This window comes from Pandoraea sp. SD6-2, from assembly GCF_000389825.1.
GTDB classification, from domain to species: domain Bacteria; phylum Pseudomonadota; class Gammaproteobacteria; order Burkholderiales; family Burkholderiaceae; genus Pandoraea; species Pandoraea communis.
This window is the reverse complement of sequence record NZ_KB944423.1, coordinates 162676-215589: the sequence shown is the minus strand read 5'-3', so window position 1 is coordinate 215589 and position 52914 is coordinate 162676. Positions and strand designations below refer to the sequence as shown.

Genomic DNA, 52914 nt, shown 5'->3' with positions numbered 1-52914 from the left:
TTGGTGGGGCGTGAGTGACTCGAACACTCGACCTACGGATTAAGAGTCCGCTGCTCTACCAACTGAGCTAACGCCCCGATGCAACCGGGAATAAAAAAGGCTGCACGGCAAAGCAGCCTTTTTTCAGAATTCGTTTGGTGGGGCGTGAGTGACTCGAACACTCGACCTACGGATTAAGAGTCCGCTGCTCTACCAACTGAGCTAACGCCCCAACGAGACCGAGATAATATCGATTCTTCCGCAGGGGGTCAACCCTAAATGGTGAAAATCCGCAAAAAAGGTCTCAGGCGAGAAGCGGAACCAGCTCGAACGCCAGTACCGCGAGCACGGCGCCGACGACCACGAGCAGCGAGCGCCAGCACATTCGAATGGTGCCCTTGCAGGGCATCGCGCCCACGACGATCGCGCCGAAGACTGCGATCGCAAACATGCTGATGAGTTGGGCGTTGGAAAGGTGGGGCATGATCATGATCGATCTCTCCGCCGTTATCGCATGAGTTAAGACGCGATTCCAGTATAGAAAGCTGCCCTTTCCAAGCAAAGCGGCGCGACAACCGGGATTTCCCCAGTGGCCGCGCCGTGCGTTGTTGCTCTGCGATCTGTCCGATTCAGTCGACTCGAACGCCGCGTATGGACATCAACGTTATTCGGGTAGATCGAGAATCAGGACGATCGTCCATGCGTCTTCGCCTTCGTGATGGTACTGACGCTCCACCACGATGAACGGTTGCTTCTTGTCGCCCTGACCGAGGAACAGCACGTCGCCTTCGGCCGGCATGCATTCGATCGGCGGCAACGCCAGAGGGGTGCCTTTGGGGACGAGCTTTTCGGCCTTCTTCGCCGCGCGCTCGGTCCATTCGATATCGAATTCGATCTGACTCACCGGATGATCCTGTCTATGCAAATTGAAACGGCTGCATGGTAGCACGCAGCTTGCGCGGCACAGGAAAAAAAGCCCGCTCCCTGGGCGGGGAACGGGCGAAGGTCCCATGCGATAACGGGGTACGCATGGCGACAGGAGATGCGCCCGAGGGAAACCGTCGGTGCCCGCCCGGCCAGAGGGGAAGTGAACTGGTCCGCAGGGGTATGACGGTTTGCTGCCCGGTATGGCGTGGGCGCGCGCCTGTCGGCGGGACAATACGAGGTGACGCAACACAGGCAGGCGATGCCGTCCCGCCTGTGTGCGTCACGTCATGCTGCCGGGGTACGGCAACACGACGAGGGGCAATGTGGGCCGACGCGCCACGCAACTATCAGTGGCGAGCGCCGACCCGTGTCGGGGGAGAGAACGGTTGTGCCACCCATGCGAATTGAGTACCTTCTGGATACGCATCGCTAAGGTGAGCGTTGTGTGCAACCGTTGAAGAAAGTCTAAGCGTCTGGCTATTGCGGAAAAACGGCAATCAAGCGAATAGATACTTACGGGATTCGCAACAATGCGCTCTCCCAGAAAAAACGCCACCCGTGAGGTGGCGTTTGCGATGCTGCCGGTGGCGTCGGCGTCGGCGTCGGCGTCGGCGTCGGCGTCGGCGTCGGAGTCGGCGTCGCGTTCAGCGTGTAGCGATGGCGACTGCGGCGCCGGCCATGACCGTGCCGGTCGCGCGATTCAGGCGTCGCACGGCGTGAGCCGAACTGAGCAGCCGACGGGCGCGGGCGGCGAGCACGATGTAGCTGCCGAACACAATCGCGAGCACGGTCAGCGTGACACCCACGACTTCGATATAGCCGAGCGCCGTCACCTTCTGGAGATCAAGCAGGTTGGGCAGCAGGGCGAAGTAGAACACCACGACCTTCGGGTTGCCCATCGTGACGGACAGGCCTCCCAGAAAGAGCCGCCACGATTTCTCACGTGGTGCAGTGGCCATCGGCTCTGTGGGGGCGATGGCCGGGGCGTGCCACATCTTCCATGCGAGATAGAGGAGGTAAGCGGCGCCCGCATATTTGATCGCGAGGAAGACACCCGAGAACGTATGCGCCAGCGCGGCTACGCCGAGCACTGCCAGGGTGAGCCAGACGACGTCTCCGATCGCCACGCCTGCCGAGAACGCGATCGCGCCCTGCATGCCGCGTCCGAGGACGCGCGCGACGATCGCTGCAATGCCCGGGCCTGGTGTGCCCGCGCCAACGAACAGCGCGAGGGCGAAAGTCAGCAAATGTGTCCATTCCATCTCGGCGTCTCCTCGCGTTGATGACGATCAGCGTGATCTGAAAAGGCGGCTCATGCGCCGAGCCAGGGAAGGCCGCGGAAGCACCAGCCGCTCACATGCTTGCGATGGCCTTCGCTATCCTTATCACCTTCGAAGCCTTCGAGAATGTCGAACGACTGGGCGTAACCTGCTTCGAAGGCAACTTTGGCCGCCGCTTTAGAGCGGGCGGCGCTACGGCACAGGAACAGCAGCGGCGTGTTCTTGTCAGGCGTTTGCGAGGCGAGTTGTTCGAGGAAGTGCTCATTGGGCACCCCGCCGGGGTAACGCACCCATTCGACGTTGGCGTACTGACCGTCGGGCACTTGCGGGCGGCCGACCCAATCGAGTTCGGCGCGCGTGCGCACGTCGATCAGACGAACGTTGGCATCGGCGTTGAGCAGCGCCAACGCTTCTTCCGGGGTCACGGCGCCCGCATAAGCGAGCTGGCCGCTGGCGCGGCGTTGGGTGGCTTGATCGAGAATGGCTTTGGCGCTTGTCATATTGCTGTGATCTCGCTAGTCGATGGTTGTCCTTCATTCTAGCGTGCACTTCGCGCGAGATGCGCTTTTGGCGACATTGGAAATCGGCGCGGCGTAGGATGTTCGGCGCATACGCGTTAAACGCGCGATATTTGGCGGTGCATTAGGACGGTGCATTGCGATGCACAATTCCGGTTCGCGACATTCGTCCGATGGCACCTTAAAGGTGCATAATCGATAAATGCACCACTATGGGTCTATTTTGATGTGGCTTGCACCGAAATGGAGAATTTAAGTCCGTGAGCGGGAATTCGGGGCTGGACGCACCAGAATCGATTATTTCCTTAGAAATCAGAGGGAGAGGGTGGGGTAAGGCGAGTTGGCCAGATCTTGGCACGCTTCCTGCTTTACTCAGGCGAATCCGAACACGGAGTTCGTTAAGAGGGTGCGGCGACGCGGGCGATAAGCGCCAGCAGCGCCAGATTGAATCTTTCGGGAGATAGCATGAGCAAATCTGTGGCAGATGTGATTAACCTGGTCAAGGAAGAAGACGTCAAGTTCGTCGACTTCCGCTTTACCGATACGCGCGGCAAAGAGCAACACGTCTCGGTGCCGGTGTCGCACTTCGACGCCGACAAGTTCGAGAGCGGTCACGCTTTCGACGGTTCGTCGATCGCCGGCTGGAAGGGCATCGAAGCCTCGGACATGCTGCTGGTGCCGGACCCCAACACTGCCTATATCGACCCGTTCTATGAAGAAAGCACGCTGGTGCTGACCTGCGACGTGATCGAGCCGGCCGATGGCAAGGGTTACGACCGCGATCCGCGTTCCATCGCCAAGCGCGCTGAAGCCTACCTGAAGAGCACGGGCCTGGGCGACACGGCCTTCTTCGGTCCGGAGCCGGAATTCTTCATTTTCGACTCGGTCCAGTGGAGCACGGACATGTCGGGCACGTTCGTCCGCGTGAGTTCGGAAGAAGCCCCGTGGTCGTCGTCGAAGGACTTCGAAGGTGGCAACACGGGCCATCGTCCGGGCACGAAGGGCGGCTACTTCCCGGTCGCACCGGTCGACACGTTCCAGGACATGCGCTCGGAAATGTGTCTGTTGCTCGAACAACTGGGCGTGCCGGTTGAAGTGCACCACCACGAAGTCGCCGGTCAGGGCCAGAACGAAATCGGCACCAAGTTCTCGACGCTGGTTCAGCGCGCCGACTGGACGCAGATCCTGAAGTACGTCGTGCACAACGTGGCACACAGCTACGGCAAGACGGCCACGTTCATGCCGAAGCCGATCGTGGGCGACAACGGTTCGGGCATGCACATCCACCAGTCGGTCTGGAAGGATGGTCAGAACCTGTTTGCCGGTAACGGCTACGGCGGTCTGTCGGAATTCGCGCTGTACTACATCGGCGGCATCATCAAGCATGCTCGCGCGCTGAACGCCATTACGAACCCGTCGACGAACTCGTACAAGCGTCTCGTGCCGCACTTTGAAGCCCCGGTAAAGCTGGCCTACTCGGCGCGTAACCGTTCGGCCTCGATCCGTATTCCGTACGTTGCCAACCCGAAGGGCCGCCGCATCGAAGCGCGCTTCCCGGACCCGATGGCCAACCCGTACCTGGCCTTCTCGGCCATGCTCATGGCCGGTCTGGATGGCGTGCAGAACAAGATCCACCCGGGCGAAGCTGCAGACAAGAACCTGTACGACCTGCCGCCGGAAGAGGATGCAAAGATCCCGACCGTGTGCTCGAGCCTCGAACAGGCGCTGGAATACCTGAACGAAGACCGCGAGTTCCTGACCCGTGGTGGCGTGTTCACGGACGGCATGCTCGATTCGTACATCGCGCTCAAGACTGAAGAAGCACGTCGTGTGGCAATGACCACGCACCCGCTCGAGTTCGAACTGTATTACTCGCTGTAATCGAATCGCTGCGCAGGGAATGCGCCGGCATGACGGAACGCCAGCGGCCGACCGTCATGCTCGACAAGCAAGGGGGATGGCCGCGGCCGTCCCCCTTTTTTATCCGCAGCGCGTATTCACCTCGTAGCCATCCATGAACCTATCGCCTCGATCCTTGATGAAAAGTGTCCGTGCTGGTGCGAAAGGGCAGACGAAGCGTGCTTCGCATGCCGCTGCCGATGAAGACACCCATGCCACCGAAGTGACGGCTGACGCCACCGGGTTGTCCGGTCACATGTCGGCGCTGCACACGAGTATTGAGCCCTGGGAGGCGAAGCTCGCGGCGACCGGTATCCTGCCCGGTCTCGAAGCGTTGCCGACCGTATTGCTGGTGCTCGAGAAGCACACGATGCGCGTCGTGTTCGCCAACCCGGCCGCAGAGGCGCTGCTTGCGCTCTCGCGCCGTTCGCTGTCGCAGATGACGTGGAACGACGTTTTCGCAAACGGCGAGGTGCTGACCTCGACGATGGCCGACCTGATCGCCAACCACTTTCAGGCGACACGCCTCGATCTGGTGCTTGAACGCACCGCGCAGGAACCGTTGCATACGCACGTGATCGTGGCTGCGCCCGAGTCGGCGCCTGACTTCGTGATCGTCGAGCTGATCGAGAACGAGCAGAAGATCAAGAACGAGCGAGAAGAACGCATCATCGACCAGGCGTTGATGAACAAGCAGCTCATCCGCAATCTGGCGCACGAGATCAAGAACCCGCTGGGCGGGATTCGTGGCGCGGCGCAGTTGCTGGAGTTCGAGCTGGATCAGCGAGAGTTGCGCGAGTACACGCAGGTCATCATCAAGGAGTCCGACAGACTTCAAACGCTGGTCGACCGCCTGCTCGAGCCGCATCGTCACCCCTATATCGCCACGGACGTGAACATCCACGAAGTGTGTGAGCGTGTGCGTTCCGTGGTGCTTGCCGAGTTTCCGCAGGGCTTGTCGATCGAGCGCGACTACGACGTGAGCCTGCCGGATTTTCGCGGCGACAAGGAGCAGCTCATTCAGGCGCTGCTCAACATCGTGCGCAATGGTGCCGAAGCGTTACGCGAGCAAATCGCCCGAGGCGACGCACGTATCGAATTGCGCACGCGCGTGGCGCGAAAGATCACGATCGCCAAGCGATTGCACAAGCTGGCATTGGAATTGCATGTGATCGACAACGGGCCCGGCATTCCCGCCGACATTCGTGATCGCATCTTCTATCCGCTCGTTTCCGGGCGAGAGGGGGGAAGTGGTCTGGGACTGACGTTGGCGCAATCGTTCGTGCAGCGCCACGATGGTCTGATCGAATGCGAAAGCCGGCCCGGACGAACGGATTTCCGAATCCTGCTGCCCCTGGGCTGATATTGCCCTCACGCCGTTGGCCGTAGCACCTGCGGCCGGGCATAGACGTTATACGGTGAACAATGAAGCCGATCTGGATAGTAGACGACGATCAATCGATTCGATGGGTCCTGGAAAAGGCGCTCTCGCGCGCCAACCTGCCGGTGCGCAGTTTTACCGGCCCGCGCGAAGCCAGTGCGGCGCTCGAACACGACTCGCCACAGGTGCTGGTCTCGGACATCCGCATGGCGGGCGGCTCCGGGCTCGAACTGCTGCAAATGGCCAAGCAACGGCATCCCGGACTGCCGGTCATCATCATGACCGCGTTCTCGGATCTCGACAGTGCGGTTGCGGCCTTTCAGGGCGGCGCGTTCGAGTATCTGGCCAAGCCGTTCGACGTGGATCGGGCCGTCGAACTGATTCTGCGCGCGGTCGAAGAGAGCTTGCGCGAAGCGACGGACGACGAGCGCATCACGGAAGAGCCCGAAATCCTCGGGCAGGCCAGTGCGATGCAGGACGTGTTTCGCGCCATCGGACGTCTATCGCATTCGAGCGCGACGGTGCTCATCACAGGCGAATCCGGTTCGGGCAAGGAACTGGTCGCGCGTGCGCTGCACCGGCATTCGCCGCGCGCGTCGGGGCCGTTCATTGCCCTCAATACGGCGGCGATTCCGAAGGATTTGCTGGAATCGGAATTGTTTGGCCACGAGCGCGGGGCTTTCACCGGCGCGCAAGCCACGCGGCGCGGACGCTTCGAGCAGGCCGAAAGCGGCACGCTGTTTCTCGATGAAATCGGCGATATGCCGCTGGATTTGCAAACGCGTCTGTTGCGCGTGCTCTCGGACGGCAATTATTACCGTGTCGGCGGGCATAGCCCGATCAAGGCGAACGTTCGTGTGATCGCGGCCACGCACCAGAATCTGGAAGATCGCGTGCGTCAGGGACTCTTCCGGGAGGATCTGTATCACCGCCTGAACGTGATTCGCCTGCGTTTGCCGTCGTTGCGCGAGCGTAACGAGGATATTCCGCTGCTGATACGTCACTTCCTGCAGAAGAGCGCGCGTGACCTGGGGGTGGAGACGAAGCGCATCAGCGAAGCGGCATTGGCGCATCTGACGCGCTTCCCGTTCCCCGGCAACGTGCGTCAACTGGAAAATCTGAGCAACTGGCTGACTGTCATGGCCCCGGCGCAGACGGTCGAGATCAAGGATCTGCCACCGGAGTTTCAGACACTGACGCCGATATCGATGACCGGCGCGGGCACGTCGGCGGGGGTGCCGGCATATGCTGCCGCGTCGACCACCGCTGTGGCGGCGTCGGTACCCGCGGGTGCCGCAACCGGGTACGGTGGCGTGGGCGCCGGGCCTGCGGCCTCCGGTGTGGCTTCGAGCGTCAATGGTGTGCCTGCGGCGACCGGCGTTGGTGGCGCGTCGGCAGACGTGACGGGGGCCGAGAGCTGGGAGCCGATCTTGCGCCGTGAGGTGGCCCGTTTGCTTCGTTCGGCATCGCCCGACGTGATGGATCAACTGACGCGCCGTTTCGAGACCGCCCTGATCAACGAGGCACTCGATTTCACTCGCGGGCGCAAGGTCGAAGCGGCGAGCCGTCTCGGCATCGGCCGAAACACCATTACGCGCAAGATTCAGGAGTTGGGGCTGGAAACCTGAAGCCAATCGGGTTAGGCTCCCCGGTTCACGGATAACGACAAGGGAGTCGGACCATGGCAAGACGCATCCTGTTGACCGGTGCCACCGGGCAGGTGGGCTGGGAGCTGGCACGTAGCCTGCAAGGCTTGGGCGACGTGCACGCCCCTGGGCGCAACGAGATGGACCTGCTCGACACCGACAGCGTGGTGCGTACGTTACGTGACTTCGCGCCTGACTTGATTGTCAATCCGGCGGCCTACACGGCGGTCGACCGCGCCGAGACGGACGAGGCAGCGGCGTATCAAGTCAACGCCGTCGTGCCGGGCATCATGGCCGAAGAGGCCAAGCGTCTTGGTGCACTTGTCGTGCATTACTCCACCGACTACGTTTTTGACGGGACGTCCTCGACGCCGTATCGCGAGGACGAACCCACCAATCCGCAGAACGCCTACGGCCGCACCAAGCTTGCCGGTGAAACGGCCGTTGCGGCGAGCGGCGCGAATCATCTGGTGCTGCGCACGAGCTGGGTGTATGGGGCGCGCGGTGCGAATTTCCTGCTCACCGTCCAGCGCCTTGCCCGTGAGCGCGACGAGTTACGGATCGTGGCTGACCAACATGGTGCGCCAACGTGGTGCCGGACGATCGCCGAACTGACGTCGCAGGTTCTGGTGCAGGGATTCGGCGAGCGCGGTGTCGACGCGGATTTCTGGCGCGAGCACGGCGGTCTGTATCACTTGACGGCCGCGGGGCAGACGACCTGGCACGGATTCACCGAAGCGATTCTCGATCTGAGCGCGCCGGAAAAGCGGCCTAACGTTGTGGCGATTCCGACTTCTGCCTATCCGCTGCCGGCCAAACGTCCCGCTTACTCAATCCTCGACAACGACAAGCTCGCACGCACCTTCGGCGTTCGGGCGCCTGACTGGCGTGACGCGCTGACGCTCTGTCTCGCCTGAGACAACGGCATCCCCCGACGAGGTCGCGCACTAAATCGGAAATTCCTCAGCGCGCGACACTGAATTCCTTCGGCAACATGGTGGCTTTTTCGCGCATACGCATAAGCGTGTGCCAAGGAGCGACGCATGTTGTCGGTTCAGAACCAGATATCCGGCGGGGAACAAACCTCGGCGGCAGTCCGCGATGTCGAGGGCAGTGCCGTCAGTCGCGGCTCATTATCGTCTTCCGATATCGCAGCGCTCAGTGCGGCACCGCCCGAGGCGCTGCGCCGTGCGATTCTGCGAGCCGACGAAGATGAGCGGCGTGCGATCGCGCAGCAAGTCGCGTGGCTGGTGAACATTCTCCCGTCCTCGCCGGACGCGCTGGGACGATACGCAAGCATTGAGACGCTTGGGGCAACGGCGGATGCCTCGTCGGGGGCGTTGCCGTTTGACAAGGGCGCGCTCAAACAGGCATGGGTCACTCGCTTTTCGCACCTGCTCGATGGCGAGCGTGCCGCAGCGGTGGCGCGCGATCTGGTGAAATGGTGCGGCACGCAGCATTGTCAGACGCCAACGGCTGCGCTATGGCATTGGCTGCCGTCGGCCGACGAGGCCTCGGACGACGTGCTGGCATGTGAGCGCCTGCCCATGCGCGAATGGCCGATCTCTGTGTTGAATACTGCATTGACACTGTCGAATCTGCGCAATGCCAGACTTCCCGATCTGTGGATGCCCAATGCCGATTTGCGCGGCGTGATGGCGCCGGGCGCGCAGTTTTGCGGCGGGCATTTCAATGGTGCTTGGTGGGGCGGGGCATCGTTACCCAAGTCGGGGTTCGCCTGCTCGAAGCAGATCGGTGCGGATTTCGAAGGCGCAAATCTGCGTGGTGGGAATTTTCGGGCGGCGGATCTGAGCGATGCGAGGCTTGTGAACGCCGATCTTCGTGGCGCCGTGATCTTGCACACCGTCATGTGTGGTGCCGACATGAGTGAAGCCAAATGTGCAGGAGTGACATTCACGAAGGCGCGTCTCGACGAGGCTTCTTTCCAACAAGCCACATTGCACGGTGCCCGCTTCGTCGGTGGCAGCGCGCACGGCATGAAACTGGTTGGGGTTAAGGCAAAGCGTTCGCAATGGATGTCGATGGCGATGCGCAAAGCGCAGGCGTTGGGTGCCGATCTTCGCGGGGCCGAATTCCGCCAGTGCACGCTCACCGAATGGGACGCTCGCGGGGCGAAGCTCAACGACGCGTTCTTTGCGTCTTGCGATCTGCGTAATGCCCGGTTTTGCGGCGCGAGTCTGAAACGTCTGCGTATCGGGCCCGATTGCAATCTGGCCGGTACGCGGTGGCAGGACGCCCGAATTCGTCTCGACGTGACATGGCTGCGCAGCTTGACACCGCCGGAACTGGATAACGTCGTGCAGTCGTGGATGACACTTCCGCCCGATCAGCCGACGGCGCGCGCGAATGTCTTCATGCAACTGCTGGTCGCGTTGGGCCGCAAGCCGGGCATGCTCAACATGGGGCACGAAGCGGCGCCGCCTTTGCATCGGCTGCCGGAACATGTGCGGCGCAGCGACTGGCTCGGATGCTTGCTGGCTGCATTGGGCGAGACGGGGGGCATTGGCGAGCATGACGGACTCTCCGAACTGCGTGCTCAATGGTTGAACCAAACGCTTCAGGATTTGACCGACGTCCCCCTATGGCGTGGACGAGCGGAATGGGTCACACCGTCGCTGATGCGGGCGCTGCACGGAGGCTGTGGGCCTGCCTCACAGAAGGCGCCCTGGTCACTCGCCGGGGCAATGTGTCAGACGCTCTACTGGGCGGGTGAGGGCGCGGGTGGTGTCGGCCCGGTGGGCACTCAGGCGTTGCGTGAAGCATGGTTCGATGCGTTGCCGGCACAGGTGCCCATCGCCCTCTCTGCGGACGGGATCAATGCGTCCGACGCGAGTTTTGCCGTGTTGATTCGGGCGGACGGCAACGTCGCGGCGCGACTACCGGTGCATCTGCTGGCCAGACTTCTTGGCTCGCATAACGGTGGTGAGCCGAAGGAAAGTGACGCGCCTTTCGTTCGCGATACGCTGCCGGGTTGGCATTGGCTTGGCACGCGAGTGGTGGTGTGCGATGCCGAGTCGCCCGAGGATTATCTGCCCGGCACCATGGCACAGCTCCCGGGACTGCTGCGAGAGTTCGGATTTCTCGCCGGACTCTGGCCGGTAGAACGTCGTCTGGATGGCTTCGTCAGGCTGATCGGACGTTGGTGTGGGAAGGAAGGCGCGCACCGTGCCAATGCCGCATGTCATGGAACGTGGGACACCGCGCATACCGACGCTACTACTGCCGGTACCGACATCGGTACTCCCGATGATGCGGCACGTGCCTTGTTGAGTGCGACAGACCGGCTGAACGCACTGGTGAGTTCGGCTCGCGCGCCCGGTCATGTGCAATTGCGGCCCGCCGGACATGCCGATATCGAGGACATTTTCCGCGATGTCCCGCTCGTGATGCCTGTTGAGCAGACACCCCTGAGCCCATTGATGACGCGCCGGGTCCGGCTGATTTCCCTCGTGGCCGGACTGAGCTGGCTGGCGACCCAGCCGCAATGGCAGCGGCCTTGGTCGACAGCCAAAGACGAGTCGAGTGCGCTCCGGGGGACGACGACTTCCGCAGATGCCCCTCGCCTGTATCGCTACTACGCGCTGGCGCTGCTTAACGAAACAATGAACGGTGACCCGGCATGGCGTCATCTGCCTCAGGCGATCGCGTTGCGCATGTGCTTGTCGAGCGAAGCGGGTTCGGCGGAATCGTTAGCGGAGCGGTTGGCCGATTGGGTGACATGTCCTGAAATACGTTACCTGCCGGGGCTGGCGCAAGCATGTCGTCACACACTTCCCTGGTTCTGGGCCATTCGGCTGCCGCTTCGGGCCGGCACGATTCGTCAATCCATGATGGTGCGGCGAGGGGCCGCGGGTGCTTCATCCGTCGACCCAAGCGGAGATTGACGGGCCTTTTGCCCGATATTCCGTCGTCAGAACAGGCGTGCTTTCGTGGTAAAAATACGTACACGCAATGCGTTGCTCCTTGTCGGGAGCGGCGTTTCCAGCCGGCTGGATGCGTGGCATTTCTGTAGTTGGCGACATTTGTTGGGTGTTGGCCGCGGATGCCAGCGCGAAGAGGGCCGCCCAAGACGCGGCCCCGCGTGCCGGAATGCGGGGAAGGCCAATGCCTTGTTCCCAAACTATCAAGGGTTTCGTACCCGACAGGCACCATGCACTCGACTTGTATTGCGTCAGGCTATCCGGGGTTCGTGGCAGTCAACCGCCGCGAGCTTGATGCGCATGTTCCACTCTCGTGGCCTTTGTTCGATGCCGACGGCACGCCGTTGCTGGCGGCGGGCGAGCGTTTGCCGTCCGAGGCCGATCTCGATTGGCTCTTCACCATGTTCGCGCCGCACCGGCCGCTGCCCGACGGGGCCACCACGGGCGAGGCGGCAGGCCGCACGGAGGCGGCGAACTCAGCATCGCCGCTGGGAGCGGGGGCGTCGACGGTATATCTCCACGGTTTGCCTGTGCCATTGCCCATCGGCGCGTGGATACAGGTGCGTGTCGCGCCGGAAGCGCAGACTACGCGCGTGCGTGCACGGCTGATCGGCCGGGCGCCCAACGGCATGTTGATCATCACGCCGCCCACGGCGGGGGAGATGCGTTTGCCGGTGACCGCAGGCGATAGGCTCGCCCTCTGGACGTTCCCCGGCGACAACCTGTACGAATTCACCTGCGACGTGCATAGCGTCCATCATGGACCGTTCGACTATTTGTTGGTCTCGCGTCCGTCTCAGGTCCGTGAGACACCGGTGCGTCGCACGCCTCGTGTCGATACGCGGCTGGTCGCGCGACTGTCGCCACTGGACGAAACGACGCGGGCGTCATTTACCCGCATGCTGGCCGATCCGCAGGACACGCCCGAGTGGCTGGTGATGGTGCGAGACATCAGCGCCGATGGGGCGGGGATCCTGGCGAAGGCGCCGTTACCCGATGGTTGCCATCATGTCGCGTTGCAGTTCCGCGTGCCGATCGGTGCGGACGTCGTCCCGATTCTTGGCATGGCGGCGGTGCGCGGCGTCGAGGGGCCGCTTGTCGATGGCACCTGGGCTTACGGGCTGGAATTCATGCAAATGGACACGCGCAACAAGGCGGCGATTCGCTGCTTCGTCTATGAGTCGCGTCTGACGGACCCACGCGCCGGCCAGTAACCTGCCAAGTGACCTGTCAAGGCCTTGCCCGACGAAAAAACGGCACCTGACTCAGGTGCCGTTTTGCATTGCCGAGGGCAAACGAGCACAGGCGCGTTCGTCAGTCCTTGAACGTGGCAACGACCGGGGTGTGATCCGAAGGCTGCTCCCATGTGCGCGGAACGCGGTCGATTTCACAGGCGGTGCAACGCTCTGCCAATGCGGACGATACGAGGATGTGGTCGATGCGCAGGCCGGCATTGCGGCGGAAGGCGCCCATGCGGTAGTCCCACCAACTGAATGTCTTTTCCGGTTGATCGAACATGCGGAACGTGTCGCGCAAGCCAAGCCCTTGCAGACGCGCGAACGCCTGACGTTCTTGCGGCGACACCAGATTCTGGCCTTCCCATTTCGCGGGATCGTGCACGTCGCGGTCTTCGGGCGCGATGTTGTAATCGCCGAGAAGCGCGAGTTTCGGATGCTGCTCCATTTCATCGGAGAGCCAATGGGTGAGGGCGTCGAGCCAGTTCAGCTTGTAGGCGAACTTGTCCGAACCGACCGCCTGTCCGTTCGGGAAGTAGCCGCAGACCACCCGCACGTCTCCGATCGTTGCCGTGATGAGCCGCTGCTGCTCGTCGGCGAAGTTCGGCAAATTCTTGACGAGATCCTTGGCTTCGCCCACTTTCGTGTGGTTGACCAGCAGTGCGACGCCGTTATACGTCTTTTGCCCCGTGAAGTGCGAGGTGTAGCCGAGCGCGGCGATTTCCGTGATCGGGAAATTCTCGTCGGTGAGCTTCAGTTCCTGAAGACAGAGAACGTCGACCGGATTGCTGCGCAGCCAATCCTGTACGTGGCCGAGACGAACCTTTAGCGAGTTGACGTTCCAAGTGGCAAGTTGCATGAAAAATCGTATCTCTTGATTTGGCGAGGGTTGGGTGGGGGCTTCGTTACGCCGGTTTCTAGCGGACTATCCTTGTCTCGCCCGGTAGGCGGATCACGGCGAAACACTATGCCCGCATTGTAGGCGACTATCCTTCGGGCCGCGATTGTCCGACTCACCGCGCAATGCCTTCTGCTGCGATGTCGCAGTCATGTTGACGACAACACGAACCTGTCATTGGGGGGCGACGGTGTCTGAAGGAGTACCATCACTGCGAGCGTTGCAGCTCGAGAGACGGCTGTGCTGTTGTTTTCCGCAGGCTGTGTCCTTGACGATGCCGGAGGTGACGATGGAAAGAACGATTGCGTACCGTGGCTTTGAGATCTACGTAGCGTTGAAGCCTGCCGCGCAGGACACGTTCGACGTATGGTTTCGCGTGGATGGCCCGATCAAGCTGGCAGGCATCGTGGCCCTTGGTACGCCCATCAAGGTTCGCAACGGACCGTTTTCGCGGCGATGGGCTTATCTGGTCGCGGAAATCGCCGGCCAGGCAGCGATCGACGTCATACTCGGCGCCCCGGAGCAGGGGGACTCGTCGTGACGAGTCTCCCGCTTCATGAATTGACGGCGTGCTCTCCCATACGAAGCGAAGCTCACCGCACAGCGATAACGGGTCAATCCGGCTTTGCGGGTGTGGTGTCGCGCCGGTACATGTCGTAGTTTCTGTTCGCGTCGGCCTGACACCGACTACGCATATCGACGGGCTGTTCGTTGCAAAGACTTCTGTGCCACGCCTGTCCTGTGGCGTGCATTTGTTGCGACGAGCAGCCACCAAGCCAGCCAGACACCGCAATGAGGGCGATGGCGAACGAATGTCGCTGTGCGGAACGGCGCAGCGGATTTGTGTTGGGCATCATGTGTCGGTGTTTTCACCGTCTTCGGTGTGAACGGCGGGTTCGTAGCGAAGCAAGTCGCCGGGCTGGCACTGAAGATAGACGCAGATTCGCTCGAGCGTTTCAAAGCGAATGCCCTTGACCTTCCCCTGCTTGAGAAGGGAGAGGTTGGCTTCCGTGATCCCCACGAACTCTGCCAATTCCTTGGACTTGACGTTGCGCTCGGCGAGCATCACGCCCAGCGTGACTCGTATTGGCATGAACCTTCCCTCAGACGAACTGTCGATGCTCGTCCGCGATTTCGGTCGCGTCAACGAGAACCCAGGCGATCACGGCGACGATTCCGGAGAATAGCAATTGCAGCAGCGTGTCCGATCCCACGTTCACGGCGAGGCTCCATGTCCGTTCGGGGCTCAATGCGCTAAGAAGCACACTGAGCGCCGCACCTGCCAAAGGCTGCAGCGCGGCCGATACCGCCATGGCCACGGCAAATGTCCGAAGTGAACGCACGGCCGCGGCAGTGAGCGCCTGATCGTTCGCAAACAACCGGAAGCATTGACGGGCGGCCAGGAGGCCAAAGACCAAGGCGGCGAGCGGCACCATCGAAATCGCAAATCCCCCGACCCGTGACAGCGCGTCAAGCGTTGCGGGGGGCGCGATGCCCAGGCCTGCGTGACGAAAGACGTCTGCAGCGGATGTCGCCGTCCAATAGCGCAGCATGCCAAGTACAAGCAACACGGGAACCGTGAGGCAGGCCCACGCCATCACGTTGCTCAGGCGACGGATTCGCGCGATTCGCCGCAGATGTTCCGGCAGGCCTGCGGAAGCGCCGGGCGGTAGCGTTTTGTTCGTGACCATGGGGAGGTGCAACGCGTTGTTGAGATGAAAATTATTATTTCACGATAATTTATTTTCGTTAAGCGAAATTTTATCGGAGTAAGTCATCGACATCCTCACGCGCCTTACTACGCGCCGGAACATAGACGGATAGGGGCGTCATCGATGGCATCGCGCTATCGAGCCAGGGCCGGGGGGAATCGATAGCCAGTGCGTCAGCGGCGCGCTGGCCACCCAACTGGCCCCCATTTCGGCGAGCCATATCGAGACGCGTTGTGTCGGTGCGAGACGAACAGTTCCGCTATACCCGGCGCATCGGGGAGAAGCCCCTCGGCGGGGCGTGTTGAGGCACTCGTAAAACCTGCCGTTGGCAAGTTGGCGCAGTGTCTTCGATGCCGGGCGGCAGGTTCAGGCTCAGGCCTTGGGCGCCGGTTTGTCGTTTGCATTGCCCGAGGGCAATTGCGGCGCACTGACGAAGTCGTCGAGCGAAAGCCCCTTTTCCTTGAGCAGGGCTTCGAGCACCGGTTGCAGACGGCCAAGACTTTCCTGAACCGCTTCACGTACCGTGTCGACCACCACCTGCGTGCTACGTTCGATCTCGATGTTGATGCGCGTGCCGGCGACTTTGTCTTCGAACGTTGTCATCCGACGTGTCTCAGGAATCAGCCACACTTCGAACCAGCCTTCCTGCCGATTCACTTCCGAGACGGTCAGGCTCGCGCCATTGATCGCGATGTAGCCCTTTGCAAAGATGTACTTGCGGAACGCTTCGGGAATGGCGATGCGCAACACGCGATTGGTGTCCGACGTGCGTACGCTGAGAATTTCCGTCGAGAAGTCGATGTGACCCGAAAGCGGATGGCCGCCGATTTCGGCACCATCCTTTGCCGCGCGCTCGACATTGACCAGCGCGCCGGTGCCGAAGCTGCCGAGCGTGGTGACGTTCAGGCTTTGGAGGATGACGTCGAACGATGCGGCGGTTGGCGAGAGCAGTTGGGTGACCGTCAGGCAGACGCCATCGACCGAGACGCTGGCGCCGAGTGTCAGGTCTTCGCAGAAGCCTTCGGGAAACGCCAACTCGAGGGTGCGCATGCCGTCGCGATCTTCGATGGATGACAGCGTGGCCGTGCCTTGAACAATTCCGGTGAACATCGTGATGTCTAGAGTCGTGGGTTGCTATGCCGCCGTATTCTACTGCCTTGCGCGGGTATGCCGCTCGTCGTGCGGCGTGCTACGATGCCGCCTTTTCACCGGATCGACAGGATCGATATGGGTTTCGAGGGCTGCCTGCTGGCGGAGGACTTCTACTATTGGGCGGAGACGTCGCCCGCGCCGGACGGGCAGTTCCACGGGGTGGTGCATTTCACCGGCTGGCGCGATGTAGATGATGTCATCGAAACGCTGGACCCGCCGCTCACCCACACCACGCCTGACGGCTACCGATGGGCTGGCGATGCGCTCGAAGCCGCTCACGCGCTGGCAAAGGCGCTGGCCGCCGATGGCAGCCTCGGTATCGACCTCTGACTCTCCGGAACCCCCGAATTTGATTCAGCCTGCCTGATGCCTGGCGGGCAGCCCACAACGGACAGCATCATGACCCAGACAAAATTTGAAATTCAGAAACGCAAGGGCCTGAAGATCGACGCCGGTGTGCGTCGTGGCCCGCAAGGCGGCAAGCAGGTCGGTGCGCAAGGCAAACGCAATGCGGCCGGCAGCAAGCTGTTGGGGGCATTGCTCGGTGTCCCGTCGGACAAGACGGACGCTGCCGACACGGCCAGCACAACCCCGAGCGAGACGAAGAAGCAGGACGCCGGCCAGTCCTGAGCGGACACTGGCGCGCGGCTGACACCGCCGCGCTCAGCCCGCTGCGTCAGCCGGGCTATTGACGGGTCATCAGGGAGCCACCTCGCCCGACGGGGCGGGGCGGTCCGCAAATCAGGGCACTATCGCCAGGAATAGGAAGGTGGCGAACAGCACCAGGTGAACGGCCCCTTGCAGCACGGTTGTGCGTCCGGTGCCGAGCGTGATTACGCCGACGAGCAGCGTGACGGCGAGCAACACCATATCTTTCGGTGCCAGACCGAGTTCGATAGGCTGGTCGAGCAGCAACGAGACAGCCGCTACGGTCGGGATGGTCAGTCCGATACTCGCCAGTGCCGAGCCGAGAGCGAGATTCAGACTCGTCTGAAGTTTGTTCGCACGCGCGGCGCGCAGGGCCGCCAGGCCTTCCGGCAACAAGACCAGCGCTGCAATCACGATACCGACGACCGCCTTCGGCGCGCCGGCCACCGCCACGGCATTTTCCACGGCGGGCGAGAGCTTTTTCGCGAGGCCCACGACGGCCAGCAGCGCCACCACCAGCAGCCCCAGACTCAGAATGGCCGTGCGACGCGACGGCGGCGGCACGTGAATCTCTTCGCCCGGCGCTTTCGCGAGGAAGTAGTCGCGATGGCTCACCGTCTGCACGAACACGAACACTATGTACAGCACGAGCGAAATCATGCCTTCGAAGGCCAGTTGCGGCGCTGTGAGCCCTGGGCCCAGCACCGAACTGGTGTAGTTCGGCAGAACCAGCGTGAGCACCGACAAGGCGCACAGCACCGCGAGCGCCGCACTCGCGCCTTCGACATGAAAGCCCTGTGTGTGGTGACGCACGCCGCCGAAAAGCAGGCACAGTCCCACGATCCCCGTCGACACGATCATGATGGCTGCGAACACTGTGTCGCGCGCCAGTCCCGCTTTGTCGGGGCCACCCGAGAGCATCACCGAGACGATCAGCGCCACTTCGATGATGGTCACCGCGACCGCGAGCACGAGTGTGCCGAACGGCTCGCCGACCCTGTGGGCGACGGTTTCGGCGTGATGAACGGCAGAGAACACGGCGCCGGCCAGTGCGACGCCGCATAGCGCAAGCGATGCACCATAAGGCAGGAACCCGGCGACGCCGAGTGCAACGAGGGCCAGGATTGGCATGTACATGGTCCAATGGACCAGCTTGGCGGTCTTTGAGGAGGACATCGTCGGAGACTCCAGAATTCGGGGAACGGATGCGGCTTGAGGTACGGCTGGTCAAGCAACGGCGGGAACGTTGCCCCGGTGAGAATGTTGGGGCGGCGACTCATGGTCGCAGAAAAGTGACACACCGACAACAGAAAGGCGTGGCATCGCCAGCTCGCCGGACGGGGCACACAGGTCTGCGCGAGAGGCGCATGGACAAACGATCTTCCGGGATGACGCTTCTGACGCCGAGCCGGAGGACGTCGGGAAATTCCATAGGACGAATAAGGAATTCGGAAGACGCCGCACTCACGTTGACACACGATGGACGTCAGGCGTAATGTTTCGTTCATTGGTCTTACCACTGAATGGCGTTGTTTGCTGTTGCCGTTCGCCTTTATCGCCGACGCCATGTCCTTCGACCCCATCGTGCAGGTTTCCGTCTCTGAGCAAGTTGCGCAGCGTCTGCTCACGATGATTCGCAGCGGGCTGCTCAAGCCCGGTCAGCAGCTTCCGCCCGAGCGCGATCTCGCGAGCATGCTGGGTGTCGGTCGGCCGGCGGTACGCGAAGCGATTCGGGGGCTCGCGTTGCTTGGCTTGCTGCGTATCCGGCAAGGAGAGGGGACGTTCGTCGGATCGCTCGAGATGCGTGAATTGCTCGAGCCGCTCGAGATGGTCATCGAACTCAATGCGGGCACGCTCGAAGCGCTATTCGATGCGCGGCTGGTTATCGAGCCGGGTGTCGCGGCGCTTGCCGCCATGCATATCGGCGATACAGAGATCGCACGGCTGCACGCGCTCGTCGACGACGAACAGGCGCTCCTGGGCAATCCGGAAACGTTCTCGGCGGCGGATATGGCATTTCACGAGACGATCGTCGACGCCTGCGAGAACCCGTTCCTGCAAAGCATCTCGAACAGCCTCTATGTGCTGGGCAAGAAGAGCCGCCGCGTAACGTCGCAAGTCGAGGGGGTGCTGGCGCGCAGTCTTCAGGACCATCGCCATATTCTCGACGCCTTGGAGGCTCGCGACCCCGAGCAAGCGTCGCAAGCGATGCGGCGCCATCTTTGCCGCGTGCGCGACGCTTATGCGGCGTCGGGCAGCCTGACAAAGGCGGCAGAAGGGACTGCCGACGTCTGATCTGCCCAACGACCGTCAACGTACCCACCCCTATTCCAAACCTATTCGAACCGAATCCACAGGCCCACGAGGAGGCACCCATGACAGGCCGGCTGGCGGGTAAGACCGCCGTCATTACCGCCGCGGCACAGGGCATCGGCCGCGCAAGCGTCGAAGCCTACTTGCGCGAAGGCGCACGTGTGATTGCAACCGATCTGAACGCCGAGACGCTCGCGCAACTCGACGATCATCCCCATCTGCTGCGGCGTCCGCTCGACGTGACCGATGGTGCTGCGGTCACGGCACTTGCCCAGGAACTTGGTGCGATCGACGTGCTGTTCAACTGCGCGGGATTCGTGCATTACGGCTCGATTCTGGAATGCGACGAAGCGGCGTGGGACTTCTCGTTCGATCTGAACGTCAAGAGCATGTACCGGACGACGCGCGCCTTCCTGCCCGCCATGCTGGCCGCAAGGGGTGGGGCGATCATCAACATGTCGTCGGCGGCGTCGAGCGTGAAGGGCGTGGCCAATCGCTGCGTCTACGGCACGAGCAAGGCCGCTGTGATCGGGTTGACGAAGTCGATTGCGGCCGACTTCGTGGCGCGTGGCATTCGCTGCAATGCCATCTGTCCCGGCACGGTGGAATCGCCATCGCTGCGCCAGCGCATCGCAACGCAAGCCGATGCGGCGGGCACGAGCCTCGCGGCAGTGCGCGAGCAGTTCGTGGCGCGTCAGCCGATGGGGCGCGTCGGCTCGCCGGGAGAGATTGCGGCGCTGGCCATCTATCTGGGTTCGGACGAATCCGCCTTTACCACCGGCGCCATCCATCTGATAGACGGTGGCTGGTCCAACTGATTTCGCAAGGAGAATTGCTTTGAAACTGCTGCGTTTTGGCCCGAAGGGCCGGGAAAAGCCGGGCTTGCTCGATGCAGACGGCCAAGTGCGTGACCTCTCCAACGTGCTCGCCGACATTACGCCGGAGACGCTGAGTCCGCAGGGGCTGGCAGCGTTGCGCGCGCTCGATGTGAGGTCGTTGCCGGTGGTGGCCTCGCCGGGACGTCTGGGTGTGCCGTTCTCGGGGCTGGGCAAGTTTCTGGCCGTCGGCCTGAACTATAGCGATCACGCGGCCGAGGCGGGGCTGGCCGTGCCGACCGAGCCGGTGCTCTTCACCAAGTGGGAGAACTGTCTGAACGGACCGAACGATCCCGTGGTATTGCCCAGGAATTCCGTGAAAGGCGACTGGGAGGTCGAGCTGGGTTTCGTCATCGGCACCACGGCACGCTATGTGCCGCTTGAACGGGCGCTTGATTACGTGGCCGGTTATTGCATTGTGAACGATGTGTCCGAGCGCGAGTACCAGATCGAGCGAGGTGGCACGTGGGACAAGGGCAAGGGCTTCGATACGTTCGGACCGGTTGGCCCGTGGCTCGTGACGACCGATGAGATCCGCGATCCGCAGCAACTCGGGCTGTGGCTCGACGTGAACGGCGTGCGCCGTCAGACGGGGAACACGTCGACGATGATCTTCAGCGTGGCGTATCTCGTGCACTACCTGAGCCAGTTCACCACCCTGAAGCCGGGCGATCTGGTGACGACCGGCACGCCCCCGGGCGTGGGCCTGGGTCAGAAGCCGCCGGTGTTCCTCAAGCCGGGAGACGTGATGCGTTTAGGCGTCGATGGTCTGGGCGAGCAAACACAGGAAGTCCACGCCTACGACACGCGCTGGCTCGATTGAGTGCGTGCCAGATTTTCTTCACATCCATCCTGTACGGTGACGAGTGTCGGGCGGCGTTGGCCGCCGTCATGTCAGTCATATACATCACATTCGTCATCGACAGCATTGGGAGCGATCCATCATGCAAGACCTGAGAGGTAAATTCGTTCTGATTACCGGCGCGAGCACCGGTATCGGCGCGGCGGCGGCCAAGGCCTTCGCCGCGCAGGGCGCAAACGTGGCTGTGCACTACAACCGCTCTGCGGACAAGGCGGAAGCGGTGGCCGAGGCGGTACGGGCATACGGCGTGAAAGCGATGACGGTCGCCGCCGATGTGGCGGATACCGGCGCTATCGATGCTGCGGTGGCGCATGTGCTCGATGGTTTCGGGCGCATCGACGTGCTCATCAATAACGCTGGCAGCCTTGTCAAACGCACGCCCTTCACCGAAGTCTCCGATGCCTACTTCGAAGATGTGCTCAACGTCAACGCGCGCTCGGTCGTCGCATTCTCTCGTGCTGTCGTGCCCGCGATGCGCAAGCAGGGCGGTGGTGCGATCGTCAACGTGACGTCCATTGCCGCGCGTCACGGTGGCGGTCCGGGGGCCCTGATCTATGCGGCGGCCAAGGGGTTCGTGAGCACGCTCACGCGCGGTATGGCGAAGGAACTGATGCCGGATCGCATTCGTGTGAACGCCGTGTCGCCGGGTGTCATCATGACGCCGTTCCACGAGCAATTCAGCACCGAGGCGCAGATCGAGGCTTTCCGTCAGAGCATTCCGATGGGACGCCTCGGCGATCCGGACGAGTGCTCCGGCGCATTTCTGTATCTCGCATCGGAGACGTTGGCGAGTTATGTGACCGGGCAGATCATCGAGGTCAACGGCGGGCAGTTGATGCTCTGACGCGGTTCGACGTCAGCCGTAAGGGCGACGCGGGCGATTGCCGCCACGCGTCCGGGCCCGGCGGGTCGCTCGTCTGAGGGCGGCGGCCCGCCGGGACAAATTCCGCGTTTCCCCCGGAAAATTCTGCATCGGCATTGCCGCACGACGCAAAATTGCGTCCAGCACGGCATTGCCGATTCGCTCCGCCGGCAAATGCTGGCACACTTGCTCCATTCGTCTGAATTTGGTCTGCGGCACTTGCGCGCAGGCACAACTATTGAGGGGCAAATGGAACGCTGTCCGTGGAGCGAAGGCTTCGACCAGTATCGCCGGTATCACGACGAGGAATGGGGGGTGCCGCTGCGAGATTCGCGCGCGTTGTTCGAGTTGCTGATGCTCGAGGGGGCGCAGGCCGGATTGTCCTGGTCCACGATTCTCAAGAAGCGCGATACCTACCGCAAGGCGTTCGACGACTTCGATCCGGCGCGCATCGCGGCATATGGCCCGGAGGACGAGGCGCGATTGATGGCGGACGCCGGTATCGTGCGCAACCGTCTCAAGATCAATGGTGTCATCAAGGGTGCCCGCGCCTTTTTGGCGATGGAAGCGGCGGGTACGCGCTTCAGCGAATTCGTGTGGCAGTTCGTTGGCGGTGAGCCGTTGCAGAACCGCTGGGCGGCGCTTAGCGAGGTGCCGGCAACCACGGCCGTCTCCGACGCAATGAGCAAGGCGCTGAAGAAGGCCGGATTCACCTTTGTGGGATCGACCATCTGCTATTCGTTCATGCAGGCAGCGGGGATGGTGAACGATCATCTCGTGGCGTGTCCGCGTCACAAGGCGGTGAAGGCACATGCGTTACCGGGCGGTAAGAGCGGTGTCGCGCAGGGCCGGAAACGCCGTGCGGGGGCGTCGTCGGCTACAATCGCGCCTGACGAATCAGGATCTGCCTAATGTTCAGCTACCGCCACGCCTTTCACGCCGGCAACCATGCCGACGTGCTGAAACACTTCATCGCCGTTGAATGCATCGATTACATGCGCCAGAAAGACACGGCGTTCTGGTACATCGACACGCATGCGGGCGCAGGCGGCTACGCGCTCGACGGCAAGTGGGCCGACAAGACGGGCGAGTTCGAGACCGGCATCGGCCGCCTCTGGACGCGCGACGACCTGCCGCCGCCTCTCGCGGACTACGTCGCGCTCGTGCGCGAATTCAATCCGGACGGCAAACTGCGCTATTACCCCGGCTCGCCATACTTTGCGCTGCAATTGCTGGGCGACCGCGACCGGTTGCGTTTGTTCGAGGCGCACCCGACCGAGCAGGAGGTGTTGCGTGAGAATTTCGAAGCGCAGGGCCGGGCTGTGGCGCGTCGCACGATGATTTTTGGTGCCGACGGTTTTGCGGGCCTCAAGACGATTTTGCCGCCGGCGCCGCGCCGGGCGTTCACGTTGATCGACCCATCGTATGAAGACAAGCGCGATTACACGCGCACGACGCAGACTGTGCAGGAAGGTCTCGATCGTTTCCCGACGGGAATGTATGCCGTGTGGTATCCGCTGGTGCAGCGCCGTGAGGCGTCGCAATTGCCGGAGCGCATGAAGCGTCTCACGATCGACGGACGACCGATCAAGAATTGGGTGCATGCCGCGCTGACCGTTTGCAGTCCGGTGCCGGGTGGCATGGGGTTGCACGGCAGCGGCATGTTCATCGTGAACCCGCCGTACATGTTGCAGGACACCCTCAAGGCGACCCTGCCGTATCTGGTCAAGACGCTTGGTCAGGATAAGGGGGCCCAATTCCTGCTCGAAGGTCGGCAGAACTGAGGCGTTGCATCGAGCGCGCTCGGTGCGCGGCGCTCATTTGCCTGAAGCCGGTGCTTCGTACGGCAGCGACAGAAGCTCTTCCGGCGACAAATAGCGCCATTCGCCCAGCGCGAGATTGCCCATCGGCAGGCCGCCGATGGCGATTCTGACCAGCCCCTCCACCCGATTGCCTGCCGCTGCGACCATCCGTTTGACCTGGTGGTATTTGCCTTGCGTGATCGTCAGGGCGATCTCGTGCGACGAGGGACTCATGACGTCGGTCGCGGCGAGCCTTTCGGTTTCGTCGCGCAGCAAAACGCCCTCGCGCAACGCCTGCAACATCTCCTCGGTGACCGGATGCTTGGTGGTCGCCACGTAGCGTTTGGGTACGTGGCGGCGCGGCGACATCATGGCATGCAGGAACGGCCCGTCGTCGGAGAGCAATAGCATGCCGGTCGTATCCTGATCGAGCCGGCCGGCCGGCTGCACACCACGCACCGCCAGCGGCAGGGGCAGCAGCGAATGCACGCCTTCGTGATGCGTCGGACTGGTGGAGCACTCAAAGCCCTCGGGCTTATTGAGCAGCACGTAGACGTGTTCGCGGTATTCCCACGGTTCGCCGTCAAGCGTGAACTGCAGGCCCAGCGGGTCTACCGTTTCGCGCGGATTGTCGTGCACCACGCCGTCGATGGCGAAAGCACCGGTTTGGATGAGCTTGCGGCACATTTTGCGACTGCCGAAGCCCTGCGATTGCAGTAGGCGATCTAACTCGATGATGCGTTCTCCGTCAGGCCATGTGAATTCAGGCCGCTATTGTAGCGGCCTGGACTCATGTGCCATAGCCTCGACGCCTGACGCTCATGCGCATGGGCGTGTTTGTCGCTTACTCGTCCTGCGTGGCGCCGCTGAAACGGCGGTAGATGAAGCGCGCGGCCCAGTCGAGCAGGAAACCAAGGACGCCGATCACGAGAATGACGGCCGTCAGTTCCGAGTACGCAAGGCGATCGCGCGTGTCGAGGATCAGGTAGCCCAGTCCTGCGTTGACCCCCAGCATTTCTGCCGGTACCAGCACGATCCAGAGAATGCCGATCGCCAGCCGCACGCCGGTGAGCACGTGGGCGGCGATGCCGGGAACGTAGACATGCCAGAGCATTTCCCACCGTGTTGCGGCAAGGCTCTCGCCCAGTTGCACCCAACGGCGATCGATATGGGTCACCCCCGCGGCCGTGCTCATGACCAGTGGCCACAGCGCCGCGAACGCGAGCAGGAAGTACACCGCCGGGTCGCCGACGCCTAGCGACATGACGGCAATCGGCATCCATGACAGTGGCGAGACCATCCGCAGGAACTGCAGCGAAGGCGTGAGCGCTTTATCCAGCCAGCGAATGCGTCCGATCAGAAAGCCCAGCGGAACGCCAAGGACGACGGCCCATGCCAGCCCGACGCCGATACGTCGAAGGCTGGACAACATATGCAGACCCAATTGTTCGTCGCGGATCAGGTCGGGCAGGGCGCTCAGGGCTGCCGCGGGCGAGAACTGTGCGGCGAGCGAGCCGGGCGTGGTGAAGGCCGCGATCCCGAGCCACCAGATCACAACGATGCCGGCCAGTCCCGCCAGGCCGAGCCATGTTTGCCGACCGAAACGTCCGATCGATTCACTCGTCGGCAAGTCGCGGGTTGCTGAGTTCGCCGTGTTCGCGTTCTCGGCGGCACGAGCGGACGCGAGATCAGACAACGATCACCTCCTGACGCGTGAAACCATCCGGCAGACCGAACGCCTTCATGCCGCCCACCGCCGCGATGCTCTTCTTGACGAACCGGTCGTCGACGAGATCGCGCGCAACAAATGCCGGATCGAGCTTCGCGAGGAATTGCGCATTGCCTTCGACCTGCGTCTTCTGCATATGACGCACGAGTGCTTCGGTATAGCTCGGATACGGGTACGGCTGGAAGTCGATACGCTTCTCGTGCCAATCGGCGTGAACGATCGCCTTGTCGGCGATGTAGCGGCCCTGCTCCGACGCGGCCGGCGCCAGCACGCGCTGCAAGACCTGGAACGGATGCGGGGTATAGCGATTTTCGCCTTCCTTCGATAGCAAACGCGCCGCGTCTTCCGGATGCGCCCGCGTCCATGCCTGCGCCTTGACGATGGCATCGACGACCTTCTGTGACCATTCCGGGCGCGACGTCAGATCGCGCTCGTGCATCGTCACCACGCAGCACGCATGGTTCTTCCACACATCGCCGGTAAAGCGAAGCACCTTGCCGACCTTCAGGTTTTCGGCTGCCGCGTTGAACGGTTCGGCCACGATGTAGCCGGCGATCTGCTTGGCGGCGAGTGCCGGCGGCATGTCCGACGGCGCCATGACGATCAGGTTGACCTCGTTGGCCGCAGGCGCACCAGACTTCTTGAGGACGGGCGTGAGGCCGTTGGCGGCGAGCAAGCCTTGCAGCACGACATTGTGAATGGAATACCAGAACGGCACGGCCACTGTCTTGCCGCCAAGGTCGCTGAACTTGTTAATGTCGTTCGTCACGGTGATCGCGCTGCCGTTGACGTGATTCCATGCCACCACCTTGGCTTGGGCCTGACTGCCGTACCGGGCCCACACCGTCATCGGGGAGAGCAGGTGAACGACGTTGACCTGTCCCGAGAGGAAGGCTTCGATCAACTGGGCCCAACTGCGCAGCAGTGTTGGCTTTTCCGCCTTGATGCCAGCCTGCTCGAAATAGCCGTTGTTGTGAGCGACCAGTAGTGGCGTGGCGTCGGTAATCGGCAGATAGCCGATGCGCAACGGCGCGTCCGGTTCGGCGGCGGCGCGTGCGGCGGCTGAAGCCAGCAGCGGTGCGGCACCGGCCACGGTCATCATCGAAGCGAGTTTGAGCCATTCACGGCGGGAAATTTGGCACATGGTCTGGGAATCCCCGTAGGTAGGACGGTGTGGTCTATTGTGTTTTATGCGTCGTCGCATCGCGGGACATCGCATGTTGCAACGCTTGCAGTATTTCGATGCGCAATGTGCCCAACGCTTGCACTTGCGCTTCACGCGGCGATGGCAGGTCCACTCGCCATTGCGCCAGCGTGCGGCCCTGATTGCCGAGCAGCACGATGCGATCGGAGACGAGCAACGCTTCGTCGATATCGTGTGTCACGAGGACGGTAGCGGCGCCAGTGTCCCGAACGACGGTGACAAGCAGGCGCTGCATGTCGGCGCGTGTCACTTCGTCGAGCGCGCCGAACGGCTCATCGAGCAGCAGCGCGCGAGGTTGACGTGCGAGACAACGGGCAAGTGCGACGCGCTGCGCCATGCCGCCGGAGAGCTGGCGGGGATGCAGTTGATGGGCATGTGAAAGTCCCACTTCGGCCAGCGCAGCATCGATTCGCGCACGTCGCGTTTCGCGCGAGAGTACCGGCTGTCGCGCGAAGGTCAGCCCGAAGGCAACGTTGCGTTCAACGGACAGCCAGGGCAGCAGGCATGGGTCTTGAAACGCCAGCGCAATGTCTGGCCGAGGGCCGGACAGCGGCGAGCCATCCACCTCGACCGTACCGTCACTCGGGGGGAGAAGGCCTGCGGCAATGCGCAGCAGTGTCGATTTGCCGGAGCCGCTGGGCCCGAGGACGGAAACGAGTTCGCCGGGGGCGACAGACAGGTCGACGCCTCGCAGGATTGCCCGGTTGCCGTATGACAGACCGATGCTGCGCAGCGTCAGAAAGGACGGCGCGCGCGAGTCATCCTCGCGCGCGGTGGCGATGAACGTGTCGGTATGCGCGCGTTGCGTCGCCGTAGGTTGGGTCATGAAGCCGTTCCGGTCTTGAGTTGTTGCGCGCGTTGTGCCGCGAGCTGGTTCTTCAGTTGCACGAGGCTCGGTGTGACGATGGGAACAAAGGCGGCCTCGCGCTGACGTCGTGCCACGCCCGACAAGCCGCGCAGATACCCGTGTCCGCCTCCCGTTTGGACTTCCAGCGTAGCAGCGCCATGGACGACGTCCGCGAGGGCAATGCGCAGTTCGAACAGACGCGCGGGTGTTTCGACGAACTCGCCTTGTGCGACCCCCGCCTTCAGGCGAGCCTTGAGTGTATCAAGTTGCTCTGACAGCGCGGTGACCTCATCGGCTACGGCGGCACGGGCGCTCGGCCCAGCGTCGTTGGTGCCCGCGAGACTTCGCCGTGCGAGGCCCAGCGACATGCCACATTGCAGCCCGAGGAATGCCGGGCGCACACGCACGAGCCACGCCGGCGCGTTGTCGGTGATGCGTTCGTCGTCGGTGAGCAGTGTGTCTGTCATTCGCAACGCCGCCGTATTGGTGCCGCGCAAGCCGATCAAATCCAGATCGTCGCTGCGTGTGACACCCGGCGCATCGTGCGCGATGGCGAAGATCGATGGCGGGCCACCTGCTTCGTGATCCGCTGCCGCTGCGGCGACGAACCCCTGCTTGCGCAGGTTGGTGATCCACGGCAGCGCGCCGGTCACGTGCCACGCCGTTTTGCCGATCGCGCCATGCTCGCCCGGCGCTTGCGTCGCGCGGATCTGCAGTGGTTCGATGGCGGAAAGGAATTTCATGGCGTTCGATAATCCCGTCGCGCCTGCGAGTTCGCCTGAAAGCAGGGCAGGCAGGAGACGCTCGCGCAGCCCCTGATTCGGGCTTTGCAACAGATATTCGATGAACGTGCGTTGTCCCCACAGGACGAAGGCTGCCGCAAAGGAGTGTTGCGCAACATCGGCGACACTGTCGATCGCGTCGCCAATCGTGCCGCCAGCCCCACCCAGCTCGGCCGGCACGCCAATGCGCAGCAGGCCGGCCGTGGCCAGTTGCGGTAAGACGTCGCCGCAGAGCGTGGCATCCGTGTCGAGCGTTTCGGCGTGGGTGTCGAGCCAGGCCGCGAGCGCGGGGGCGCTTGCGGCAAGTCCGCGCAGGCTGGCGTGTGTGCTCATGCGGCTTGTTCCTTGGGCTCCCAGCGGTATGCCGCCAGTTGCGGATTCAATTCGTTTTGCGAAAGATTGTTCGCGAAGTTGCATAGTGTAGCCAATGACACGCCGAGCACTACCTCGAGCGCTGCGGCGTCGTCGAAGCCGGCCGACTTGAAATCGGCGAATTCCGCGTCCGACACGGCGCCACGCGTCGCAATCACGGCGCGCGTGAATACGGCCACGGCGTCGAGCTTGGCGTCAGACAGTCTGTTTTGGTCGCGAATGTCATTGACGAGGGCCTCGGGCAATTGCGCCTTCTTCAGCGCAACGGCAGTGTGGCCTGCGACGCAGAAGCCGCAGCCATGAATGCCGGCTGCCGTGATCTGCACGACTTCACGCTCGGCGAGCGTCAGGCTGGCGCGGCCGTTGATTGCACCCACGCTCAGGTACGTTTCGAGCGCCGTCGGGGCGTTGGCGAGCGACGCCACCAGATTCGGCAGGAATCCGTTTGCCGCTAGCGATTTTTCCAGAAACGGACGGCTCGCCTCCGGGGCGGTCTCAAGGGTATGCAATGGCAGTCGGCTCATATCGGGCTCCTTACAGTCGAGCCTACATTGTGCGCAGGCGCGGCCGAATGCTCAATGCGCGCGTGTCTGGAAATTCTGCGGATTTGTCTCGGCGTGCCTCGGAGATGTCTCAATGCACGCCGTGCCGCTGCCGCAAGCGTGCGGCATGGCATCGGCAGACGAGGCCGGCTCGCGGGTCAGTGCAGCGCGTGGGGAGCGGCAGGCATGAGGGCCGAGTGTGTCGGGGCGGCGTCTGGCGCGGCACTGCGGGTGGCCTGACGTCGCCATGCGCCCGGCTGGATTCCCGTTACCCGTTTGAAGGCCTGTGCGAAGGCCGATTCCGATTGGTAGCCGACGTGTTCCGCAGCTTCGGGCAACGAGACGCCCTCGCGAAGCAATGCTGCTGCGGTCTTCATTCGAACCAGCGTGACGAATTGTGCCGGCGGTTGGCCGCCAATCTCGGCGAACTGCTTGCAAAAGCGCGCCCGCGACATGTGGACGAACTCGGCCATCGCATCCGTCGTCCACCGCTCGCCCGGCGACTCGATGATCGCCGCAGCCAAGCGCCCGAAGGCGTCGCGTCGCATCAAACGCCACATGCCCGGAGCAACGTCTTCGGCATGCACGGCTTCACGTAATGCGTAGTAAAAGAGGAGGTCGGTCAGGCGCGCCAGCAGCGGTGATGGCGTCTCGCCGGGGCGGCGCGCCTCCGCCTGAATCAGCGAGAAGATCTGCGTCATCCCCTCGATACGCCCGTTAGCGCGACGCGCCACGATCGGGTTCGGCAACATGCCCAGTACCAACGCGTCGAGGTCGGTACGGAATTCGAAAAAGCCGCAGGCCAGAGAGACGGACGACGGGGCGGTTGCGTGAGGGCGTGGTTGTGTTGGCAGCGGTGTCATCTCGCCGGCGCGTGCCGACAGGTCCGCAGGAGGTGCCGCATCCGGCGACAGGCAGTGCGGCACGTCGGATAGCAGGAAGACAGCGTCGCCCGCGCCGAGCAGGATCGTACGTGCCATCTGCCCACCCTCGGCACCTATGTGCAAATAGCATCCGCCTTCCAATAGCACATGGAAACTCGCCCGTTGATGACCCGCCGTCGACGCCTGATAAACGCCGCAATACTCGCCCACGTGAAAGAGCGTGCTCTTCAACTCAAGCCCAGCCAACAACCAATCGGCAACCCGATCCGGATGTCCTGAGTTCTCTTCGGAAAAGCCCTGTTGGCTCTCTCGCCGCTTTCTCGCGTCCTGCGTCTCGTCCCGCATCGCTACCCACCCGTATATGCCAATCCCTCAGCAAAACGACCATCCTCCCCATGCACATAACGTTGGGCAACTATTTTTTCGTTGGATGCTTATTACGAGGGTGGGGTGGTGACGGGGGATGGAAACCGAACCTTCGATAAGGCCCGGATCGGTGGTGGTGCCAGCCCCCATACGGCGCCTGCGGCACCGAGAGGACTCGGTCACGTTCCGCGACCCCGGCATCGCTTGCAAGCGATGCCTTTCGAGTCCCCACGCAATGTGCGCAGGCACATTGCTTTCTGGGCAGATATGAAAAAAGCCGACGATCTTTCGATCGTCGGCTTTTTTGGAATTTTTTGGTGCCCAGAAGAGGACTCGAACCTCCACGGTGTTACCCGCTAGTACCTGAAACTAGTGCGTCTACCAATTCCGCCATCTGGGCCCCGTCAGCTTGCTAACTGCTTGCTCGCTGCGAAGAAACAAGATTATGCCGAGAGGGAAGTGGGCTGTCAACAGGTTTGCGCCGGAATTTCAAAAATCTTTCTTGCGCCCGCACAACCCCCACAGCCCCTCAACTCGCTACGCCGCTCGCCCCATATGCTCCAACCGAATCATATCGATCAAGTGACGCAATCCCGGTAACGTCTGACGCCGGCTCGGGTAATACATCGACAACGGCGGCCCATCCACCGCCCAATCCATCAGTACCGCCTCCAACGTGCCATCGGACAATTCCGCCGACACGTTGCGCTCCAACACATAGCCCAACCCCAAGCCACCCACCGCCGCAGCGATCACGCCATCGCTCTCGTTAATGCTCAGCGCACCCGGCACATCCAATTCCAACGCCGTTGACCCATTGCCCAATTCCCATTTGTACAACGTGTTGTCGCCTAATCGCATCCGGATGCAATTGTGCGACATCAAATCCTGTGGCACTTTCGGTCGTCCATGCCGCGCAAAGTAGGCCGGCGCCCCCACCACGATCCACTTCAGCGCGGGCGTCAACGGCGTCGCAATCATGTCGCCCGGCACCGTGTCGCCATAACGCATCCCCGCGTCAAAACCCTCCGCCACAATATCCAGCATCCGGTCATCCACCGTGACATCGAGTTCAATGTCCGGATACGACGCCACGAATCGGGGGAGGATCGGGTCGAGCAGCAAGCGCGCCGCATCGCGCGGTACGTTCAGGCGCAATCGTCCGGCAGGTGATGCGCGATAACGATCCAGCGCGCCAATCGCCGATGCAATCTGCTCAAGGCCCTGTTCCAATTCCTTCGCCAAAGCCGCGCCCGCCGCCGTCGGCGACACTGACCGGCTCGTGCGATTCAGCAATTTCACGCCCAGGCGCGCTTCCAGATTGCGCATCGCGTGACTCAGGGCCGAGGTCGTCACGCCCAACTCGGTGGCGGCCTCCCGGAAGCTCTGCCGGCGGCAGATCGTGACAAAAACATTCAAATCGGCAAGCTCGCCGCGAGTGAAGGCAGGCATGAAATTCCCAACAAGTATCAAGCAACAAAATCCAGAAACACCCGACAAGCCCAACGTATTAAGCATACGTTGAGCATTATTCATTTTTTTGTGAGGTAAATTTTACCGACTTCCTTTTGATTCTGTAGCGACGCCACGGGCGGCGTGACGGAAACGCTACACATTCTCAGTATCGGTAAACCGGTGAGCCGTATCGTGCTTGGTACCTGGGCCATTGGCCGGCCGATGCGGGAGGGCTCGGACGATGCCGAATAGATTGCCACGATTCATCGCGCCATCGATCGCAGCATCAACCTGATTGATACCGCGCTTGTGTATTGGGCGGGGCGCTCGGAAGAGGGGGGGGCGCTGGAAGGGCTGCGCGAGACTGGTCGGATCCGTGAAATCGGCGTGAACAACTTTTGCAACATCCTATGGGTGACTGATTGGGGCGATTCCGTGGGAACCGCCCCATCTTTTTGTCGTTCAATGGACGGCCAATCAGGCGTCCACGAAAATCACCTGTCCAGTAATGAAGCTGTCGACCGATCGCTCGAATGCCTTGCCAACCAACGCACCCGGCACCGGCTGATAGCCCGGCATCATCTCGCCATACATTCCCCACGCTTCCTCGATCACCGTCGGATTGACCGCGTTGATCCGAATACCGCGCGGCAATTCAAATGCAACGCATTTCACGAACGTGTCGATCGCACCGCTGGTGGTGGCATCGGCAATGGCCAGCGGCATGGGTTTGATGTTGAGAATGCCGGAGATCAGCGTGAAAGAACCGCCGCTCTCGATGTAATCGAGACCCACTTTCACCACGTTCATCTGACCAACCAGCTTGCTCTGGATCGTGGCTTGCCACTGATCGTCGGTCATGGATTCGAACGGGGCGTATTCGCAATGGCCCGCAGCGCTGATGACGGCGTCGAATTTGCCCGCGGCTTTGTACAGTGCCGCGATCGATGCCTTATCGGTGATGTCGACTTGATAGTCGCATCCGTTGCCGGAACGGCTGGCTGTGATCACTTTGTGCTTGCCAAGGCCCTTTATGGCTGCTTTGCCAATGTTGCCGCTGGCGCCGATGACGATGATGGTTTTCATTGCGCTTACCTCTGTTCATGAATAAGAGAGGCCATCTTAGAAATCAGGCGGTGCGGTGTAAATCATCTGCCGGTTGTATGCGTTACAAGGATTTGTTGTGGATAAAATCGATTTAAAACACATGCGCATCTTTCTGCAATTGGTGCGCGAGAAAAGTGCATCGAGGGTGGCGCACGATGCCGGGATTTCGCAACAAGCCGTCAGCGGGTATTTGAGGCGGCTTCGCGATGCCTTTCCTCGCGAGATCTTTCTGCGGCATAGCAGTGGGCTCGAGCCGACGGAGTTTGCACTCGGTATCGCGCGGAAGTTCGAGCAGATCGTGGCGGATGTGGATGATGTTTTTCAGGCGGAGGTGTTTGATCCACGTTCTCTGAATCGCTGGGTTACCGTTATCGCCAATGAATATGCTCAACTGTCGATTGTCCCGAAGCTTCTCGCGAAAATTCGGCAACTCGCGCCGGATTTGAAAGTGCGGATTGTGGATTTTGACCGGCGCTCGCACGCGAAAAGACTTGCCGACGGCGATGTTGAGTTGGCGATCGGATTTTCAACGTTTGTCGACGATTCGCTCCCGCGCATCTCGCTGATCGATGAGCACTATTGCTGCGTCGCAGGCGAGAGGTCCGAGATTGCACGGGCAGTTCGGAGTCCGGTGGATTTGGCAGGGTTCGCTTATGTCGATTTCGCAGATAGTGCCAGCTATTCGGGGAACGCTGTCGAGAGGTTTCTGGCCGCGAATGATGTGCCCCTGCGTACGCCCGTCGCCACGCTCGCCTGCTACACGTCGCTGCGGCCATTCCTCGAACACAACGATGTCGTCGCCTTCGTTCCCTCCGCCGTCGCCTCCGCCTGTCAATTCAAACGCATTGAATTCGAGGTGAAACCCGACTCCTTTTCCGTCGTCGTCGCATGGCACCGGCGTACGTCAGGAAGCGCGCTAGGGCAGTGGCTTCGGGATCTGGTCAGGGAATGTGTGGGGGGCGCCTCTTCAACACCGAACCTTCGATAAGGCCCGGATCGGTGGTGGTGCCAGCCCCCGTACGGCGCCTGCGGCACCGAGAGGACTCGGTCACGTTCCGCGACCCCGGCATCGCTTGCAAGCGATGCCTTTCGAGTCCCCACGCAATGTGCGCAGGCACATTGCTTTCTGGGCAGATATGAAAAAAGCCGACGATCTTTCGATCGTCGGCTTTTTTGAAATTTTTTGGTGCCCAGAAGAGGACTCGAACCTCCACGGTGTTACCCGCTAGTACCTGAAACTAGTGCGTCTACCAATTCCGCCATCTGGGCCCCGTCAGCTCGCTTACTACCCGCTCGCTGCGAAGAAATGAGATTATGCGTACAGTGTGCGGCGGTGTCAACACTTCTGGCGGGAAAATTTTCATTTCCCTCGTGCGCTCTCAGCCTCACGCTCAAATTCCGCACAGGTAGAAGTTTTCGCGAGGTTTGCCGTATGATTGTCTCTGACCGTGCGACGCCGCTATCCGCGCTACGCACAACCACCACGGACCGTCGGGCGCATGGTGCGCCACTCGGCCGGACTCAACCGGCACAGTAACGCTACCGACCTTTGAGCAAATATCCCTATCCGATCCCGAGCCGCGAAGAAATCCTCGGTGTCCTGCGCACCGCCGACTCCGCGCTGTCTGCCAACGATATCGCCGAAGCCCTGGCCATCAAAAAGCAGGAACGCGAGGGCTTCTTCAAGCGCCTCGCCGCGATGGAACGCGATGACCAGATTCGCCTCGATCGCCGCGGCTATTATCAACTGACTCACCCTTCGAACTTCATCGCCGGTCGTGTCATCGGCCACCGCGACGGCTATGGCTTTGCCGTGCGCGACGATGACGGCGATGACCTCTTCCTCCCCAACGAGGAGATGAAGAAGGTCATGCATAACGATCGCGTCCTCCTGCGCATCGCCGGCTACGATCGCCGCGGCCGCCCGGAAGGTCACATCGTCGAAGTGGTCAGCCGTGCCAACACCCACGTCATCGGCCGCCTCCTTAACGAGAACGGCGTGATGGTTGTCGCCCCCGAAGACAAACGCATCGGCCACGACATCCTCATCCCGCCCCGCGCCCAAGGCAAAGCCAAGGTCGGGCAGGTCGTCTCCGTCGAACTCACCGATTACCCCAGCCGCTACAGCCAGCCCATCGGCCGTGTCTCGGAAGTTCTCGGCGATATCGACGACCCCGGCATGGAAATCGAGATCGCCGTACGTAAATACGGCGTTCCCCACCAGTTTTCTGCCGAAGCACTCGCGGCCGCCGGCGCTCTGCCCGACGACGTTCGCGCCCCCGATTTGCGCCACCGCATCGATCTGCGCGATGTCCCCCTCGTCACCATCGACGGCGAGGACGCCCGCGACTTCGACGATGCCGTCTACTGCGAACCCGCCAAAATCGGCCGCGCTAACGGCTTCCGTCTGATCGTTGCGATTGCCGACGTCTCGCACTACGTCACCCCCGGTGGCCCGCTCGACGCCGACGCCCTCACACGGAGCACCTCGGTCTACTTCCCGCGACGCGTCATCCCGATGCTCCCGGAAAAGCTCTCGAACGGCCTGTGCTCGCTCAACCCCGAAGTGGATCGCTGTGTCCTCGTGTGCGACGCCCTCGTCGCCCTTAACGGGGAAGTGAAGGCGTATCAGTTCTATCAGGCCGTCATTCACTCGGCCGCGCGCCTGACCTACACGGAAGTCGCTGCCGTTCTCGGCAACACCAAGGGTGCCGAGGCCCAACGCCGAGCCGCACTGCTGCCGCACCTGCAAAACCTGTACGACCTGTACAAGGTGCTGGCCAAAGCCCGCAAGTCGCGCGGCGCTATCGAGTTCGACTCGACCGAGACCTACATCGTCTGTAACGCGCAAGGCAAGATCGAACAGATCCTGCCCCGCACACGCAACGACGCCCACCGTCTCATCGAGGAGTGCATGCTCACGGCCAACGTGTGCGCTGCCGATTTCCTCAAGCGTCACAAACAGGCGGGTCTGTACCGTATTCACGCGGGCCCCTCCGGCGAGCGGCTTCAAGTGCTGCGCACGTTCCTCAAAACCCTCGGGCTCTCGCTCGGCGGCGGCGACGAGCCCGCGACGTCCGATTATGCGGAACTGATGACGCAGATCGAATCCCGTCCCGATGCGCCCATGCTTCAGACCATGCTTCTGCGCTCGATGCAGCAGGCGGTCTACAGCCCGGACAACATTGGTCACTTCGGTCTCGCCTATCCGGCCTACACGCACTTCACCAGCCCGATTCGCCGCTACCCGGACCTGCTCACGCACCGCGCCATCAAGGCAATCCTGGTGGGTAAGAAGTACGAGCCGGAGATCCCTGGCGGTGTCGAGCTGACGACCGGTCTGTCACCGCACGCGCGCAAGTTGCAGAAGGACGACGACGCGGCCAAGGCCAAGAAGCCCGCCAGCGCGAAGAAGCGCGACGCGATCTGGGACGAACTCGGCCTGCATTGCTCTGCGAACGAGCGCCGTGCCGACGAAGCCTCGCGCGATGTCGAAGCCTGGCTCAAGTGCTACTTCATGCGTGACAAGCTGGGTGAAGAGTACGGTGGCACGGTCAGCGCCGTGACGTCGTTCGGCATCTTCGTGCAACTCGACGATCTGTTTATCGAAGGCCTCGTGCACGTCACGGAACTGGGCAGCGATTACTTCCAGTTCGACGAAGTCCGGCACGAACTGCGCGGCGAGCGGACCGGTATCCGCTACCGCCTCACCGACCGCGTTCGCGTGCAAGTGAGCCGCGTGGATCTGGACGCGCGCAAGATCGACTTCCGCCTAGTGCGCGAGCCGAACGCCCGCACGCTCGCCAAGACGTCAGGCCGTGTCGAACGCGGTGGCGCCCCGGTGCCGGCACCCGCCGCCGGTACGCCCGGCTTGGCCGGTTCGGCGAGTGCCGGCCCGACCATCCGGCAGTTGCCCAAGGGCGGTGCGCTGCTCAACGGCGTACAACTGGCGCCGCCGGCAGGCAAGCGTCCGGCGAAGCCGAAATCGGCGAAAGTGAAAGACGCGCGTGCCGAGCGCGGCGCAGCGCCGCCGATCAAACGCGCGGGGGGCGGCAACGCGCCCGCGAAGCGTCCGGGAGGTCCGGCGAAGAAGCAGCGTCGTTGATTCGCGCCTCGCGTTGCGGTCGATGCCGCGGGTATCGATGCGCGGCGTGTTGCGCGGTTTGCAGTAAGATGGGCGCCTTGTGCCGGTAGCAAACGGCATCTGATGCCCGCGATGGATTGCGGCGGCGGTGGCCCATGCGGGCTCCGCCGCCGTCGTGCTTTGTGCGGCGGCAGTTGCGAACGGCCGCGCGGGCACACGCTATTTTGAGGATGTGAAATGAGTCAATTGAAACTGCTGTTCGGTTTTCACGCCGTGACTGCGCGTCTGCGTCACGATGCGAGCAGCGTCGAAGAAATCTACTATGACCCGAGCCGCCGCGATCGCCGCATGACGGACTTCCTGAAGCATGTGGAGTCGGTCAAGGGCGCACCGGGTGTGAAGATCAAGGTCATTCAGGCCGACGGCAAACGTCTCGACGGCATGGCCGGATCGTCGCGCCACCAGGGCGTCGTCGCGCGAGCTCAGGAAGTGTCGCTGGCGCTCAATCTCGACGAACTGCTCGATGGCATTTCCGGGCCGCCGCTGCTACTGGTACTCGATGGCGTGACCGATCCGCACAACCTTGGCGCGTGCCTGCGCGTTGCGGACGGGGCAGGGGCACATGCGGTGATCGCACCGAAGGACCGTGCCGTCGGCCTGAACGCGACGGCGGCCAAGGTCGCCAGCGGCGCGGCCGAGACGGTGCCGTACATCATGGTGACCAATCTCTCGCGCACGCTGCGCGAATTGCAGGAGCGTGGCATCTGGGTCGTCGGCACCTCCGACGACGCGCCCGCCGACATCTACGGCACCAAGCTCACTGGGCCGATGGCGATTGTCATGGGCGCCGAAGGCGAGGGCATGCGCCGGCTGGTGCGCGAGACTTGCGACGAGTTGATGAGCATTCCAATGGCCGGCGGCTGCGAAAGCCTGAACGTCTCGGTAGCGAGTGCCGTATGCCTATATGAAGCGGTGCGCCAGCGAGCAGTGGCAGCGGCGGGCGCGAAGTAGGCGAAGCGATGCCCGGCGTGCGATCGCCGGGCAGGTTCCTGCGTCCGCTTACCGTGCAGCTTCGATCAGACCTTCGAGTTTGACGGCATCGGCGGCAAATGCGCGGATACCTTCTGCGAGCTTTTCGGTGGCCATCGCGTCGTCGTTGAGCGCGAAGCGGAACGACGGTTCGTCCGTTCTCACGCGATCGATGTTTGCGGCACGGGCGTCTTTGGCATCGAGTTGGCGGCGCACCTCGCCTTCCGTTGTGCGGAGTTGTTCTAGCAGCGCAGGGCTGATCGTCAGCAGGTCGCAGCCTGCGAGTGCCAGAATCTGCCCGGTCGAGCGGAAGCTCGCACCCATGACTTCCGTGTCGTAGCCAAAGTGCTTGTAGTAGCGGTAGATGGCGGCAACCGAGCGCACACCGGGGTCGTTTTCCCCCGCATTGTCCGCTTCCATCCAGTTCGCGCCTGCCGACTTCTTGTACCAGTCGTAGATTCGGCCGACGAACGGCGAAATCAGTCGTGCGCCTGCTTCGGCACAGGCGGCCGCTTGCACCAGCGAGAAGAGCAACGTCATGTTGCAGCGAATCTTGTCGCGCTCGAGGATCTCGGCGGCGCGAATGCCTTCCCACGTTGACGCAATCTTGATGAGCACGCGATCGCGCTCGATGCCTTGTGCTTCGTACATCGCGATGAGCTTGCGTGCGCGGGCGACCGTGCCTGCGGTATCGAACGACAGGCGTGCGTCGACTTCAGTCGATACGCGACCGGGCACGATGTCGAGAATCTCGCGTCCGAAAGCAATCAGCAGACGGTCGATGATCTCGTCGGTGGATTCGGTGCGGTGTTCGCTCACGACGCGCGTGAGAATCGGACGGTAAGCATCCTTCTGGACGGCGCCGAGAATCAGAGAGGGATTGGTGGTGGCGTCCTGGGGCTTATAGGCGTCCATCGCCTGAAAGTCGCCGGTGTCGGCCACGACGATGGTATGGCGTTTGAGCTGATCGAGCTGATTCATGAGAGCGCCCCTGCGAGAAATGCACTGCGTGACATGAAGTCCGGGATACGTCCGGGCGACGAAAAAAGGCGCGGCACGCCCGACTCCGGTAAACTTCCGACTTTACCAAACTTTGCCGGAAATCCCCATGACCCAAGACGAACTCAAGCGCCTGGTCGGCCAGGCGGCTGCCGACTATGTGAACAAGCACGTGCCCGAGGGCAGTGTGATTGGCGTGGGCACAGGGTCCACGGCCAACTGCTTTATCGACGCGCTCGCGGCTCACAAAAACCGTTATCGCGGCGCTGTTTCCAGCTCCGAAGCCAGTACTGAGCGTTTGCGCAAGTATGGCATTGAAGTGTTCGACCTCAATCAGATCGAAAGCCTGCCCGTCTACGTCGACGGTGCCGACGAGATCAATACGCTCGGTCACATGATCAAGGGCGGCGGCGGAGCGCTCACGCGCGAGAAGATCGTCGCATCGGTGGCCAAAGAATTCGTCTGCATCGTCGATGCATCGAAAGAAGTGGCCGTGCTCGGCGTTTTCCCGCTGCCGGTCGAAGTGATTCCGATGGCGCAGGCCAGCGTTGCTCGCGCACTGACTGCGCTTGGCGGCGAGCCGCAGGCGCGTGTGCGTGCCGACGGCAGCCCGTATATGACCGATAACGGCTGTGCGATTCTCGACGTCCATGGCTTGCAGATTCTGGACCCGGTGGCGTTCGAGGCGCAGGTCAACCAGATTCCGGGCGTAGTGACGGTGGGTCTTTTCGCGCAACGTGGCGCGGATATCACGTTGATGGGTACGCCGGAAGGGGTGCGTACCATCGATTACAAAAACTGATTCCGGGAGGGCAGGATGGCTGGATCGCGTCGTCTTCCCGAAACCTGGTTCCGTCGGGGCCTGTGGTTGATCGCCGTGTTGTTTGCGGCGTTCCTGATTGGTCTTGGCGGGCTCGTTGTCGACAAGCTGCCGGGGGTCGCGCCTGCGCCGACACTCGACTCGTTCGTTGATCGTGCGCAGGCTGAGCGCGCTGACGCTGCGATCAAGCAGGCGCAGACGCAACGCGAAGACGTGGAGAGTGGGCTCGAGACGGCGCGGTTGCAGCTCAAGGCGCGAAGCACGGCGTATCGCAATGCTCGTGAGTCGTTCAACGATTGGGTGGCTACGCGTACGGCGACGGCGCAGGCCAGTCAGGATGCGGAGCTTGTTTCGCGCACGCGTGCGCTCGACGTGCTGAAAGCGGCTGAACGCGATGCTCAGACGCAGGTTGACGCGTTAGAGGCGAAACAGCTTGAAGCGCAGCGGGCGGTTCAAACGGCGCGTGTGGCGCGAGAGGCGCTGAACGTGGCGGCGGGTGAACAGTTGGTGGTGGTTCAGCGTTCGCAGGAATTGAAGGTCTTCGGCATTCGATTGGCGTTAACGATGCCGTTGTTGGCGGTGGCGGGATGGCTTTTCGTGCGGCAGCGTAGGAGTACGTGGTGGCCGTTCGTGTGGGGCTTCGTCTTCTTTGCGTTGTTTGCGTTCTTTGTGGAGTTGGTGCCGTATCTGCCGGACTACGGTGGCTATGTACGTTATCTGGTCGGCATTGTCTTGACGGTGTTGATAGGGCGTTACGCGATCGTATCGTTGCAGAGATATCTGGCGAGGCAGAAGGCGGAAGAGCAGTTGCCGGACGAAGAGCGGCGCAAGACGTTGTCATATGATTTGGCGCAGGCGCGTTTGGCGAAGTCGGTGTGTCCGGGGTGTGAGCGTCCGGTGAAATTGGACGATGCTGAGCGTGACTTCTGCGTGCATTGCGGCATTTGCTTATTTGATCATTGCGGCACATGTACGACGCGAAAAAATGCGTTTGCGCATTTCTGCCACCACTGCGGTGCGCGATCGACGGGAACGAGTGTGGAGGGTAGCCAAATAAAGGCGACCTGAGAGACCTGAAGAAAGAGAAAAGGAAAGAAAAAAGGGCACACGAAGCGATTCGTGCGCCCTTTTTTGCTGCCTGGTGGGACGGGGTCGTAAGTGGAGACGGATCGGGGCCCCTTTCTGCAGCGAGTTGGGTTTATGTCTGAGAGGCGGAAAGGGGCGCCGATCCGTCTGGAGGGCGGCGTTAAGAAGGGGAGGCCGATTACTGGGAGCGATTACTCGGAGGGTGGCGGCACATACCCTTGAGCGACGTCGGCACCGTCACCGAAGAAATACTTTTCCGTTTGCTTGACGAGATACTGACGGGCGCGCGGATCGGCCATATTGAGGCGATTCTCGTTGATCAGCATGGTTTGTTGCTTGAGCCATCCGGCCCAGGCTTCTTTCGAGACGCTTTCCCAGAGGCGTTTGCCGAGTTCGCCGGGCATGGGGGGGAAATCGAGACCTTCGGCTTCTTTACCGAGCTTGATGCATTGAACCATGCGGGCCATGGGGGAACTCCTTCGTAATCTTGGTGTGGCGTGACAGGGAGGCCGTGCGCTGGCGGTCGTCTACCGGAGGGTTTGACGGGGGCGCGCATCTGGGTGATGCGCCGCGGCCGATGAACGAATATGGGGGCAGGGGGGGCGAGACTCAAGGGAAGAAAACCTTGGAAGAATCGCGCAACCTGCCGGCCTGTGGTTACAGTTTCTTGATGAGCACGAGTGAGCGGCGTTGCCAGTTGTACAGGCGGCGGCGGTCGGCGGGTAGATCGTCGACACCGGCCTTGACGAAGCCGCGCTTGAGGAACCAGTGTTCGGTGCGGGTGGTGAGCACGAACAGGCGTTCCAGGCCACGGGCGCGGGCGCGTTGCTCGATGTGTTTGAGCAGGCGTTCGCCGTCCCCCGAGCCTTGGGCTTCCGGGTCGACTGTCAGGCAGGCCATCTCGCCGATGCGTTCGGTTGGATAGGGGTAGAGTGCGGCGCAGCCGAAGAGGCGTCCATCGTGCTCGATGACCGAGAAGTGATCGATGTCGCGTTCCAGTTGGTGGCGTCCGCGTCGTACCAGTGTGCCGTCCGACTCGAGTGGTTCGATGAGTTGCAGGATACCGCCGACGTCGTCGATGGTGGCTTCGCGCAGGCTTTCCAGGTTCTCGTACGAGATCATGGTGCCCACGCCATCGTGCGAGAAGAGTTCGAGCAGCATGCTGCCGTCGAGGGCGAAGGGCACGATGTGCGCGCGGCCGACGCCTGCGCGGCAGGCGCGCGTGGCGTATTTCAGGTAGAAGGCCGAGTCGCGGTCGAGCGTGCCTTGCGACTGAAGGCGCTGGGCGTCTTCTAGCGTCAGTTCGTGTTGCAGCTCGTTGTATTCGTTCTGAACGCCGGGCGTCTCGGTGATGAAAATCAGCTTGTCGGCGCGCAGAGCGATGGCGGCCGACGACGCGACGTCTTCCATCGTCAGGTTGAACGATTGGCCAGTGGGCGAGAAGCCGAGTGGCGAGAGCAGTACGATCTTGCCGTTCGTGAGCGACAGGCGGATCGATTCGGCGTCCACCTTACGTACGACGCCCGTGTGCTGGAAGTCTACGCCGTCGACAATGCCGACCGGGCGCCCCGTGACGAAGTTGCCCGACACGACGCTGATACGCGCATTGCCCATCGGCGTGTTCGGCAGGCCTTGACTGATCGAAGCCTCGATATCCAGGCGCAGTTCACCGGCTGCTTCCTTCACCGCTTCGAGCGCGGCGGCGTCGGTAATACGCATCTGCTGGGCGAAGTGCGATTCGATATGTCGCAGGCGCATCTGCTCTTCGACCTGGGGTCGTGAGCCGTGCACCAGCACGATGTGCATGCCCATGGCACACAGCAGCGCAACATCTTGAATCAGCGAGTCGAGCCCGCCGGCGGCGACAAGCTCGCCGCCGAAGGCAACCACGAAGGTCTTGTCGCGAAACGCATGGATATAGGGGGCGACCGATCGCAGCCAGTCCACGAACTGGGCTTGGTGGGCGGTCTCGTCGTCTTGCAGAGTGGGGTCAGGTTCGGTCAGCATGGGTGTACGTGCGCAAACATGCGCAGATTATATAATGCGCGCCCATGGCAAGTGATGAACGAAATCGACAATCTCAGCCCCCGAAGCCGAAAGTGACGGCGCCGGGGCACACGCGTGCCGAATCCACGGCCACGGCGTCAACCCAGAAGGCCGCCAAGGGCGCGCCCAAACCCCCACGTGCCGACAGCGCCCGTGGCCAGAACCCCGCGGGCGGGCGTCGTCTGACGCCCGCTGAGCGCGAAGCGCGCGACGCCGAACGTCTGGCCGCCCGGCAGGCGGCTGCCAACCGCGTCACCGAAATCAACTTCCCCGAGGCGCTGCCGGTCTCCGGCCGTCGCGAGGAGATCGCACGCGCCATCGCCGGCCATCAGGTCGTGATCGTGAGCGGCGAGACCGGCTCGGGCAAGACCACCCAGCTTCCCAAAATATGTCTGGCGCTCGGGCGCGGACTCGGCGCCGGCGGCACCGGCCTGATCGGCCACACCCAGCCGCGCCGCATCGCCGCGTCCGCCACCGCGCGCCGGATCGCCGACGAACTGAATACGCCGCTCGGCGAGATCGTCGGCTTCAAGGTGCGCTTCAACGACACCCTGTCGAGCGGCGCGTCGGTCAAATTGATGACAGACGGCATTCTGCTCGCCGAGACGCAGACCGATCCGCTGTTGCGCGCGTACGACACCATCATCATCGACGAGGCGCACGAGCGCAGTCTGAACATCGACTTCCTGCTCGGCTACCTCAAGCAACTGCTGCCGCGGCGCCCGGACCTCAAGGTCATCATCACGTCGGCCACCATCGACGCGGACCGCTTCGCCCGGCATTTCGGCACAGGGGAAGGCGACGACCTGCGCCCGGCGCCCGTCATCGAGGTGAGCGGCCGCCTGTATCCCGTGGAAGTGCGCTACCGGCCGATTCAGGACGATGCGCGCATCGCCAACGCCGAAGGGCGCGAGGGCAGCCGCGCCAGCGCCCGTGACCGCGAACGCGATCTGATGGACGGCATCGTCGACGCCGTCGACGAACTGTGCCGCGAAGGCTCGGGCGACGTGCTCGTGTTCCTGCCCGGCGAGCGTGAAATCCGCGAAGCGGCCGAGGCACTGCGCAAGCACCACCCGCCACATACCGAAATCCTGCCGCTCTTCGCACGTCTGTCGGCAACCGATCAGGAGCGCGTGTTCAAGCCCTCCAACGCGCGTCGCATCGTGCTCGCCACCAACGTGGCGGAAACGTCGCTCACCGTGCCGGGCATCCGTTACGTGGTCGATGCAGGGACCGCGCGCGTCAAACGCTATTCGTATCGGAACAAAGTCGAGCAACTGCAAATCGAGTCGATTTCGCAGGCGGCCGCCAACCAGCGGGCAGGGCGCTGCGGCCGCGTGGCCGACGGCATTTGCATTCGTCTGTATGACGAGACGGACTTTCAGTCGCGGGCGCGTTTCACCGACCCGGAAATTTTGCGCTCGTCGCTCGCCGCCGTCATTCTGCGCATGCAGTCGCTGCGGCTCGCGAAGGTCGAGGAATTCCCGTTCATCGAACCGCCGCCCGGCCGTGCCATTGCCGACGGCTATCAACTGCTGAACGAACTGGGCGCCGTCGACGATACCAACCAGCTCACGCCGCTTGGGCGCGAACTGGCGCGTCTGCCGCTCGACCCCCGTGTGGGCCGCATGATCCTCGCCGCGCGCGATCACCAGTCGCTGAGCGAAGTCCTCATCATCGCCAGCGCGCTGGCCGTGCAAGACCCGCGCGACCGGCCCATCGAGGCACAGGACGCCGCCGACAATGCCCATCGCAAGTTCGCCGACGAGAAGTCCGAATTCCTCTCGTGGCTCAAGATATGGCAGTGGTTCGACGAGGCGATCGCCCATAAGAAGTCGAACCGTCTGCTGGCGCAGGCCTGCCGCGACAACTTCCTGTCGCAGTTGCGCCTGCGCGAATGGCGCGACGTTCACAGCCAGTTGCTTACCGTCGTGCGAGAGCAGGGCTGGCGCATCAACGAATCCGAGGCGACCTACGAACAGTTGCATCTGGCGCTGCTGGCAGGCTTGCTGGGTAACATCGGCTGCAAGGCCGACGACGATCCGCACTTCCTCGGCGCGCACGGTATCAAGTTCCATATCTGGCCGGGTTCATCGCTTGTAAAGAAGGCCGGGCGATGGGTAATGGCCGGAGAGCTCGTCGAGACGAGCCGTCTTTACGCGCGGTGCATCGCGCGTGTCGAACCGGAATGGATCGAGCGCGTGGGCAAGCACCTCGTGAAGACCTCGCTCTCCGACGCGCATTGGGAGAAGAAGGCCGCGCAAGTCACCGCGTACGAACGCGGCACGCTCTACGGGCTGACCATCTACGCGCGCCGCCGCATGAACTTCGGCCCGCGCGACCCGCGCCGCGCCCGTGAAATCTTCCTGCGCAGCGCGCTCGTGGAAGGCGAATGGGAGACGAAGCTGCCGTTTTTCGCCCACAACCGCAAGCTGATTGCCGATATCGAGCAGCTTGAGCACAAGTCGCGCCGCCAGGACGTGCTCGTCGACGACGAACTCATCTACGCGTTCTACGACGCCAGCGTACCCGAAGGCCTCTACGACGGCGCGAGCTTCGAACACTGGTATCGCGAGACCGCCAAGGGCACACCGAAGTTGCTGTACCTCGTGCGCGACGATCTGATGCGTCACGAGGCTGCCGGTGTCACGACGGATCTGTTCCCGAAGAAGACGATCGTCGCGGGCATCGAGATGGCGCTCACGTACCACTTCGAACCGGGCTCGCCGCGCGACGGCGTGACACTCGCCGTGCCGCTCTACGCCCTCAATCAGGTCGACGCGCGCCGCTGCGAGTGGCTGGTGCCGGGCATGCTCAAGGAAAAGGCGCATCTGCTGATGAAGTCGCTGCCGCAGAAACTGCGGCGTCATTTCGTCCCGTTGCCGGAATACGCCGCAGGCTTCCTTGATCGTGCGACATTCGGGCAGGGGGCGCTGCTCGATGCCCTCATGGCCGACGCTCGCGAGTTGACCGGCGTCATGCTCAAGTCGAGCGACTTCAAGCTCGAAATGCTGCCGGCTCACTTGTCCATGAACTTCAAGGTCATCGACGAGCACGGGCGGCAACTCGGCATGGGGCGCAACCTTGCCCAACTGCGCGCCGAACTCGGCCAGCAGGCGCAGCGCACTTTCCAGCAATTAGCCGCGAAAAGCGGCGCGACGCCGACCGGCGGTGCGACTGTCGATGCGCAGACGCGTGGTGCGTCGGTCCCGGCAACGTCTGCGGCAGGTCGCGGTACTGGAAAGGGCGATGCAAGGGGGGATGCCAAGGGCGGGGGCAGGGCGGCAACGCAGGCCGCACAGGCGTCTGTGGCGGCCGCCGTCGAGCCGGGCCGCTACGACAACCTGACGACATGGAGCTTCGGCGAGTTGCCGGAGATGCTTGAAATTCGTCGCGGCGGTCAGACGCTGTTCGGCTACCCGGCGCTGGTCGATCGCGGCGATCACTGCGATCTCGAGGTGTTCGACGATCCGGACGAGGCGCAGCGTCAGCATCGCGCCGGTCTGCGCCGGCTCTTCGCGATCCAGTTGCGCGAGCAGGTGAAGTATCTGGAGAAGAACATCCCGGGCTTGCAGCAGATGGCGATGCAGTACATGAGTCTGGGCACGCAGGAGGAACTGCGCGAGCAGATCGTCGATCTGGCGCTCGATCGCGCGTGTCTCCAGTTGCCGTGGCCGAGCGAGAACGCGTCGTTCGTGGCACGCAAGGACGAGGGGCGAGGGCGCCTCACGCTGCTCGCGCAGGAGATCGCGCGTCTGGCCGGGCAAATTCTCACCGAGTACGCCGCGTTGCATAAGAAGCTGGCGCAAGCCAAACCGTTCGCGCAGGCGTATGCGGACATGACGGCGCAATTGCAGCGGCTGATCGGCAAGCGGTTCCTGATCGACACGCCCTACGCGCAACTGGCGCACTTCCCGCGCTACCTCAAAGCGATGGCCGGGCGCATCGACAAGCTCAAGGCCGACCCGGCGCGTGACGCGCGTGCCATGAGCGAACTCGGGCCGTTGCTGCAGAACTGGCAGCGGGCGACATCGCAACGCCGCGATCAAGGCGATGCGAGGCTCGAAGAGTTCCGCTGGCTGCTCGAGGAGCTACGTGTCTCGCTGTTCGCTCAGGAACTGCGCACGCCCATGCCGGTATCGGTCAAGCGTCTGCATAAGGTCTGGGAGGCGTTGCAACGCTGACATGGCCCAGGCAGGCGCGTCGCCCAGCGACCGGGGCGAATGCCGCGCCGTTGGGATCGTGGCGTCCGGAGCCCTCCTCGGGACGCCATTCCCGCAGGCAATCCGGCCGCCGGTTTGCGTTACATCAGGAAGTGCTGAAAAAGCGTTTCGTCAGATCAAAAAAGGTGTGCCGCAGGCGCACTGACGAGGCGTTCCCGGCCTTACAATAGCGAGACTTTTTCGAAGCCTCATCTCTGCATGCTTCGTCACCGTTTCAGCCACTTTTCTGCCCATTTTTTTCTCCCGAGAGACTCTGTAATGCGCAAACTTCTGATCGCTGCCAGTCTGGCTGCCTCCCTGGGGCTGGCTGCGCTTGCCGGACCGGCCAGAGCCGCCGCGCCGGTACCCGAGAATGTCGTGGTCGTGCTCAATTCGGCCGATGCCAGCGTCAGCCTCATTGACAAGGCTACGCAGAAGGTCATCCAGACGTTCCCGGTCGGGAAGGAGCCGCACCACTTGATGGCCACCCCTGACAATCAATCGCTCATCGTGGCGAATTCGGTGGGCAACAATCTGGTCTTCCTCGATCCGAAGACGGGGCAGATTCAGCGCAAGATCGAGAACATCGAAGACCCGTACCAGATCGGCTTCTCGCCCGACAAAAAGTGGTTCGTCGCCAACGCGCTGCGTCTGGATCGGGTCGACGTGTACCGCTTCGACGGCAAGAACCTGACCGTGGCGCAGCGTATCCCGCTCAAGAAAATGCCAAGCCATCTGGTCTTCACGCAGGACAGCAAGACGGTGTTCATCTCGTTGCAGGAGTCGAACGAGATCGCCGCCATCGATCTGGCCACCCAGAAGGTGCTGTGGACGATGAAGGTGGGCGACAGCCCGGCCGGGGTGTGGCTTACGCCCGGCGACAAGTACCTGCTCGTGGGCATGACGGGGGCGGACTATGCCGCCGTGGTCGACTGGCGTAACCAGAAGGTCATCAAGACGATTCCGACGGGCAAGGGCGCGCATAACTTCCGCTCGCTCGCCGACGGCAAGCACGTGCTGATTTCGAACCGGGTGTCGAGCACGATCAGCATCATCGATCAGGATGCGCTCACGAACGTGGGCAACATCACCGGATTGCTGCCGGGACCGGACGACATGGAGCTTTCGGCGGACCGGAAGACCCTGTGGGTGACGTTCCGCTGGGCACGCAAGGTGGGCATCATCGACCTGGCGCAACGCAAGCTGATCAACACCATTCCGGTAGGACGCTCCCCGCACGGGATCTATTTCTACGACCGTGCGCCGGTGCTGTAACATCAAAGCATCGCCGCCAAGGCCCTACTGACCGGGCGTCCTCACGACGCCTGGCCCCGCGACATGTTCGATTCGCTGGTCGACGGTTTCTCCACCGCCTTCTCGGCGGTGCAGACCGAGATCTACATCCGCATCGTGCAGCCGGTGCTGTTTGCCACCGGAACGATGCCGTTCGCCGACGACGCCTTCGACGGTGTTCAGTTTTTCCTGATCGGCGTGATCCAGATCGTGCTCATGCTTGTGCTGCTGCGTCCGCTCGAGGCGCTCGCGCCCGCCGAACAGTGGCGCGAGCGCCGTGCCGTGCGTGTGGACGTGATCTACACGCTCGTGCACCGGCTCGGGCTCTTCAATCTGGTGTTCTTCTTCGCGTTCCGCCCGTGCTTCGACAATCTCCAGTCGTGGTTGCGTCTGGCCGGTTTCGTGAATCTGAACGTCGAGGATCTGTGGCCGCCGGTGACCGGACATGCCTTTGCGAGTTTCCTGATCTATCTGCTGATACTCGACTTCGCAGGGTATTGGTATCACCGCGGGGAACACACGTTGCGCTGGGGGTGGGCGCTGCATGCGGTGCATCACAGCCAGCGGCAGATGTCGCTCTGGACCGATAACCGCAATCATCTGCTCGACGATCTCGTCAAGGCGGCGTTTTTCGCGACCCTCGCCATTCTCATCGGCGTGAGTCCGGTGCAATTCGTGCTGCTCGTGGCGGTCTCGGAATGGCTGCAGAGCCTTCAGCATGCGAATACGCGATTGCGTTTCGGCTGGCTCGGCGAGCGATTGCTCGTGAGCCCGGCATTTCACAGGCGTCACCACGCGATCGGTGCCGGCCATGAGGGCCGCCATCGTGGCTGTAACTTCGGCGTGCTGTTCCCCTGGTGGGACATGCTGCTCGGCACCGCCGACTTTTCGCACGCGGGTGTCGCCACCGGCATTCGCGACCAACTCCCGCCACCGGCGGGCCGTCTGGCCGACTATGGCGAGGGCTTCTGGGCCCAGCAATGGCTCGGTTTGCGGCGCCTGTGGGCGAGCGTGCTGCCACGCCGCCCCGGCGCTTCTGATTCCGCTTCTCGTACCGACGGCACCGACCGTACCGAATCTGCATGAACGATATTCTTCGCGCGCTTGGCCGCGCGCTCGTGAGCCTGTTGCATCCGCGCATGTTGTGGCTCACCGCAATGCCCTTCATCGTCTCCGGCCTGATCTGGGGCGCCGTGATCTGGTTCGGCTGGGAGCCGTTTACCGACTTCCTGCGCGTCTGGCTCGAGCAATGGCAATTCACCCAGTGGATCTACCGCTTCTTCGGCTATTTCGGGGTGGACAGCGTGCGCATGGCGCTTGCACCGTTCATTCTCGTGGCGCTGCTTGTCCCCCTGATCGTGGTGACGGCGTTGCTGCTGATCGCGGGATGGTCGATGCCGGCGGTCTTGCGTCACCTCTCGCGCCGCCACTTCATTCATCTGGAGGCGCGGCAGGGCGGCTCGTTCTGGGGCAGTCTCGGGCAGTCGCTCGGTGCGACGGTGGTTTTTCTCATCGCGGCACTCGTGACGCTGCCGCTGTGGCTCGTGCCGCCATTCTTCGCCATCGTGCCGCCGTTGTTGTGGGGCTGGCTGACGTATCGCGTGATGACGTACGACGCGCTGGCGTATCACGCCAGTGCCGAGGAGCGGCGCCGGATTGTACGCGAGCGGCGTTTGCCGCTGCTCGTGATCGGGGTGGCGACGGGGCTGCTCGGTTCGCTGCCGACGCTCTTGTGGGTCTCGTCCGTCATCATGATCGTGCTGTTCCCGGTCATTGCGTTGCTGGCAATCTGGCTCTACGTCGTGATCTTCGTGTTCTCGGCGCTGTGGTTCGCACACTACTGTCTGCGTGCGTTGTCACGATTGCGCGCGGAAGAGGCCGCCCGGCATGGGCCGACGCTCGCCGTCACCGTGTTGCCCGACTCGGGCACGCCGTCGTCCGAGAGCGAAGACCTGCCGCCTGCGCTGTCGCCGCCGGTACCGCCGCTGCCGGGAACCGGACCGGGGCCATCGAACGGTTCACCGTGAAAGTGGCACAATCGCTTCACTGCGCGCTGCCGCCGGGCGGCGCCGCGCGATTCCCCCCAAGGCTCTGACGACAAGACAAAGGAAGCATCATGGCGGTAGGCATCATCATCATTGGCGACGAGATCCTCTCGGGACGTCGTCAGGACAAACATCTGCCCAAGATCATCGAGTTGCTCGCCGAGCGCGGCATGCAATTGGACTGGGCCGAGTACGTGGGCGACGATCCGGCGCGCATCACGGCCACGCTGCGCCGCAGTTTCGCCAGCGACGATATTGTTTTCGTGACCGGCGGCATTGGTGCCACCCCCGACGATCACACGCGCCAGTGCGCGGCGGCGGCGCTGGGCGTGCCGCTCGTGCTCACCCCGGAAGCCGAAGCGCTCATCATGGAGCGCATTGCCGACACCAGCCCCGATGGCCGTGCCGACATGAGCCAGCCGGACAACCGGCATCGTCTCAAAATGGGCGAGTTTCCGGTGGGGGCGCGCGTGCTGCCGAACCCATACAACAAAATTCCCGGTTTCTCCGTCGCGCAGCACCACTTCATGCCCGGTTTCCCGGTTATGGCGTGGCCGATGATGGCCTGGGTGCTCGATAGGGACTACGCAGCGCTGCATCATCTGACGAAACACGCTGAGCGATCGGTGCTGGTCTTCGGCTTGGCCGAGTCGACGCTGACGCCGCTCATGGAGGCCATCGAGGCCGAGTACCACGGCGTCAAGGTGTTCAGCCTGCCCAGCGTGGGCGACCCGCAGCGTGGAGAGATTTATGCGCGCCGCCACATCGATCTGGGCGTGAAGGGCGATCCGTCGCTGGTTGGGGCCGCTTTCGAGCGCCTGATCGCCGGGGTGGATGCGCTGGGCGGCGAGATCGTTGATCCGGCCGAGGCCGTTGTGCCGCCGGAGGGAGCGGCGCCGTCGGCGACGTGACTGGCCAGCACTGAAGCGACTGGCGCGATTGACACGACGATAGCGGCGCTTGCCTGTGATGGGGCAAGCGCCGTTTTTTTTGACGGATGACGTGGAAGAGGCTGGCGTGCGCGCCGCTCAGAACGGCGCAAGCACAAGCTTGCCGATGGTGCGTCCGCCTTCGAGCTGCGCGTGCGCGCGACGCAGGTTCGCCGCGTTGATCGGTCCCATAATTTTACCGACCGTCGTGCGCAGCGTGCCGGCGTCGACGAGCCGTGCAACTTCGGTCAGCAGCTTGTGCTGCGCAATCATGTCCGGCGTTTCGTACATCGCACGCGTGAACATGAATTCCCAGACGAACGTGGCGCTCTTGCTCTTGAGCAGACCGATTTCGAGCGGCCCCGCGTTCTCGACGATCGAGCAGATCTTGCCTTGCGGGGCCACGGCTTCGGCCATGGCCGGGAAGTGGGCGTCGGTGTCGTTCAGGCACAACACGAAATCCACCTGGGGCACGCCGGCCGCCTTCAATTGCGCGGGGATGTCCTGGTAATGATCGATCACGTGCTGCGCGCCGAGCTGACGGCACCAGTCGGCCGATTCGGGGCGCGACGCGCTCGCCACGATGGTCAGTCGAGCCAGACGGCGTGCGAGCTGAATGGCGATGGAGCCAACGCCGCCGGCGCCCCCGACGATCAGGATCGACTTGCCTTCGTCACTGCCGTCAGGGGCGATGCCGAGGCGATCGAAAAGGGCTTCCCACGCGGTGATCGTCGTGAGCGGCAGCGCCGCTGCGTTCACGAAATCGAGCGACGCGGGCATGTGGCCGACGATGCGCTCGTCCACGAGATGGAACTCGCTGTTCGCGCCGGGACGGGTGATGCTGCCTGCGTAATAGACCGGATCGCCGACCTTGAAAAGGGTGACGTCAGGGCCGACGGCGGCAACGGTGCCTGCAGCGTCCCAGCCGAGTACGCGCGGCGTGGCTTCGACCTTGTCTTTCGGTGCGCGAACCTTGGTGTCGACGGGGTTCACGGAAATGGCTTCGACCTTGACCAGCAAGTCACGTCCGGCCGCTACAGGCATGGGCAGTTCGATGTCTTCGAGCGATTTGGGGTCGTTGATGGGCAGGTAACGGGTCAATCCGATGGCTTTCATCTGCGTTCTCCTTAAGTTGCGGCGCGCTGTGCAAGGGGGGGGGGGGG

The 52914-nt window shown here is 62.6% G+C and carries 47 protein-coding genes and 4 tRNA genes; 25 read left to right on the top strand and 26 right to left on the bottom strand.

The window, feature by feature from the left end:
• Position 1: 1 nt before the first annotated feature.
• From C266_RS00990 to C266_RS00965, 6 genes are all read right to left on the bottom strand, one after another.
• Positions 2-77, bottom strand: a tRNA-Lys gene (locus tag C266_RS00990).
• 58 nt (positions 78-135) lie between these two features.
• Positions 136-211, bottom strand: a tRNA-Lys gene (locus C266_RS00985).
• Between the two features lie 72 nt (positions 212-283).
• Positions 284-469: a hypothetical protein gene (locus C266_RS00980; RefSeq protein WP_010804599.1), complete on the bottom strand. Its 186-nt coding sequence runs from the start codon at positions 467-469 to the stop codon at positions 284-286.
• Between the two features lie 174 nt (positions 470-643).
• A complete protein-coding gene (locus C266_RS00975) occupies positions 644-883 on the bottom strand; it encodes a hypothetical protein (RefSeq protein WP_010804600.1) in 240 nt (79 codons plus the stop codon).
• Between the two features lie 667 nt (positions 884-1550).
• Positions 1551-2168 (bottom strand): LysE family translocator, encoded by a 618-nt coding sequence (locus C266_RS00970; RefSeq protein WP_010804601.1) that lies wholly within the window; start codon positions 2166-2168, stop codon positions 1551-1553.
• A gap of 50 nt (positions 2169-2218) precedes the next feature.
• Positions 2219-2686, bottom strand: a complete 468-nt coding sequence (locus C266_RS00965) for a rhodanese-like domain-containing protein (protein WP_010804602.1) — start codon at positions 2684-2686, stop codon at positions 2219-2221.
• A gap of 483 nt (positions 2687-3169) precedes the next feature.
• Between C266_RS00965 and glnA the strand changes: the two genes are divergently transcribed.
• From glnA to C266_RS00935, 6 genes are all read left to right on the top strand, one after another.
• Positions 3170-4585, top strand: a complete 1416-nt coding sequence (gene glnA, locus C266_RS00960; RefSeq protein WP_010804603.1) for a type I glutamate--ammonia ligase — start codon at positions 3170-3172, stop codon at positions 4583-4585.
• Between the two features lie 274 nt (positions 4586-4859).
• Entirely contained in the window at positions 4860-5966 is a 1107-nt protein-coding gene (glnL, locus tag C266_RS00955) for a nitrogen regulation protein NR(II) (RefSeq protein ID WP_036661067.1), read from the top strand.
• Positions 5967-6028: 62 nt separating this feature from the next.
• Positions 6029-7612 (top strand): nitrogen regulation protein NR(I), encoded by a 1584-nt coding sequence (gene ntrC / locus C266_RS00950; protein ID WP_010804605.1) that lies wholly within the window; start codon positions 6029-6031, stop codon positions 7610-7612.
• A 53-nt stretch (positions 7613-7665) separates the two neighbouring features.
• Positions 7666-8547: a dTDP-4-dehydrorhamnose reductase gene (gene rfbD, locus C266_RS00945; RefSeq protein WP_010804606.1), complete on the top strand. Its 882-nt coding sequence runs from the start codon at positions 7666-7668 to the stop codon at positions 8545-8547.
• A 126-nt stretch (positions 8548-8673) separates the two neighbouring features.
• Complete coding sequence (locus C266_RS00940; RefSeq protein ID WP_010804607.1) at positions 8674-11535, top strand: pentapeptide repeat-containing protein; 2862 nt, start codon at positions 8674-8676, stop codon at positions 11533-11535.
• Positions 11536-11801: 266 nt separating this feature from the next.
• Complete coding sequence (locus C266_RS00935) at positions 11802-12785, top strand: flagellar brake protein (RefSeq protein ID WP_010804608.1); 984 nt, start codon at positions 11802-11804, stop codon at positions 12783-12785.
• Positions 12786-12885: 100 nt separating this feature from the next.
• Here C266_RS00935 and xth read toward each other — a convergent pair whose 3' ends face one another.
• Positions 12886-13665: an exodeoxyribonuclease III gene (xth, locus tag C266_RS00930; protein ID WP_010804609.1), complete on the bottom strand. Its 780-nt coding sequence runs from the start codon at positions 13663-13665 to the stop codon at positions 12886-12888.
• 328 nt (positions 13666-13993) lie between these two features.
• Between xth and C266_RS00925 the strand changes: the two genes are divergently transcribed.
• Positions 13994-14245: a hypothetical protein gene (locus C266_RS00925; protein ID WP_010804610.1), complete on the top strand. Its 252-nt coding sequence runs from the start codon at positions 13994-13996 to the stop codon at positions 14243-14245.
• 312 nt (positions 14246-14557) lie between these two features.
• Here C266_RS00925 and C266_RS00920 read toward each other — a convergent pair whose 3' ends face one another.
• The 3 genes from C266_RS00920 to C266_RS00910 all read right to left on the bottom strand — a co-directional run bounded on the left by C266_RS00920 (position 14558) and on the right by C266_RS00910 (position 16526).
• Entirely contained in the window at positions 14558-14797 is a 240-nt protein-coding gene (locus C266_RS00920; protein WP_036660894.1) for a helix-turn-helix transcriptional regulator, read from the bottom strand.
• A gap of 10 nt (positions 14798-14807) precedes the next feature.
• On the bottom strand, positions 14808-15257 hold the full coding sequence (locus tag C266_RS00915; protein ID WP_168162849.1) for a DUF2975 domain-containing protein: 450 nt from the start codon (positions 15255-15257) through the stop codon (positions 14808-14810).
• A 531-nt stretch (positions 15258-15788) separates the two neighbouring features.
• Positions 15789-16526 carry a riboflavin synthase gene (locus tag C266_RS00910; RefSeq protein WP_010804614.1) on the bottom strand — a complete coding sequence of 246 codons (738 nt, stop codon included), beginning with the start codon at positions 16524-16526 and terminating at the stop codon, positions 15789-15791.
• 57 nt (positions 16527-16583) lie between these two features.
• On the opposite strand from C266_RS00910, the gene C266_RS00905 reads away from it, so the two are divergent.
• Positions 16584-16898, top strand: coding sequence for a hypothetical protein (locus tag C266_RS00905; RefSeq protein WP_036660893.1), 315 nt, complete (start codon positions 16584-16586; stop codon positions 16896-16898).
• 69 nt (positions 16899-16967) lie between these two features.
• Positions 16968-17198 (top strand): hypothetical protein, encoded by a 231-nt coding sequence (locus C266_RS00900; protein WP_010804616.1) that lies wholly within the window; start codon positions 16968-16970, stop codon positions 17196-17198.
• A gap of 111 nt (positions 17199-17309) precedes the next feature.
• Here C266_RS00900 and C266_RS00895 read toward each other — a convergent pair whose 3' ends face one another.
• Positions 17310-18392 carry a calcium:proton antiporter gene (locus C266_RS00895; RefSeq protein ID WP_010804617.1) on the bottom strand — a complete coding sequence of 361 codons (1083 nt, stop codon included), beginning with the start codon at positions 18390-18392 and terminating at the stop codon, positions 17310-17312.
• Positions 18393-18782: 390 nt separating this feature from the next.
• Here C266_RS00895 and C266_RS00890 point away from each other — a divergent pair, with 390 nt between their 5' ends.
• From C266_RS00890 to C266_RS00865, 6 genes are all read left to right on the top strand, one after another.
• Positions 18783-19511 carry a FadR/GntR family transcriptional regulator gene (locus C266_RS00890; protein ID WP_051126100.1) on the top strand — a complete coding sequence of 243 codons (729 nt, stop codon included), beginning with the start codon at positions 18783-18785 and terminating at the stop codon, positions 19509-19511.
• Between the two features lie 80 nt (positions 19512-19591).
• Positions 19592-20347 (top strand): SDR family oxidoreductase, encoded by a 756-nt coding sequence (locus tag C266_RS00885; RefSeq protein WP_010804619.1) that lies wholly within the window; start codon positions 19592-19594, stop codon positions 20345-20347.
• A 19-nt stretch (positions 20348-20366) separates the two neighbouring features.
• Positions 20367-21227 (top strand): fumarylacetoacetate hydrolase family protein, encoded by an 861-nt coding sequence (locus C266_RS00880; protein WP_010804620.1) that lies wholly within the window; start codon positions 20367-20369, stop codon positions 21225-21227.
• A gap of 121 nt (positions 21228-21348) precedes the next feature.
• Entirely contained in the window at positions 21349-22110 is a 762-nt protein-coding gene (locus C266_RS00875) for an SDR family NAD(P)-dependent oxidoreductase (protein ID WP_010804621.1), read from the top strand.
• Positions 22111-22377: 267 nt separating this feature from the next.
• The gene (locus C266_RS00870; protein WP_010804622.1) at positions 22378-23040 is read left to right on the top strand and encodes a DNA-3-methyladenine glycosylase I; all 663 of its coding nucleotides are present in this window, start codon (positions 22378-22380) and stop codon (positions 23038-23040) included.
• Positions 23040-23912, top strand: coding sequence for a 23S rRNA (adenine(2030)-N(6))-methyltransferase RlmJ (locus tag C266_RS00865; protein ID WP_010804623.1), 873 nt, complete (start codon positions 23040-23042; stop codon positions 23910-23912). The genes C266_RS00870 and C266_RS00865 overlap by 1 nt, the downstream gene beginning before the upstream one ends.
• 33 nt (positions 23913-23945) lie before the next feature.
• Here C266_RS00865 and C266_RS00860 read toward each other — a convergent pair whose 3' ends face one another.
• From C266_RS00860 to C266_RS00815, 10 genes are all read right to left on the bottom strand, one after another.
• Positions 23946-24665, bottom strand: a complete 720-nt coding sequence (locus tag C266_RS00860) for a pseudouridine synthase (protein WP_036660888.1) — start codon at positions 24663-24665, stop codon at positions 23946-23948.
• Positions 24666-24774: 109 nt separating this feature from the next.
• On the bottom strand, positions 24775-25626 hold the full coding sequence (locus C266_RS00855) for an ABC transporter permease (RefSeq protein ID WP_010804625.1): 852 nt from the start codon (positions 25624-25626) through the stop codon (positions 24775-24777).
• Positions 25619-26803, bottom strand: coding sequence for an ABC transporter substrate-binding protein (locus C266_RS00850; protein ID WP_010804626.1), 1185 nt, complete (start codon positions 26801-26803; stop codon positions 25619-25621). The genes C266_RS00855 and C266_RS00850 overlap by 8 nt, the downstream gene beginning before the upstream one ends.
• A 34-nt stretch (positions 26804-26837) precedes the next feature.
• Positions 26838-27689, bottom strand: a complete 852-nt coding sequence (locus C266_RS00845; RefSeq protein ID WP_010804627.1) for an ABC transporter ATP-binding protein — start codon at positions 27687-27689, stop codon at positions 26838-26840.
• Positions 27686-28825, bottom strand: coding sequence for an acyl-CoA dehydrogenase family protein (locus tag C266_RS00840; RefSeq protein WP_010804628.1), 1140 nt, complete (start codon positions 28823-28825; stop codon positions 27686-27688). The genes C266_RS00845 and C266_RS00840 overlap by 4 nt, the downstream gene beginning before the upstream one ends.
• Positions 28822-29388 (bottom strand): carboxymuconolactone decarboxylase family protein, encoded by a 567-nt coding sequence (locus C266_RS00835; protein WP_010804629.1) that lies wholly within the window; start codon positions 29386-29388, stop codon positions 28822-28824. The genes C266_RS00840 and C266_RS00835 overlap by 4 nt, the downstream gene beginning before the upstream one ends.
• Positions 29389-29564: 176 nt before the next feature.
• Entirely contained in the window at positions 29565-30536 is a 972-nt protein-coding gene (locus C266_RS00830; protein ID WP_371257014.1) for an AraC family transcriptional regulator, read from the bottom strand.
• A 435-nt stretch (positions 30537-30971) separates the two neighbouring features.
• Positions 30972-31056 (bottom strand) — tRNA-Leu (locus C266_RS00825).
• A 137-nt stretch (positions 31057-31193) separates the two neighbouring features.
• Positions 31194-32108 (bottom strand): LysR family transcriptional regulator, encoded by a 915-nt coding sequence (locus C266_RS00820; RefSeq protein WP_010804631.1) that lies wholly within the window; start codon positions 32106-32108, stop codon positions 31194-31196.
• A gap of 480 nt (positions 32109-32588) precedes the next feature.
• The gene (locus C266_RS00815) at positions 32589-33197 is read right to left on the bottom strand and encodes a short chain dehydrogenase (protein ID WP_010804632.1); all 609 of its coding nucleotides are present in this window, start codon (positions 33195-33197) and stop codon (positions 32589-32591) included.
• A 97-nt stretch (positions 33198-33294) separates the two neighbouring features.
• Between C266_RS00815 and C266_RS00810 the strand changes: the two genes are divergently transcribed.
• Positions 33295-34206, top strand: a complete 912-nt coding sequence (locus C266_RS00810) for a LysR family transcriptional regulator (RefSeq protein ID WP_144265661.1) — start codon at positions 33295-33297, stop codon at positions 34204-34206.
• A gap of 196 nt (positions 34207-34402) precedes the next feature.
• On the opposite strand, the gene C266_RS00805 is transcribed toward C266_RS00810, so the two are convergent.
• Positions 34403-34487 (bottom strand) — tRNA-Leu (locus tag C266_RS00805).
• A 280-nt stretch (positions 34488-34767) separates the two neighbouring features.
• Here C266_RS00805 and rnr point away from each other — a divergent pair.
• Both rnr and rlmB read left to right on the top strand, forming a co-directional pair.
• Positions 34768-37323: a ribonuclease R gene (gene rnr, locus C266_RS00800; protein WP_010804634.1), complete on the top strand. Its 2556-nt coding sequence runs from the start codon at positions 34768-34770 to the stop codon at positions 37321-37323.
• Positions 37324-37539: 216 nt separating this feature from the next.
• Positions 37540-38313: a 23S rRNA (guanosine(2251)-2'-O)-methyltransferase RlmB gene (gene rlmB / locus C266_RS00795; protein ID WP_010804635.1), complete on the top strand. Its 774-nt coding sequence runs from the start codon at positions 37540-37542 to the stop codon at positions 38311-38313.
• 48 nt (positions 38314-38361) lie between these two features.
• On the opposite strand, the gene tal is transcribed toward rlmB, so the two are convergent.
• Positions 38362-39312, bottom strand: coding sequence for a transaldolase (tal, locus tag C266_RS00790; RefSeq protein ID WP_010804636.1), 951 nt, complete (start codon positions 39310-39312; stop codon positions 38362-38364).
• A 127-nt stretch (positions 39313-39439) separates the two neighbouring features.
• Between tal and rpiA the strand changes: the two genes are divergently transcribed.
• Together rpiA and C266_RS00780 are read left to right on the top strand one after the other, a co-directional pair.
• The gene (gene rpiA, locus C266_RS00785; RefSeq protein WP_010804637.1) at positions 39440-40132 is read left to right on the top strand and encodes a ribose-5-phosphate isomerase RpiA; all 693 of its coding nucleotides are present in this window, start codon (positions 39440-39442) and stop codon (positions 40130-40132) included.
• Positions 40133-40147: 15 nt separating this feature from the next.
• Positions 40148-41218, top strand: a complete 1071-nt coding sequence (locus C266_RS00780; protein WP_010804638.1) for a serine endopeptidase — start codon at positions 40148-40150, stop codon at positions 41216-41218.
• Positions 41219-41427: 209 nt separating this feature from the next.
• Here C266_RS00780 and C266_RS00775 read toward each other — a convergent pair whose 3' ends face one another.
• Entirely contained in the window at positions 41428-41703 is a 276-nt protein-coding gene (locus C266_RS00775; protein ID WP_010804639.1) for an oxidative damage protection protein, read from the bottom strand.
• Positions 41704-41893: 190 nt separating this feature from the next.
• Entirely contained in the window at positions 41894-43243 is a 1350-nt protein-coding gene (gene argA, locus C266_RS00770; RefSeq protein WP_010804640.1) for an amino-acid N-acetyltransferase, read from the bottom strand.
• 44 nt (positions 43244-43287) lie between these two features.
• Between argA and hrpA the strand changes: the two genes are divergently transcribed.
• The 5 genes from hrpA (at position 43288) to C266_RS00745 (ending at position 51733) form a co-directional block, all read left to right on the top strand.
• A complete protein-coding gene (gene hrpA, locus C266_RS00765; protein WP_081636099.1) occupies positions 43288-47466 on the top strand; it encodes an ATP-dependent RNA helicase HrpA in 4179 nt (1392 codons plus the stop codon).
• A 297-nt stretch (positions 47467-47763) separates the two neighbouring features.
• A complete protein-coding gene (locus C266_RS00760; protein WP_010804642.1) occupies positions 47764-48759 on the top strand; it encodes a beta-propeller fold lactonase family protein in 996 nt (331 codons plus the stop codon).
• Positions 48760-48822: 63 nt separating this feature from the next.
• Entirely contained in the window at positions 48823-49863 is a 1041-nt protein-coding gene (locus tag C266_RS00755; protein WP_010804643.1) for a sterol desaturase family protein, read from the top strand.
• On the top strand, positions 49860-50804 hold the full coding sequence (locus C266_RS00750; RefSeq protein WP_010804644.1) for an EI24 domain-containing protein: 945 nt from the start codon (positions 49860-49862) through the stop codon (positions 50802-50804). The genes C266_RS00755 and C266_RS00750 overlap by 4 nt, the downstream gene beginning before the upstream one ends.
• Before the next feature lie 89 nt (positions 50805-50893).
• On the top strand, positions 50894-51733 hold the full coding sequence (locus tag C266_RS00745; RefSeq protein WP_010804645.1) for a molybdopterin-binding protein: 840 nt from the start codon (positions 50894-50896) through the stop codon (positions 51731-51733).
• Positions 51734-51850: 117 nt separating this feature from the next.
• Here the strand turns inward: C266_RS00745 and C266_RS00740 are convergent, their stop codons facing one another.
• Entirely contained in the window at positions 51851-52867 is a 1017-nt protein-coding gene (locus tag C266_RS00740) for a zinc-binding alcohol dehydrogenase family protein (protein WP_010804646.1), read from the bottom strand.
• Positions 52868-52914: the final 47 nt, after the last annotated feature.

Coding starts and splice junctions, on each gene's coding strand:
- C266_RS00980 (WP_010804599.1), bottom strand. CDS start 469: ATGATCATGCCCCACCTTTCCAACGCCCAACTCATCAGCATGTTTGCG.
- C266_RS00970 (WP_010804601.1), bottom strand. CDS start 2,168: ATGGAATGGACACATTTGCTGACTTTCGCCCTCGCGCTGTTCGTTGGC.
- C266_RS00965 (WP_010804602.1), bottom strand. CDS start 2,686: ATGACAAGCGCCAAAGCCATTCTCGATCAAGCCACCCAACGCCGCGCC.
- glnA (WP_010804603.1), top strand. CDS start 3,170: ATGAGCAAATCTGTGGCAGATGTGATTAACCTGGTCAAGGAAGAAGAC.
- glnL (WP_036661067.1), top strand. CDS start 4,860: ATGTCGGCGCTGCACACGAGTATTGAGCCCTGGGAGGCGAAGCTCGCG.
- ntrC (WP_010804605.1), top strand. CDS start 6,029: ATGAAGCCGATCTGGATAGTAGACGACGATCAATCGATTCGATGGGTC.
- rfbD (WP_010804606.1), top strand. CDS start 7,666: ATGGCAAGACGCATCCTGTTGACCGGTGCCACCGGGCAGGTGGGCTGG.
- C266_RS00940 (WP_010804607.1), top strand. CDS start 8,674: ATGTTGTCGGTTCAGAACCAGATATCCGGCGGGGAACAAACCTCGGCG.
- C266_RS00935 (WP_010804608.1), top strand. CDS start 11,802: ATGCACTCGACTTGTATTGCGTCAGGCTATCCGGGGTTCGTGGCAGTC.
- xth (WP_010804609.1), bottom strand. CDS start 13,665: ATGCAACTTGCCACTTGGAACGTCAACTCGCTAAAGGTTCGTCTCGGC.
- C266_RS00925 (WP_010804610.1), top strand. CDS start 13,994: ATGGAAAGAACGATTGCGTACCGTGGCTTTGAGATCTACGTAGCGTTG.
- C266_RS00920 (WP_036660894.1), bottom strand. CDS start 14,797: ATGCCAATACGAGTCACGCTGGGCGTGATGCTCGCCGAGCGCAACGTC.
- C266_RS00915 (WP_168162849.1), bottom strand. CDS start 15,257: ATGCTGCGCTATTGGACGGCGACATCCGCTGCAGACGTCTTTCGTCAC.
- C266_RS00910 (WP_010804614.1), bottom strand. CDS start 16,526: ATGTTCACCGGAATTGTTCAAGGCACGGCCACGCTGTCATCCATCGAA.
- C266_RS00905 (WP_036660893.1), top strand. CDS start 16,584: ATGCCGCTCGTCGTGCGGCGTGCTACGATGCCGCCTTTTCACCGGATC.
- C266_RS00900 (WP_010804616.1), top strand. CDS start 16,968: ATGACCCAGACAAAATTTGAAATTCAGAAACGCAAGGGCCTGAAGATC.
- C266_RS00895 (WP_010804617.1), bottom strand. CDS start 18,392: ATGTCCTCCTCAAAGACCGCCAAGCTGGTCCATTGGACCATGTACATG.
- C266_RS00890 (WP_051126100.1), top strand. CDS start 18,783: ATGTCCTTCGACCCCATCGTGCAGGTTTCCGTCTCTGAGCAAGTTGCG.
- C266_RS00885 (WP_010804619.1), top strand. CDS start 19,592: ATGACAGGCCGGCTGGCGGGTAAGACCGCCGTCATTACCGCCGCGGCA.
- C266_RS00875 (WP_010804621.1), top strand. CDS start 21,349: ATGCAAGACCTGAGAGGTAAATTCGTTCTGATTACCGGCGCGAGCACC.
- C266_RS00870 (WP_010804622.1), top strand. CDS start 22,378: ATGGAACGCTGTCCGTGGAGCGAAGGCTTCGACCAGTATCGCCGGTAT.
- C266_RS00865 (WP_010804623.1), top strand. CDS start 23,040: ATGTTCAGCTACCGCCACGCCTTTCACGCCGGCAACCATGCCGACGTG.
- C266_RS00850 (WP_010804626.1), bottom strand. CDS start 26,803: ATGTGCCAAATTTCCCGCCGTGAATGGCTCAAACTCGCTTCGATGATG.
- C266_RS00845 (WP_010804627.1), bottom strand. CDS start 27,689: ATGACCCAACCTACGGCGACGCAACGCGCGCATACCGACACGTTCATC.
- C266_RS00840 (WP_010804628.1), bottom strand. CDS start 28,825: ATGAGCACACACGCCAGCCTGCGCGGACTTGCCGCAAGCGCCCCCGCG.
- C266_RS00835 (WP_010804629.1), bottom strand. CDS start 29,388: ATGAGCCGACTGCCATTGCATACCCTTGAGACCGCCCCGGAGGCGAGC.
- C266_RS00820 (WP_010804631.1), bottom strand. CDS start 32,108: ATGCCTGCCTTCACTCGCGGCGAGCTTGCCGATTTGAATGTTTTTGTC.
- C266_RS00815 (WP_010804632.1), bottom strand. CDS start 33,197: ATGAAAACCATCATCGTCATCGGCGCCAGCGGCAACATTGGCAAAGCA.
- rlmB (WP_010804635.1), top strand. CDS start 37,540: ATGAGTCAATTGAAACTGCTGTTCGGTTTTCACGCCGTGACTGCGCGT.
- tal (WP_010804636.1), bottom strand. CDS start 39,312: ATGAATCAGCTCGATCAGCTCAAACGCCATACCATCGTCGTGGCCGAC.
- rpiA (WP_010804637.1), top strand. CDS start 39,440: ATGACCCAAGACGAACTCAAGCGCCTGGTCGGCCAGGCGGCTGCCGAC.
- C266_RS00780 (WP_010804638.1), top strand. CDS start 40,148: ATGGCTGGATCGCGTCGTCTTCCCGAAACCTGGTTCCGTCGGGGCCTG.
- C266_RS00775 (WP_010804639.1), bottom strand. CDS start 41,703: ATGGCCCGCATGGTTCAATGCATCAAGCTCGGTAAAGAAGCCGAAGGT.
- argA (WP_010804640.1), bottom strand. CDS start 43,243: ATGCTGACCGAACCTGACCCCACTCTGCAAGACGACGAGACCGCCCAC.
- hrpA (WP_081636099.1), top strand. CDS start 43,288: ATGGCAAGTGATGAACGAAATCGACAATCTCAGCCCCCGAAGCCGAAA.
- C266_RS00760 (WP_010804642.1), top strand. CDS start 47,764: ATGCGCAAACTTCTGATCGCTGCCAGTCTGGCTGCCTCCCTGGGGCTG.
- C266_RS00755 (WP_010804643.1), top strand. CDS start 48,823: ATGTTCGATTCGCTGGTCGACGGTTTCTCCACCGCCTTCTCGGCGGTG.
- C266_RS00750 (WP_010804644.1), top strand. CDS start 49,860: ATGAACGATATTCTTCGCGCGCTTGGCCGCGCGCTCGTGAGCCTGTTG.
- C266_RS00745 (WP_010804645.1), top strand. CDS start 50,894: ATGGCGGTAGGCATCATCATCATTGGCGACGAGATCCTCTCGGGACGT.
- C266_RS00740 (WP_010804646.1), bottom strand. CDS start 52,867: ATGAAAGCCATCGGATTGACCCGTTACCTGCCCATCAACGACCCCAAA.